This is a genomic window from Marseilla massiliensis (assembly GCF_016899855.1).
Taxonomy (GTDB): Bacteria; Bacteroidota; Bacteroidia; order Bacteroidales; family Bacteroidaceae; genus Prevotella.
Genome location: NZ_JACJJG010000009.1, coordinates 1 through 57,671, shown reverse-complemented (window position 1 = coordinate 57,671; position 57,671 = coordinate 1). Strand labels below are relative to the sequence as shown.

The 57,671-nt window shown below is 53.0% G+C and carries 38 protein-coding genes (1 of these 38 running past the window's edge); 25 read left to right on the top strand and 13 right to left on the bottom strand.

The genetic code is table 11. From position 1 onward, the window contains the following. The 7 genes from murC to H6A34_RS03625 all read left to right on the top strand — a co-directional run. Positions 1-548, top strand: partial view of a UDP-N-acetylmuramate--L-alanine ligase gene (gene murC, locus H6A34_RS03655; RefSeq protein WP_205103526.1) — the 3' portion only. The gene continues 835 nt to the left of window position 1, outside the view; the window shows 548 of its 1,383 coding nt (coding positions 836-1,383); its start codon lies off the left edge, out of view; it ends in the stop codon at positions 546-548. After that, a complete protein-coding gene (locus tag H6A34_RS03650) occupies positions 549-1,337 on the top strand; it encodes a cell division protein FtsQ/DivIB (RefSeq protein WP_021948792.1) in 789 nt (262 codons plus the stop codon). Positions 1,338-1,376: 39 nt separating this feature from the next. Then, on the top strand, positions 1,377-2,831 hold the full coding sequence (ftsA, locus tag H6A34_RS03645; RefSeq protein ID WP_021948793.1) for a cell division protein FtsA: 1,455 nt from the start codon (positions 1,377-1,379) through the stop codon (positions 2,829-2,831). Between the two features lie 44 nt (positions 2,832-2,875). Further along, positions 2,876-4,198 carry a cell division protein FtsZ gene (ftsZ, locus tag H6A34_RS03640; protein WP_205103524.1) on the top strand — a complete coding sequence of 441 codons (1,323 nt, stop codon included), beginning with the start codon at positions 2,876-2,878 and terminating at the stop codon, positions 4,196-4,198. Between the two features lie 179 nt (positions 4,199-4,377). Further along, entirely contained in the window at positions 4,378-4,824 is a 447-nt protein-coding gene (locus tag H6A34_RS03635; protein WP_205103522.1) for a GatB/YqeY domain-containing protein, read from the top strand. Positions 4,825-4,916: 92 nt separating this feature from the next. After that, positions 4,917-5,183, top strand: a complete 267-nt coding sequence (locus H6A34_RS03630) for a hypothetical protein (protein ID WP_205103521.1) — start codon at positions 4,917-4,919, stop codon at positions 5,181-5,183. Positions 5,184-5,630: 447 nt separating this feature from the next. Then, positions 5,631-6,155 carry a ferritin gene (locus tag H6A34_RS03625; RefSeq protein ID WP_021948797.1) on the top strand — a complete coding sequence of 175 codons (525 nt, stop codon included), beginning with the start codon at positions 5,631-5,633 and terminating at the stop codon, positions 6,153-6,155. Positions 6,156-6,305: 150 nt separating this feature from the next. Here H6A34_RS03625 and H6A34_RS03620 read toward each other — a convergent pair whose 3' ends face one another. The 8 genes from H6A34_RS03620 to H6A34_RS03585 form a co-directional block, all read right to left on the bottom strand. Next, the gene (locus H6A34_RS03620) at positions 6,306-8,006 is read right to left on the bottom strand and encodes a phosphoethanolamine transferase family protein (RefSeq protein ID WP_205103520.1); all 1,701 of its coding nucleotides are present in this window, start codon (positions 8,004-8,006) and stop codon (positions 6,306-6,308) included. 94 nt (positions 8,007-8,100) lie between these two features. After that, entirely contained in the window at positions 8,101-9,285 is a 1,185-nt protein-coding gene (locus H6A34_RS03615) for a BamA/TamA family outer membrane protein (RefSeq protein WP_205103519.1), read from the bottom strand. A 20-nt stretch (positions 9,286-9,305) separates the two neighbouring features. Beyond that, entirely contained in the window at positions 9,306-10,229 is a 924-nt protein-coding gene (locus H6A34_RS03610; RefSeq protein ID WP_420870806.1) for a PCMD domain-containing protein, read from the bottom strand. Between the two features lie 472 nt (positions 10,230-10,701). Continuing rightward, positions 10,702-11,355, bottom strand: coding sequence for a DUF4294 domain-containing protein (locus tag H6A34_RS03605; protein WP_205103518.1), 654 nt, complete (start codon positions 11,353-11,355; stop codon positions 10,702-10,704). A gap of 272 nt (positions 11,356-11,627) precedes the next feature. Beyond that, positions 11,628-12,596 carry a phosphatase PAP2 family protein gene (locus tag H6A34_RS03600; protein ID WP_205103517.1) on the bottom strand — a complete coding sequence of 323 codons (969 nt, stop codon included), beginning with the start codon at positions 12,594-12,596 and terminating at the stop codon, positions 11,628-11,630. A 114-nt stretch (positions 12,597-12,710) separates the two neighbouring features. Beyond that, the gene (locus H6A34_RS03595) at positions 12,711-13,706 is read right to left on the bottom strand and encodes an NAD-dependent epimerase/dehydratase family protein (RefSeq protein WP_205103516.1); all 996 of its coding nucleotides are present in this window, start codon (positions 13,704-13,706) and stop codon (positions 12,711-12,713) included. A 140-nt stretch (positions 13,707-13,846) separates the two neighbouring features. After that, a complete protein-coding gene (locus H6A34_RS03590; RefSeq protein ID WP_205103514.1) occupies positions 13,847-14,683 on the bottom strand; it encodes a DUF3943 domain-containing protein in 837 nt (278 codons plus the stop codon). 288 nt (positions 14,684-14,971) lie between these two features. Then, positions 14,972-16,477 carry a butyryl-CoA:acetate CoA transferase gene (locus tag H6A34_RS03585; protein WP_205103513.1) on the bottom strand — a complete coding sequence of 502 codons (1,506 nt, stop codon included), beginning with the start codon at positions 16,475-16,477 and terminating at the stop codon, positions 14,972-14,974. Between the two features lie 430 nt (positions 16,478-16,907). Here H6A34_RS03585 and cysS point away from each other — a divergent pair, with 430 nt between their 5' ends. The 10 genes from cysS (at position 16,908) to H6A34_RS03535 (ending at position 36,135) form a co-directional block, all read left to right on the top strand. Then, a complete protein-coding gene (cysS, locus tag H6A34_RS03580; protein ID WP_205103512.1) occupies positions 16,908-18,398 on the top strand; it encodes a cysteine--tRNA ligase in 1,491 nt (496 codons plus the stop codon). 101 nt (positions 18,399-18,499) lie between these two features. Then, positions 18,500-21,232: a substrate-binding domain-containing protein gene (locus H6A34_RS03575; protein WP_205103511.1), complete on the top strand. Its 2,733-nt coding sequence runs from the start codon at positions 18,500-18,502 to the stop codon at positions 21,230-21,232. A 327-nt stretch (positions 21,233-21,559) separates the two neighbouring features. Then, positions 21,560-24,682 (top strand): SusC/RagA family TonB-linked outer membrane protein, encoded by a 3,123-nt coding sequence (locus tag H6A34_RS03570; protein ID WP_205103510.1) that lies wholly within the window; start codon positions 21,560-21,562, stop codon positions 24,680-24,682. Between the two features lie 19 nt (positions 24,683-24,701). Then, entirely contained in the window at positions 24,702-26,519 is a 1,818-nt protein-coding gene (locus H6A34_RS03565; protein ID WP_205103509.1) for a RagB/SusD family nutrient uptake outer membrane protein, read from the top strand. Positions 26,520-26,783: 264 nt separating this feature from the next. Next, complete coding sequence (locus H6A34_RS03560) at positions 26,784-28,622, top strand: glycoside hydrolase family 32 protein (RefSeq protein WP_205103507.1); 1,839 nt, start codon at positions 26,784-26,786, stop codon at positions 28,620-28,622. Between the two features lie 53 nt (positions 28,623-28,675). Further along, complete coding sequence (locus H6A34_RS03555; RefSeq protein WP_205103506.1) at positions 28,676-29,869, top strand: MFS transporter; 1,194 nt, start codon at positions 28,676-28,678, stop codon at positions 29,867-29,869. A 112-nt stretch (positions 29,870-29,981) separates the two neighbouring features. Then, positions 29,982-30,869, top strand: coding sequence for a carbohydrate kinase family protein (locus H6A34_RS03550; RefSeq protein WP_021947442.1), 888 nt, complete (start codon positions 29,982-29,984; stop codon positions 30,867-30,869). Positions 30,870-31,367: 498 nt separating this feature from the next. Continuing rightward, positions 31,368-33,572, top strand: coding sequence for a ribonuclease R (rnr, locus tag H6A34_RS03545; protein ID WP_021947444.1), 2,205 nt, complete (start codon positions 31,368-31,370; stop codon positions 33,570-33,572). A 258-nt stretch (positions 33,573-33,830) separates the two neighbouring features. After that, on the top strand, positions 33,831-34,739 hold the full coding sequence (locus tag H6A34_RS03540) for a helix-turn-helix domain-containing protein (RefSeq protein WP_205103504.1): 909 nt from the start codon (positions 33,831-33,833) through the stop codon (positions 34,737-34,739). A 7-nt stretch (positions 34,740-34,746) separates the two neighbouring features. Next, positions 34,747-36,135, top strand: coding sequence for an aldo/keto reductase (locus H6A34_RS03535; protein ID WP_205103503.1), 1,389 nt, complete (start codon positions 34,747-34,749; stop codon positions 36,133-36,135). A gap of 318 nt (positions 36,136-36,453) precedes the next feature. On the opposite strand, the gene recO is transcribed toward H6A34_RS03535, so the two are convergent. Beyond that, the gene (gene recO, locus H6A34_RS03530) at positions 36,454-37,185 is read right to left on the bottom strand and encodes a DNA repair protein RecO (RefSeq protein WP_021947727.1); all 732 of its coding nucleotides are present in this window, start codon (positions 37,183-37,185) and stop codon (positions 36,454-36,456) included. A gap of 211 nt (positions 37,186-37,396) precedes the next feature. On the opposite strand from recO, the gene rpsT reads away from it, so the two are divergent. After that, positions 37,397-37,651: a 30S ribosomal protein S20 gene (gene rpsT / locus H6A34_RS03525; protein ID WP_021947728.1), complete on the top strand. Its 255-nt coding sequence runs from the start codon at positions 37,397-37,399 to the stop codon at positions 37,649-37,651. Between the two features lie 68 nt (positions 37,652-37,719). On the opposite strand, the gene H6A34_RS15175 is transcribed toward rpsT, so the two are convergent. Beyond that, positions 37,720-37,854: a hypothetical protein gene (locus tag H6A34_RS15175; protein WP_262896349.1), complete on the bottom strand. Its 135-nt coding sequence runs from the start codon at positions 37,852-37,854 to the stop codon at positions 37,720-37,722. Positions 37,855-38,038: 184 nt separating this feature from the next. Between H6A34_RS15175 and H6A34_RS03520 the strand changes: the two genes are divergently transcribed. The 7 genes from H6A34_RS03520 (at position 38,039) to gyrB (ending at position 52,884) form a co-directional block, all read left to right on the top strand. Further along, positions 38,039-39,676 carry a DUF6377 domain-containing protein gene (locus H6A34_RS03520; protein WP_205103502.1) on the top strand — a complete coding sequence of 546 codons (1,638 nt, stop codon included), beginning with the start codon at positions 38,039-38,041 and terminating at the stop codon, positions 39,674-39,676. A gap of 341 nt (positions 39,677-40,017) precedes the next feature. Then, positions 40,018-42,117, top strand: coding sequence for a glycoside hydrolase family 97 protein (locus H6A34_RS03515; protein ID WP_420870805.1), 2,100 nt, complete (start codon positions 40,018-40,020; stop codon positions 42,115-42,117). A 369-nt stretch (positions 42,118-42,486) separates the two neighbouring features. Next, entirely contained in the window at positions 42,487-45,438 is a 2,952-nt protein-coding gene (locus H6A34_RS03510) for a SusC/RagA family TonB-linked outer membrane protein (protein WP_420870804.1), read from the top strand. Positions 45,439-45,451: 13 nt separating this feature from the next. After that, complete coding sequence (locus H6A34_RS03505) at positions 45,452-46,945, top strand: RagB/SusD family nutrient uptake outer membrane protein (protein ID WP_205103500.1); 1,494 nt, start codon at positions 45,452-45,454, stop codon at positions 46,943-46,945. Between the two features lie 23 nt (positions 46,946-46,968). Beyond that, positions 46,969-48,462 carry a SusE domain-containing protein gene (locus H6A34_RS03500; RefSeq protein ID WP_205103499.1) on the top strand — a complete coding sequence of 498 codons (1,494 nt, stop codon included), beginning with the start codon at positions 46,969-46,971 and terminating at the stop codon, positions 48,460-48,462. A gap of 4 nt (positions 48,463-48,466) precedes the next feature. After that, positions 48,467-50,245 carry an endo-dextranase gene (locus H6A34_RS03495; RefSeq protein WP_205103498.1) on the top strand — a complete coding sequence of 593 codons (1,779 nt, stop codon included), beginning with the start codon at positions 48,467-48,469 and terminating at the stop codon, positions 50,243-50,245. Positions 50,246-50,910: 665 nt separating this feature from the next. Beyond that, a complete protein-coding gene (gene gyrB / locus H6A34_RS03490) occupies positions 50,911-52,884 on the top strand; it encodes a DNA topoisomerase (ATP-hydrolyzing) subunit B (RefSeq protein ID WP_021948481.1) in 1,974 nt (657 codons plus the stop codon). 97 nt (positions 52,885-52,981) lie between these two features. Here gyrB and H6A34_RS03485 read toward each other — a convergent pair whose 3' ends face one another. The 3 genes from H6A34_RS03485 to H6A34_RS03475 all read right to left on the bottom strand — a co-directional run bounded on the left by H6A34_RS03485 (position 52,982) and on the right by H6A34_RS03475 (position 57,428). Continuing rightward, on the bottom strand, positions 52,982-54,961 hold the full coding sequence (locus H6A34_RS03485; protein WP_205103496.1) for an OPT family oligopeptide transporter: 1,980 nt from the start codon (positions 54,959-54,961) through the stop codon (positions 52,982-52,984). A 67-nt stretch (positions 54,962-55,028) separates the two neighbouring features. Further along, positions 55,029-56,255, bottom strand: a complete 1,227-nt coding sequence (locus H6A34_RS03480) for a pectate lyase family protein (RefSeq protein ID WP_205103494.1) — start codon at positions 56,253-56,255, stop codon at positions 55,029-55,031. Positions 56,256-56,720: 465 nt separating this feature from the next. Next, complete coding sequence (locus H6A34_RS03475; protein ID WP_205103492.1) at positions 56,721-57,428, bottom strand: SIR2 family NAD-dependent protein deacylase; 708 nt, start codon at positions 57,426-57,428, stop codon at positions 56,721-56,723. Between the last annotated feature and the right edge of the window lie 243 nt (positions 57,429-57,671).

Below are 57,671 nucleotides of genomic sequence, written 5' to 3'. Positions count from 1 at the left end.
CCGTACCGATCAACATAGAGAACGCCGTGGCCGCCATGGCGATGGCCCAACTCAACGGTTGCACGGCTGAAGAATTGAAGTACGGCATGAGGACTTACCGGGGAGTTGAGCGCCGGTTTGACTTCAAGATCAAGACCGACCGCCTCGTGTTCCTCAGCGATTACGCGCACCATCCGAAGGAGATACGCCAGAGCGCCATGAGCATTCGCGAGCTTTACAAGGACAAGAAAATCACGGCCATATTCCAGCCACACCTCTACAGCCGCACGCGCGACTTCTACAAGGACTTTGCCGAGAGCCTGAGCCTGCTCGACGAGGTGCTGCTCTGTGATATATATCCTGCCCGTGAGGAGCCTATACCAGGAGTTACGTCACGGCTTATATACGACAATCTTGCCCCGGGAGTGGCCAAGGTCATGCTCCATAAGGAGGATGTGCCTGAGTACGTAAGGGAGCATGACTTCGAGGTTCTCATTGTCCTGGGCGCCGGCGACCTTGACAATTACGTTCCGCAAATAGAAAAAATACTGTTAAGCAAGTACGAATAAATGAAATATAAGCTCAAAAGAGCGTTGACAGTCGTCCTCTGCGTGGCCCTCGCAGTTTACGTATTGTTGGCAATGACGTCATTCAACAATCCTAAGGATACCTATCCTTTATGTACCAAGGTGGTGATAAACATTGAGGACGAGAGTACCAACGGATTTCTCAGCGCGGCCGAGATAAAGCGTATCCTGGAGAAAAACAGGCTGTATCCGTTCAAAAAGCGCATGGCGGATGTCAATCCGCGTGACATCGAGGACAAGCTGAAGGACAGCCCTTTCGTGAAGACCGCCCAGTGTTATAAGACCAAGGACGGCTGCGTGGAGATAATGATAACCCAGCGGTTGCCCATAGTACGTGTGAAGAACAGTGCCGGCGACGACTATTATCTTGACGACCATGGAGGCATAATGCCTAACTCCAATTATACGTCAGACCTTATAATTGCCACCGGGTACATATCCAAATGGTACGCAAGGAGCTATCTTGCCAACCTCGCCATCGAGATAATGAAGGACGAGTTCTGGCGTAATCAAATCGTACAAATCAACATCCTGCCCGACCTTGGCGTCGAGCTGGTGCCTCGGGTGGGCGAACATATAGTGTATCTGGGCACGCTTCCGCAGACAAAGTACATCAACCGGCGCAAAAGATTGACCGCCGAATTCGTTGAAACGAAGCTCGACCGCCTTGCCAAGTTCTACAAATACGGGCTCAGCAAGGCCGGATGGAACAAGTATTCGTACATCGACCTTGAGTTCGACAACCAGATAATATGCAAAAAGAAGAAATAGACAGAGCAACAAAGAAATAAGAAAATAAATATAAAACGTATGGCAGCAAAGGACTTTATCGTAGCAATAGAGCTCGGTTCGTCGAAAGTGACGGGCATAGCGGGCAAGAAAAACCTCGACGGAAGCATATCCGTGCTTGCCGTGGTCAAGGAGGACTCGTCATCGTTTATCCGCAAGGGAATCGTTTACAACATAAACCAGACGGTGCAGTGCATTGCCAACATCGTCAAGAAATTGTCGTCGTCGCTCAAGTCGGAGATAGCCCAAGTGTACGTCGGAGTGGGCGGGCAGTCAATCCGCAGCGTCAAGAACGTAATAGTGAAAGACCTTCCCAACGACACAATAGTATCACAGGATATGGTCAACGAGCTGATGGACATCAACCGAAACATGTCTTACCAGGACCAGGAAATACTCGACGCGGCCACTCAGGAGTACAAAGTGGACAACCAGTTCCAGCTTGACCCCGTCGGCATTCAGTGCGGCCGGCTTGAAGGAAACTTCCTTAACATCCTTTGGCGCAAGACGTTCTACCGTAATCTAAACAAGTGTTTCGACACAGCCGAGGTAGCTATCGCCGAAATGTATCTGGCTCCGTTGGCGTTGGCCGACTGCGTATTGTCCGACGCCGAGAGGCGTTCGGGCTGTGTCTTGGTCGACCTTGGCGCCGACACTACTACCGTATCTGTCTATTACAAGAACATTTTGCGCCACCTGGCGGTCATCCCTCTCGGAGGCAACAACATCACCAAGGACATCGCTTCGTTGCAGATGGACGAGCCGACGGCCGAGAAGATGAAGCTGAAATACGGCTGCGCGTACACCGACAACAACGATATTGACAACTCATTAATGCTCCCCATCGACGCCGAACGCAGCGTGGAGAGCCGCAAGTTCATAGAGATTGTAGAGGGAAGATTGCAGGAAATAATCGAGAATGTGTGGTACCAGGTACCTTCGGAGTATGCCGACCGTCTGCTCGGCGGTATCATCCTGACCGGCGGCGGAGCCAACATGAAGGACATAGACAAGGCATTCCGCAACCATACGCACATTGAGAAGATACGTATCGCGAAGTTCGTGAACCAGACCATCACGTCCAACAATCCCGACATTACAGCCCACAACGGCATGATGAACACCGTGCTGGGACTGCTTGTCAAGGGTGACATGAACTGCGCCGGCGAGGAAACGCCCGAGAACGTAGACCTGTTCAGCGGCGAGAAGACGGCCAAGGCAGGTCCGAAAACGGCTGACCTGCACCAGAATCCGCGCACTCCGGGCGAGATGAGTCCCGGCGTTGTGCAGACCGAAGCCGAGAAGATAAAGGCCGAGGAGCAGCGCCGCAAGGCTGCCGAAGAGGCTGCCAAGCGTGAGGCTGAGGAGGCAGCGCGCCTTGAGGAGGAGCAGAAGAAGGAGCGTAAGAGCATGAAGAACCGCATGGCACGCTTCAAGAACTGGGTTGACAAGTTCATTAAGGAGCCCGACGAATAGGCCTTCTTCACCTTATATTATTAACGAATAAAACACGACAAGATATGAACGAAAGACGTAGTATCGTCGATTTCGGCGAACCTGAAAAGGAGAAAAGCATAATAAAGGTCATCGGTGTAGGTGGCGGCGGCGGCAACGCAGTGAACCACATGTACCGTGAGGGCATACACGACGTGTCGTTCGTGCTGTGCAATACCGACGCCCAGGCCCTCAACGACTCGCCTGTGCCCGTCCATTTGCAGCTCGGCAACGAGGGGCTCGGCGCCGGCAACAAGCCCGAGAAGGCGCGTGAGGCTGCCGAGGAAAGCATTGAGGACGTGCGTAACATGCTCAGCGACGGCACCAAGATGGCTTTCATCACCGCCGGAATGGGTGGCGGAACGGGTACGGGAGCCGCTCCCGTGATAGCCCGTGTGTCAAAAGAATTAGGCATACTTACCGTAGGAATAGTAACGATTCCCTTCCGTTTCGAGGGGGAGAAGAAGATTGACCAGGCTCTCGACGGTGTAGAAGAGATGTCTAAGCACGTCGACGCCCTGCTTGTTATCAACAACGAGCGCCTGCGCGAGATATATCCGGAGTTGTCAATCCTCGACGCTTTCGGCAAGGCCGACGACACGCTGAGCGTTGCAGCCAAGAGTATTGCCGAGATAATAACCGTCCACGGACTTATCAACCTTGACTTCAACGACGTCAAGACCGTGCTGAAAGACGGCGGCGTAGCCATCATGAGCACCGGCTACGGCGAGGGTGAAGGCCGCGTCAAGAAGGCTATCGACGACGCCCTGAACTCGCCCCTGCTCAATGATAACGACATATTCAACTCGAAGAAAATCCTGCTCAGCATATCCTTCAGCGGCGAGAAGGGCAACAACAAGGGCAGCCTGATGATGGAAGAGATGAACGACGTGAACGACTTTATGGCAAAGTTCGACACTAAGTTTGAAATCAAGTGGGGACTTGCCACCGACCCCGAGCTGGGCGACAAGATAAAGGTTACCATCCTTGCCACGGGCTTCGGCATAGAGGACGTTGACGGAATGAACAGCCACATCAAGAAACACACGCAGGAGGAGAACGAGCGTCGCGCCGAGGAAGAGGAGAAGGCGGCCGAGCGCCGTGCACGCCGTGAACGCATATACGGCGGCGACGGCAAGACGTCGAAGTACAAACGCCGTCCCCACATATACATCTTCCGCCAGGAAGACCTTGACAATGACGACGTGATTTCGTCCGTAGAGTCAACCCCTACGTACAAACGTACGCGCCAGGAGCTTGAAGAAATCAAGAATCAGGCCATGGGCAACGTCAAGAAACCTGAGCCCGAGGACAGCAACACCGTACAGGGAACGATAAAGTTTGCTTAAGATAATTAAGAATTAAGAGTTAAGAATTAAGAGAAAATTCCTCTTCCGGCAAGATGGCGTTGCCTTAATTAGCTTAATGCTTCGTTTGCTTTTGATTTTTAACTCTTAATTCTTCACTCTTAATTCTTAATTCCACAAGTCATATTTTCTTAATTCTTAACTCTTAATTCTTAATTAAAATGCTTTTTGAACAAGTAAGTAACGATATCAAGGAGGCCATGAAGGCCCGTGACAAGGTACGTCTTGAGACCTTGCGCAACATAAAGAAAGTATTTATAGAGGCAAAAACGGCGCCCGGAGCTAACGACACTCTCGACGACGCAACGGCCCTGAAGCTGCTCTCTAAGCTGGCAAAGCAGGGCAAGGAGTCGGCCGCCACGTTCACGGCACAAAACCGACAGGACCTTGCCGACGCAGAACTGGCGCAGGTGGCGGTAATCGAGGAGTACCTGCCCAAGCCCCTGACAGAAGCCGAAATAGAGGCCGCCGTTAAGGATATAATCGCCCAGACCGGCGCCCAGGGCATGAAAGACATGGGCCGCGTGATGGGAATGGCCTCAAAGCAGATGGCTGGCCGTGCCGACGGCAGCGTGATTTCTGCCATCGTGAAGCGCCTTCTGGCCTGACATTCACTGCCGCATAACGGTTTGTCCACAGCCGTTATGCGGCATTATTTTATTCGTAACGTTAAGCCGAAACACGCAAAACGGCATTTGATATGGACAGAAAAGAGATTTACGATTGGGCTCAAATCGTTCAATCTGTCATTCTTATATTCAATATGGTGGTGATAATCATTGCCAAAGAGAATGATGTCCTAGTTTTATCTTCATTTATTTTGTTGTTTCTTGTAAGTCTTGTCGCTATCTGTATGGTTGCCAAATGGAAGTTAGGATGGCGTAATTATGAGGCCGTATTTGATGTCATTTGGCTTATCTGGGGCGTTATAGGCATGACGTTTTATATCTGTCCGGAAATCTATTGAATGCCGGTTTCACCGGCTCGGATGGCTGCTTGTTTTCTAATTGACCGTCTTTTGGCTTCCAAAAGGCCATCAATCGCAGGCTAAAAGGCCGTGTTTTAGCGTCCAAAAGACGGCCTTTTATAACGTATTGAGTATCAAGTGAATACGCCGCAGGTCATAAACGGCTTTATCGGAGCCGTGATGTCGGGTATCGGTTGGCCTTTTAGTAGGGTGGCCAGCGGGGCCGACGTTATGGCCGGCGGTGTAGTTTTTACAGGCTGAGGGCATGGCCCGCGAGTGCTAATAAATGATAATTATCGGGGGCGTGGGTATCGGCGTGGCGATATTTTCATTATTTTTGCAGTGTCGGCAAGTGCTGACACGGGGCTGAAAAAACGTCAGTCTCAGGGCGTTGGCACTGTTTTTGCTCCCCGTTTTGCAGAATATCAACTTTAAAAATATACTGTTATGTTAAACAAGAAGATTGAAGAGGCTCTCAACGAGCAGATTAACGCCGAGATGTGGTCGGCCTACTTGTATCTTTCAATGGCTGCTTACTGCCACTCTGCGGGCCAGCCCGGTATGGCAAACTGGTTTGAAGTACAGTTCCAGGAGGAGCAAGACCACGCCAAGATACTGTTCAACTACGTCAACTCACGCAACGGCCGAGTTACGCTGAGGCCTATCGCCGAGGTTCCGACAGAGTGGGACGGCATACTCGACGTGTTCGAGAGCACGCTCAAGCACGAGCAGAAGGTTACTTCGATGATTAACGACCTGTACGCGCTGACGCACGACAAGAACGACTTTGCAACGCAAAGCATGCTGAAGTGGTTTATCGACGAGCAGGTGGAAGAGGAAGAGAACGCCCAGACTATCATCGATAACATCAAGATGATAAAGGACAACGGCTACGGCATTTACATGCTCGACAAGGAGCTTGGAGCACGTACCTATACGCAGGCTGCACCCCTGAGCGGCTCGGCTGAGTAGAATTTAATTAAGAATCAAAAGCTGGGGAATTAAGAATTAAGAGTTAAGAATTAAGAAAGATACTTTTGCTGCAATCTTTGGCAAAGCATATTTTCTTAATTCTTAACTCTTAATTCTTAATTCCCCGGCCCTTGATTTTTAATTTATATCTTATAAGTTTATTCCTTTTTCCTTGAACATCTCAAAGTCTTTTTCGCTTCTCAGCAGGCCGGTTACGGGCACGGCACGGTTGTGGTCGTTAAGATAAACGTATGGCCTGACGGTAAACAGGGAGCTGGCTGCCGAGAGGCTGTCGTTGCGCAGGGGCGTGTCTATGCCGGCGATGGTCAGCATTGTGTGGAACGCCGAGGCGCTCGTGGCTATTCGTTTGGTGCGGTTGGCCGTGAGACTGGCCGTTACCGTAGCGTATCTTTGCCTGTATCCGTCTGACGTCCAGACTATTAGCGGTACGTGAAGTTCGTAATACGAGGGCACGGGCGAGGCGTGCAGGAACAGGCGGCGGCTGTCGTCGAAGATGTTTTCGCCGTGGTCTGACGTGTAGAGCAGAGCCGACACGGCGCCCGTACCGCGCAGTTCTGATATAATCGAGGCCAGCAGGCGGTCGGTGTAACGTATCGTGTTGTCGTACGCATTGACGAGCGACGCCCTGTTCTTTGCCTTCGCCTCTGTTGCGTCATCCGGCGTAAAGGCTGCCGCTTGGCGCGGATAACGCTCGCGGTAGTTGAAGTGCGAGCCGTACGTATGCAGCACAATCAGCTCCTTGCGGCGCCCTTCGGCCAGCACTTTCCTTATCTCGGGCAGCATTGCTTCGTCTCCCTGTGACGGGTCGTAGCCCTTTCTTTCCTTGAGAAATACCCACTGGTCGGCCTCTTCGCCGAAGAAGTCGATGAACGAGTGGTTAGGTAACTGGTTGGATATGAACACCGTATGGAAGCCCGCTTCCTTGAACGCGGTGATTATTCCCTTCTCTTTGTATATGCGGTCATAGTCCTCAGCCGAGGCCGCCGACAGCAACATGGGTACGCTCTTGTGGGTAGTGTTCGACTGTGTCACGGCTTTCGGGAATGCGATTACTCCCTCTTCGTGCGCCAGCATGGGCGTAGTCTCGCGGCCGTAGCCGTACAGACTGAAGCTGCATGCACGCGCGGTCTCGCCTATTACGTAGACGTACACCTCGCGGTCGGCAGCCGGATGGGTGGCCTTGGCGTTGAAAGTGAAGTCTGCCGAGGTATCTGCGTAGCTGTTGGTGGCGCATGTCCGCTCAACCGCCAGCCCTAAGTTGTAGAACACGTTGACGGGATACAGGTGCAGTTCGGCACGATAATCCTTGTCGCTTGCGTACGTTACGCCCAGGCATACGGCGCCCGCGGCAATGCCTACGGCGGCGTAGCGGCGCTGGCGCAGCATGAAGTCGCACGGCAGGCGGTCTTTCCTGCGGATGGAAACGACGGCAAAAACAAGTACCGGAATATAGACAACCACAACGCCGATTACCGCCGGAATGAGGTTGTCAAGGAGTTCGAGAGCCTCTCCAGGGTTGGTTGTCACGAGGTTGAGGAACATGTCAACGGCTATTATAGAGTGCCCGAAGAGGTACAGCAGCACAAGCTGGAAGGCGGCGAAGAAGATGAGCAGGAAGAGTATCCACGTCATCTTGCCCGGACAACGGTTGAGGGTCATCAGCAGCCAGACGGCCGCCACGGGCAGCACTACGTTGGTAACGCATGCCATCAGGCCCATTCTCTCGGTGAGGCAAAGCGCCACATTGGGCAGGGCAAGCACCAATATGGTTATAAAAAAGAGGCTGCGTGCTGACACGCAGGCCTTCAGTATGTCCTTGCAGGGTTTCATTTTATTGGTTGATTACAGTTTGTCTGATGGTTGATAAGCGGCAGCCTGGGACGCCGTTGGCTATATGACGGCCTGCAACAGGCGCCTTTCCGGCTTAGAAAGCCTCGTTGATGTTGAACACGAAGCCCTGTATCCCACTTTTGCCGAAGCCGTAGTCGAGGCGTATGTTGCCGTTTTTCTTGAACTCCCAGCGGTATCCTATGCCCCAGTTCGGCAGCAAACGGTCTGTGTGGATCGAGCTGAACTTGTCGAAAACCGTGCCGACTCCCACCCAGGCTACTACTCCGTTGCGTCGCCAGATGTGCTGGCGCAGCTCTACCTGGGCCTCAAGTTTGTGCTTGTCGCGGTACCTCCCCTTATAGTATCCGCGCATTGTCGACGAGTTGCCAAGCAGCGACATCATTGCCCATGACGGGTTGCCGAAGTTCAGTGTGCCCCGAAGGTCGCCTCCGATTACGGCTCCTTTCCATAGCCTGCCGTACGTGTTGAACCTGAAGTCGGTAGTTATGTAGTCGTATCCGTTGCTAAGAAACTTCGGCCTGAACAGCTGTGTTACCGTGGCGTAGATACCTTTTGTCGGGCGTGTCATGATGTCGCGCGAATCGTATGCCAGCGTGACGCCTATTCCGATGTTCCATACGAGCGGGTCCATGCCTGCCAACAGTTCGGGACGGTCTATCTCCATGGCGTAGGCATAGTCGTAAGTCAGCGTGGGGCCGATGTAAATGTTGCGTGCCACTTGCCACAGGAAGTTGGCCTTTGCGTCTATTTTCCAGCGGGTCATCTCGCTCTCGTTGGAGTCTTCGTTACCCATTTCATAACCTATTCCCCAGAATTTCTCCTTGAAATAGTTGGCCGATACTTCGTATTCTATGCGCCCCTTGCCGTATGGGAACATGTGTGTGCCGAATATGCCGACCGTGTATGAGCTTTTGGTCGTGACGTCTCCGAAGATGGAAACGTTGGACGGTTGCGACAGCGAGTCGCGCCGGTCTTGACGGTAAAGGCCCATGCCGATTATGCCAAGTCCGAATCCCGTGTCCGAGCTGAAGTGCGGTCCGGGCAGCACGCTGAAGTCGAACTTCTTGTGTTTCTTGTTCTTGTTGGTGTTGTTGAGATAGTCGAGCACCCAGTTTATGAGTCCTTTTTTCTTTTTTACCGTGTCAGGCTGTTGCTCTGTAGTTATGGTTGCCGTGTCTTGTCGTTCGCCAACGGGCGTGACGGCTCCTGCCTTGGCCGTGCAAAGCATGAGTAAGGCGGCGAGTAGCAGTCTTGTCATTATATGTTGTTTTGTTACTATCAGTAAACCAATCTTACGTTGTCAATCCAGAAAGTGTTGCCCGGCGAGCCTATGTATGCTCCGCCGTGGCTTGACGAGAACTGTAGGAGCAGGTGCGTGGGCTTCTCGTTAGCGGCGGCCCATCCCGTCTCTTTTACGGGTACGCTCTTGCCTTTGCTGTTGCGGGCGTAGTCGGTCGAGCGTAGTCCCATCGTCGCGGCGTCATAGTGGGGGTTGTTGCGTATGTCGCCATACATTATTTCGTACGTGGCGTCGTTTACCCATCCGTTGGTGCTTTGGCCGTATTTCACCACCACGGTGCCCACCCGTTTGGCTGTGATGTTGCCGTTCTTGTCCTCCGTCCGTTTCTGAAGGTATAGCACTGTTATGGCGTAGTCCTTGCCGGCTATGGTCTTCTTGCTGCTGAATCCGGTCTGTTTCACGCGTGTGGGCGAGCCGGTTGTCTTTACCTTGTAGTCATATCTCAGGGCTTTTGGGTGTCCGCTGAACGGTATTCCGTTGTTCATCGCCTTTGGCCCGTCCTTTGTTCCGGTTATGGGCTCGCGCATGTCGCCCAGGAATATTGAGCCGGCTGCGAGCACGTGCATGTTCATGAGCCCCATCACTTTTACGCTTTCGATGTGCGTTACGAGCTTGGCGCAGTATCCGTTGCCGTGCTTGTCGCGGTAAACCGAGTTGTTGGTCTTTACCACGCCCATTACCTTTGCCATCACGTTGGACGTGCCCCATGGCGAGCCTCCGCCGTTTACGTATGGCTTGTTGCCGTCTATCGTGCGGTTGGGGCCTATCTCGTACAATGTCTTGGTGTTGCCGCCTATGATTCCGGATTCATGGATTTTGCGTATTGTCCATCTGTCCATGTTGCCGTATGAGATGTACACTTCCTTCTCCGTGGCGGCCGCGCCCATCGGCATTAGCGTCATTATGAGCGCCGTTATGATGTTGCAGGCATGTTTCATATCGATTACAAAGTTTTTTCTGAACCCTTTGCAAAGGTATGAAAACTATTTATTATAAAATAGTTTTTGCCTTTCTTTTTGACCTGAAAAGGTTAAAACGGACATATTTCTTGTGAAAACGAACATTTTGTCCATGTTTTAGCCGTTTTTCACTACAGTTGTCATTCCTCTTAATATTCGTTTTCAGGACGTATGTTGCCGTACGCTTTTACTCCGTGGTGGCGTGAGTCGATAGTTGGTGCCTGGCAGACGGCGTTTTGAAAGGCCTTGTCTTGCGTTGTAAAAGGCGGCCTTTTATAGCCTGAAAGACGGTCTTTTACCTTGCAAAAGGCCATCTTTTGCGCGCTTGTCGGTAATATCCTGGTTGTCAGAGGGTTATGTCCGGCCATGCGGCGGGCTATATATGAGGTCTTGGATAGTGGCTGGACGTGTGGCGTCAGAGCTGTCCCGACTCTACCATCAGCACCACACGCTCGGTCAGTCGGTCGGTTTTTTCGGGGTCGTATTTCTTCATGAGACTTGCGCCGAACGCCCACGCGAAGGCTTGGTAGAAGCCGGCCCGTACAGGACTGATGAACGCCCGTATCAAGTCATACGCCGAAGAGTTGCACTCGCGGTAAACAAGTTTGATTAGAAGTTTGCCTTGCGAGTACGACAGTTTCTTCATCCTTGGTGTGTAACGGCGCTTGATGTCGTCCTCAACCCGCTTCATGTGCTCGTCACGCGCCTTCTTGTTGGGCAGCGTCTGCATGTATTCGTAAGTCTCGATGATGATTTTGTTCACCTCCTTTGCTATCGGCAGCACCTTCTTAACGTTGGCCACCAGGCGGTTGTACGCGGCGCGCCGCTTGGCGTTCTTGAACGTCGGCTGCGGATATACGTACACGTTGTTCAGCTCGACGTACTGCAGGCTGTCGCCGTCAACAAGCACTTTGCCTACCTTCACGGTCGGAACGAACGTGGGGTTGTCCATGTCTACAGGCGTGTCCTCGGGCTTTGCGTCGTCAGTTCCGCCGCCGGCCTGGGCAGCGGCAGCCGCCGGAAAAGCCAGCGCCAGCACCCAAATGATGATTGCAACAAGTCTTGTCATGGGTGCAAAAATAATGGTTTTAAGGGAAATACGTTGCGAAATGGGTGTTAAAGTAGATTATAATGTAGTTAAAGAGATTTTCGGGAGTTAAGGAGTTATGTAGTAAAGGAGTTAAGACAAATGACTTGTTAAGTGAAGAGTGAAAAACGAAGAGTGAAGAATTAATTACCTTAACAGGCAAACTTGATTATTCATTTTTCATTATTGATTATTCACTTAACAAGTCATTTGTCTTAACTCCTTTACTACATAACTCCTTAACTCCTGAAAAATTACTTGGAAACCATCCCTTTCGACACTGCCATGAGGCCGTAATACAGCGCCACGCCTGACACGAGTCCTGCCACGACGTCGATAGCGTAGTGCGCCTGTATGTAGACGGTAGACAGGCAGAGGAAGAAATAAAACGGCAGAAGGATGTAGAACATGCGCCTGTTGCCGGTGTGCCATGCCAGCAGCATAAGCACCGTACTTATGCCGACGTGGCTGCTCGGGAACGCGGCCGTGGGGCGTTCGCCCGCCGCCTTGGCGCTCTCTACAAGGTGATAGAACAGTCCGTCCTGGTATCCCGGAGTGGTAAGGCAGTCCTGGTAATAGTTGAAATAGTCGTAAACGTTCGGGAAAATACCCTGTGTTATCTTGCTTATTCCCACTGCCTTATAATAGAACGTAGGCCCGGCTACGGGCAGGAAGATGAATATGAGGTAATAAATGAAGAACGCCGTGAGTACAACGAACGACGCCCGCTCGAACTCCTTGTAGCGGAACAGGAAATAATATACCACCACAAACACAATCATTGGATAGTAAGCGGCGTATCCCATGTGCATAAGCTCGCTCACGACGGCCCACGGCATGTGCTTGCAGAACAGCAAGGCGGGCTGGCAGCCGAACACGTCCTGCTCCCATTGGGCGAACACATGGTCGAGATTAGGCAGCATGCGGTTAATCTCATAAGTATCCGGATACCACCATCCGAGCAGCGCCAGCTGTACCGTTATGCGCAGGAAGAGCGTAAGGCGGCACGGCAGCATGCGGTAAACGGCCCACATCGCCACCGTAATGAACGCCACCCTGATTCGTCCCCAAATCATGGCGTCGGGGTTTTCGAGCTTCGTGTATGTAAAGAAAACTATCAACAGGGTCAGCGCAAGATAGCCTACCATTACCCACTCCAAGGGCAAAAGACCTTTCTTGGGCTTCTTGTTGATGGTGAAAAGCTGCTTTATGAACTTTATCATTTGTATGGTTTTACGGTTATATGGTGTTCGGTCTTACGGCGTTGCAGCGTTGCTCTATTGAGTTTTGGCGGCCCTGCAACATCTAAAACTTATGGCCGAAAAACTCCGGAGGCCTTATAGCCATCCGTTATCTTTATACCACCTGATTGTCTCTTTCACTCCGTCAATCAGGTTGTAGCGTGGCTTGAACCCCAGTTCTGTCTCTGCCGGCGTAATGTCGCACCGCCAGTTGCGTTGCCGCATTATCTTGTATTTGTCGTTGTTGAGCGCCGTCATGCGTCCCGTCAGCCTTCCGGCAACCTCTCCGCAGGCTGTTATCGTGCGCAGGAGCCATAGCGGAGCCTTGACGCGCAGCAGCCACGGGCGTCCAAGTTCATCGTGTATCAGGTCGCTGAAAGCCCTTGACGAATACACGTTACCGTCACTGATGAAGTAACGGCGGCCGACGGTGCCGTGGTCGAGGGCGAGGAATACAGCCTGGACTACGTCCTTGACGAATATGAAAGTGAGGTCTTGCGGCTTCAGTCCGGCGGCAAAGTCGACGTGGCGGCTTATGCTTTGCGCCATCATGAAATAGTCTTTCTCCCTCGGTCCGTACACCCCCGTTGGCCTTAACACTATGAAGGGCAGGTTCGGGATGGCATCGAGCGCATGCTCGGCGGCCAGTTTGCTTTGTCCGTAAGCCGTGTCAGGGCATGGCGTGTCGGCGTCGGTTATCTCCGTGTATGGGCGTTTCTCCCTTACGGGACCGCACACGCTGAGGCTGCTTATGAACACAAAACGCTCCAGGTTGCCGCAAACGGCGGCCGCGGCGCGTGCCAGGTTCTCGGTGCCGCGGGTGTTAATGCGGAAGAAGTCGTCGGCGTGGAGGCACTTTGTGGCGCCCGCAGCGTGGACTATGTAGTTGAAGTTGTGGCCCGAGAGCTGTCTCTCAAGATTGTCGGGGTCGTCAAGATTAAGCTCGATGAAGTGTATCCTGCTGTCTGCGAGATACTTCCTCGAGCTGCTCTTGCGTACCGCCGCCCATGTCTCGAAGCCCCTCCTTAGGGCCTCCTCGACGATAAAGCTGCCTATGAAACCGCTTGCTCCGGTCACTAAAATCCTCTTCATTCGTAGTTACGGATAATAATAAACGGGCGCAAAGTTAATCAAAAATTCCGATAATTGCCGTAGTTGTGCCGATTTATGCCCAATGTTTCAATATTATTACAATATTTTTCGGATTGCCCCTGTTGACCGGCCGTATTCACTTACCTTATTATACTGAGCGTGAATCCTGCCGAACCGCCGCCTGCCGGGGTTATCCACGGCATGAAGCTGATGTCGGGCATGGTGCCTTTACCCTGCATCCTACGGCACGGGTTGCCTGCAAACAGGCCTATCACCTCATTTACGGGGTCGATTATGAAGGCCACTATGTTGCCCCATGCGCGCGAACCCCACAACCGGTAGCCGTCGCTTACGATCTTGCGCTTCAGCTTATAGAACACCTCACCGAGCAACAAGCCCGACAACGGAGTTAGTATGAGGTCCTGTATCGACGGTTTTTCCATAAAGGCTTCTATGCCGTATTCCCAGAAAATCGTGGATATGGCCGTGCAGTACAGGAACGAGCCGAGCTGGTTGAAGCCGATACTGCGGGCGCCCATGTAGTAAACGGCCCCGGCATACGGGTGGAGTATGTAGTTGAAGATGAAGTTGTCGCCGTCCCATACGGGGCCTTTCCTAACGTGATAGCTCCATCTTTTCCAGAAGGGTATCGACGTTATCCGTTCTTTGTTCCATGCCGTGGCGTTCTCGGGGAGCAGCTGCAGCACGCCGAGGGTGGCCACGCCTCCGGCGAAGAGCACTCCCGTGTGCAGCCACATGCGTTTCCAGTCGGGATGGCTCAGCGTCTTTGAGTAGGGCAGGGCGTAGAGGTTAGGTTTTGTTTCGGCTTTTTTTGCCAGGGTGTCAGTCTTCGACCTGCGTTCTTCGCGGCACGAGTCTATCGCCAGAGTGTCTGTTTCGGCTTTTGCCGACACGGCTCCAGCGTTGACCGTCAGCAGAAGAAATATCCTGAATATGCCTTTACGAAACTTTCCCATTGTTGTCTTCATTATGTTTGCTAATAGTTATGAGCAGGCTTTTTTGTTTGTGCAAACTTAATGAAAACGCTTTAAACGGGTCGTGCCAGTAGTTATAAAAAAGGTGGAGAAAACTTAATAATAATATAAAGTTTTCCTGTTTTACGCATTTGTTGGTCTGTTTTTCTCCGTGAATAGTTTGTTGCCGTGCAGCCGTCAGGCCGTTAGTTATAGAAAAGCTCCCCTGCCACGGCTTCACAGTCTGGCGCAGGGGAGCGTATCATTGAGTTGAATAAATGGATTCAAGTGTTATTTTACGTATTCCGAGAAGTCGGTAAGGCGCATGTCGCCCTTGCGCGCCAGCGTGTCGTGCAAGGCGAACGCGGCGGTGAGGCAGTGGCGGGTGTGCCCGCCCTTGGCTATCTTCAGATATTCGCGCAGCAGCGGTCTGTAGTCCGGGTGGGCGCAGTTCTCGATGATGAGGTTAGCCCTTTCCTCCGGCGATTTGCCGCGAAGGTCGGCTACGCCCTGCTCGGTAGCTATTACGTTTACGTCGTGCTCGGAGCTGTCCTGGTGGCTTACGAAGGGTACGATGGAGCTTATCAGTCCTCCCTTTGCCGTCGACGGACAGGTGAAGATACTGATGTATGCGTTGCGCTCGAAGTCGCCCGAGCCGCCGATACCGTTCATCATCTTCGTGCCTGATATGTGTGTGGAGTTGGCGTTGCCGTAGAGGTCAACCTCGATGGCGGTGTTTATTGCGATGACTCCGAGCCTCCTGATTACCTCTGGCGAGTTGGATATCTCGCTGGGGCGCAGCGTCAGGTGCTGCTTGAAGTAGTCCATGTTGTCGTAAATCTGCTTGAGGCATTCGTTGGAGACGGTCAGCGAGCATGAGGATGCGTCCTTGACGCGGCCCTCGAGCATCATTCCGACCACGCTGTCCTGAAGAACCTCGGTGTAGATGTTGAAGTCGGGCACGCTCTTCTCGTGTCCCAGGGCTCCAAGTATGGCGTTTGCCGTACTGCCCACGCCGCTCTGCAGTGGCAGGAACGACGGCGGGATTACGCCTCGGCGCATGTCGTTGACAAGGAATTGGGCCACGTTATGTCCGATTTGGTCGGTTATAGGGTCGGCCGCCTTGAAAGCTCTCGCCTCGTCGGGGATGTTGCATTCAACAACGCCTACAATCTTCTTGGCGTCGATTTCGACGTAAGGCGTGCCGATGCGATCGTTTACGTGCGTGATGGGTATCGGTTGCCGCATGGGCGGGTCGAGTGGTTCGTACACGTCGTGCAGGTACATCGCCTCGGGGCTGTGGAACGTGTTGAGCTCCAGTATCACGTGCTTGGCCAGGCGTGCCACCGTCGGGCTTATGCCTCCCGCTGCCGTTAGATAGGCGCGGCAGGTAGTTTCGCCCTCCTCGATACCGCATACTTCGAGTATGGCCCAGTCTATTTCGCCCATGAATCCGTAGCGAAGCTCCTGCGCCATCTGGCTCAGGTGGATGTCGTTATAGGCTATCTCGCCCGCGTTGACGTGCTTGCGGAAGTCGCTGTTCGTGGTGTATGGCGCGCGGTAGCGTATCGCCTGCGCATTGGACAGGTCGCCGTCGGCGCTTTGTCCTGTCGATGCGCCGGTGAAAAGGCCAATCTTGAACTCGCGCCCGGCCTCGTGCTCGGCCTGCGCCTTCTTGGCAAGCTCCTTGGTTACGGCCTTCGCCGTGCCGGCCGGAGTGAATCCGCTGAGGCCTATGTTCTCGCCGTTACGTATCATTGCGGCCGCCTCTGCCGCCGTCATGCGTGTGTATGTCATATTGAAATTATTTAGGTTTATGCTTCAGTCAGTGTTGATAGCGGTGGCAAAGGTAATAATTTTTTCGCAACAAAAGCCTCATGACGTGATATATTTTTAAGTTGGCGGCCGTATATTGCCGCATTGACGGCACGCCCGTAGCCGCCGTTTCGTGACGCCGTTTGCCGTCGGTTTTCACACAAAACGTAATGCCTTGATAATCAATGGATTACTTACAGCCTTGCGAAAGGCCGTCTTTTGGCTTGTAAAAGACGGCCTTTTAGCGCGCGATTGACGGCCTTTTGGAAGGCGAAAGGCGGTCTTTTGGAAATCAAGGGAAAACTTTACTTCATGCCGCTGAAATGAAAATAAAATTCGTTTCTATCGTTTTTATTTTGCGTTTCGCACGATTTACACTAATTTTGTAGCTTGAACAAAAAACAGGAGAACCATGGAACAGAACTTTTTAATCTACAATACACTTACGCGAAGGAAGGAACGCTTCGAGCCGCTGCACGCTCCAAACGTTGGAATGTACGTGTGCGGCCCTACCGTTTACGGCGACCCGCACCTGGGCCACGCCCGCCCCGCAATCACGTTTGACGTGCTTTTCCGTTACTTGAAGCACCTTGGATATAAGGTAAGGTACGTGCGCAACATCACCGACGTGGGCCACCTTGAGCACGACGCAGACGAAGGCGAGGACAAGATAGAGAAGAAGGCCCGCCTGGAACAGCTCGAGCCGATGGAGATTGCGCAGTATTACACCAACCGCTACCATGACGCCATGGCCGCCCTCAACGTGCTGCCGCCCAGCATTGAGCCGCACGCCACGGGCCATATCATAGAGCAGGAGGAGCTGGTAAAGCAGATAATCGACAACGGCTACGCCTACGAGAGCAACGGAAGCATATACTTCGACACGGCGAAATACAACAAAGACCATAAGTACGGCATACTCTCCGGCCGCAACCTTGACGACGTGAAGGACGCCAGCCGACAGCTTGACGGAGTGGGAGAGAAGCGCAACCAGGCCGACTTCGCATTGTGGAAGAAGGCCCAGCCGGAGCATATCATGCGCTGGCCGAGCCCCTGGAGCGACGGATTCCCCGGCTGGCACTGCGAGTGTACGGCTATGGGCCGCAAGTATCTGGGCGAGCATTTCGACATACACGGCGGAGGAATGGACCTCGTCTTCCCGCACCACGAGTGCGAAATAGCGCAGGCCGTGGCCTCGCAGGGCAGCCAGATGGTGAAGTACTGGATGCACAACAACATGATAACCATCAACGGCCAGAAGATGGGCAAGAGCCTCGGCAACTTCATTACGCTCGAGCAGTTCTTCAAGGGAGAGCACAAGCTGCTGTCAAAGGCCTACTCGCCCATGACGATACGCTTCTTCATACTCTCCGCCCACTACCGCGGCACGGTGGACTTCTCCGACGAAGCCCTGCAGGCCAGCGAGAAAGGACTGGCCCGTCTGCTTACGGGCATTGCCGACCTGAAGCGTATCAAGCCGTCAGCAGAGAGCGACGCCCAGGTGAAAGAGTTTGTAGCGGCTCTGCGCCAGAAGTGCTACGACGCCATGAACGACGACATGCAGACCCCCGTGGTGATAAGCATTCTCTTCGAGGCTTGCCACCTTATTAATACCATAATCGACCATAAGGCCGCCATATCCGCGGCTGACGCCACCGAGCTTGAGACCGTAATGCGCCTCTTCGCGTTCGATATCCTCGGACTGCGCGAGGCCGAAAGCGGTGGCAGCAAGGAGCGAGAAGAAGCCTTCGGCAAGGTAGTCGACATGGTGCTCGACCTCCGCGCCAAGGCAAAAGCCGCCAAAGACTGGGCCACAAGCGACCGCATACGCGACGACCTGGCTGCCGCCGGCTTTGAGGTTAAGGACACCAAGGACGGCTGTGTGTGGCGACTCGATATTTAGTTGACGAGCAGACACTTTTAGTCAACGAGTAGACAAGGGACGAGCAGACAAGGAGATTTGCCATGAAAACAAGTGTTTTTAAAAGCATGAAATACGCGCTTATGGATTTAATCCGTAAGTCAAATCTCCTCGTCTGCTTGTCCCTTGTCTGCTTGTCAACTTGTTTTCTTGCCTGCACTTCAGGCAAGAAAACCTACGTTATAGGCGTTTCACAATGCAGCGAGGACAGCTGGCGCATGAAGCTTAATGACGAGTTGCGCGACGCAACGTATCTTCACGACAACGTGGAGCTGCACGTTGTCTCCGCCGACGACAACGACAAGCATCAAATAAGGCAGATAAACGCCTTCATGAAAGAGGATGTAGACCTGCTGATTGTTTCGCCGAACCAGATGAACACGGTAACTCCGGCCATCGACAGAGCCTATGACAGCGGCATACCCGTAGTCCTCTTTGACCGTAAGACGGATTCAGGCAAGTACACGGCGTTCGTCGGAGCGGACAATGAAAAGATAGGACGCACCATCGGAGAGTATATCGCAACGCGTCTTGGAGGCAAGGGCACGGTGGTCGAGATACGTGGACTTGAAGGCTCGTCGCCGGCTATCGAACGCCACAAAGGATTCGTCTCGGCCATCAGGAAGTATCCCGGCATACGCCTGTTGGCCAGCGAGAGTGGCACTTGGCTACAGCAAAGCGGCGACTCGGTGGCTGCCAAGATGTTCGCAAGAGGTATCGTGCCGGATTATGTTTTCGGCCAGAACGACCGCATGGCGCACGGTGCATGGCTGGCTGCCAGGCGCTGCGGACTGGAGGGAAGAATACGTTTCGTTGGTATTGACGCGCTCCCCGGAGAGGGCGGAGGCATTGAGCTGGTGCGCGACGGAGTGCTTGACGCGTCTTACATATACCCTACGCGCGGCGACATCGTCATGCAGCAGGCGCTCAGCATACTTGAAGGCCGCCCCTATGAGCGTGACCTTTACATGAAGGCGGCACTCGTTACCAAGGACAATGCGGAGACAATGCTGATGCAGGCTGAGGAGATGAGCCACATCAGCGACCAGCTGGAGAAGCTCCACAGGCGCGTTGACTTTTTCTTTACGCAGTACAGCCACCAAAAGGTTTACTTCCTGCTGTGCGCCATAATCCTTTTACTTGTTATCGTGGCGTTCGCCGCTTTCAACCGCATGGTTATGGTTAGGCGGCGCATGGAGCGCGAGACGGCGGAGGCGAAGATGGCCTTCTTCACCGACATGAGCCACGACCTGCGCACTCCGTTGACGCTGATTGCCGACCCGGTGGAGCGTATTCTCGACGACGAGAACCTTACCGGGAGGCAGAGGCACATGCTCGGCATAGTAAGGCGCAACGCTGCGCTGCTGCTTAAGCTGGTCGGCGAAATACTGGATTTGCGCAAAATACAGGGCGGCAAGATGGATTTGACGGTGACGGAGTTCAACCTCGCCGACGCAGTAAGGCTGTGGGTGGACGACTTCAAGCCGCTGGCCGCGTCGTATGAGGTGACAATCGTGCAGAAGGCCGACGGCGACCTGACCGTCAAGGCCGATTATTATAAGGTGGAGCGCATCTGCTACAACCTCATAAGCAACTCCCTGAAATACAACCGCAAGGGCGGAACGGTGACGGTGGAGGCCGTCCGCCGGGGCGGCAGCGTGGAAATAACGGTGGCCGACACGGGCGTAGGCATACCCAAGGATGTGGTAAGCCGCGTGTTCGACAAGTTCTACCGCGTGCGCGGCGGAGGCTCGGGCACGGGCGTGGGGCTGGCCGTTGTCAAGGCGTTCGCTGAGCTTCACGGCGGCCGTGTGTCGGTGAAGAGCGTCGAGGGCGAAGGCTCGGAGTTCAAGGTTGAGCTTCCGCAGAAAGTGGAAAATGCCATACTATCAACACCCGACACCCTCTCCAAACATCCCGAAGGAAGGGAACCGGATATGCAAAAGCAGCGAAAGGCGTGGATAGAAGACGTTGATGACGATATTGACGGCAACCGTCAAGGCATGTCAAGCTCCCTCACTTCGGGAGGATTGGGCTATGTTGCAGAGCCTGACGGAACGTCGGCGTCACGTCCTTTGGCCCTTGTTGTCGATGACAACGCAGATGTGCGCGAGTACGTTGCGCATCTGCTTGGCGGCGAATATGACGTGCGCCAGGCAGCCGACGGCAAGGAAGGGCTTGGCATGGCGCTGAAAACCGTGCCCGACCTCATAGTGTGCGACGTGAAGATGCCCGTCATGGACGGCCTCGAGATGTGCCGCCGCGTCAAGGCGGAGACGGCTACCAGCCATGTGCCCGTAATACTGCTGACATCCAACGCGCAGGAAAACCAGCGCGCCGAGGGCTACGACTCCGGTGCCGACGCTTACATAACAAAACCTTTCTCAAGCAAAGTGCTGCTCTCGCGCGTGCGCAACCTGCTGGAGAACCGCAAGCGGCTGAAGTACGTTTACGCGTCAGGCGCGGACGACGAGGCAAGGGACGAGGCCGACCCCGACAGCCGCTTCATGGCCGACTTCGGCCGCGTGGTGCGCGAGCGCATGTCAGACTCCAGCCTGAGTGTCGAGACAATAAGCTCCGTCCTCGGGCTTAGCCGCGTGCAGATGTACCGCAAGGTGAAACAGCTTACGGGTCAGTCGCCAGTCGAAATAATACGCGTCACGCGCCTGAAGAAGGCCGAACGCCTGCTGAAGACCACGCAGATGACCGTCTCCGAGATATCTTACGACGTTGGTTTCTCGTCTCCCTCTTATTTCTCAAAGTGCTTCAAGGACTACTTCGGAGTGCAGCCGGGCGAGATGCGCGAAACATACTGAAAACCATCAATTCCCCTATGGCTTTGCGAAAGGCCGCCTTTTAGAGGCTAAAAGGCGGCCTTTTGCAGTGTAAAAGACCGTCTTTTGCAAGCCGAAAGGCGGCCTTTTGCAAACCTGACGGTAACTGTCTGGCTGTCAATGACATACGGACGGGCGTATGACTGGCCGCCGGGCGGTGTGAAAAATCGTTCAAAACGTATCAAATTTGTTGCATGAACGATTTTTTATACGTGTTGAAATGATATTGCAACGCTTGGATTTTAATGTACTATAACTTTGCGGCGAATGAAACGATTTTATTGTTTACTAACCAAAAAACAACGCATTATGGTAAAACACATTAAAAGAATGTTACTAAGCGCAGTGTTCCTCGTCGTCGGCACGGCGGCTTTCGCCCAACAGCAAATGGACGTCAGCGGCACCGTGAAGGACGAGACGGGCGAAACCATCATCGGTGCCTCGGTGGTGGAGGAAGGCACAAAGAATGCCACAGTGACCGACTTTGACGGCAACTTCAAGTTGAAGACGGCACAGGGAGCCAAGCTCCGAGTATCTTACATAGGATACACCACCATTACGGTGAATGCCGCTCCGAGCATGAATATTGTGCTCAAGGAAGAAAACACCACGCTCAACGAGCTTGTAGTGACGGGTTATACCACCCAGCGCAAGGCCGACCTGACAGGTTCTGTGGCCGTAGTCTCGACCGACGAGCTTAAGACCAGTCCCGATGCAGACCCGATGCGCGCCCTGCAAGGCCGCGTGCCCGGAATGACAGTGACAGGCAACGGTTCGCCTATCGGCACGGGAACCGTCCGCATCCGTGGCGTAGGCTCAATCAATTCGTCGCAAGACCCTCTGTTCATCATCGACGGCGTGCCCACAACGGCATCGCTCAACTCTCTCAACACCAACGACATCGAGTCGATGCAGGTGCTGAAGGACGCAGCATCGGCCTCAATCTACGGTTCTCGTGCGGCCAACGGTGTAATCATCATCACCACCAAGCAGGGCAAGAAGGGCGGCAAGGTAAAGGTTGACTTCTCTGCCAACCTTACCGCTTCGTTCTACACCTCGCAGTCGATGATGAAGCTAAGCAACACCAAGGACTATGCCACCGCAATGGTGCAGGCAGCCCTCAACGACGGCATCGACCCTGCGACGTATGCAGCTGGCTTCGGACTTGACATCAACGCAGCCGCCGGTACTCCTATAACTGCATATGACCCAGCTACCGGCCAGTATGTAAATTACACTGTGAACGGCCGCTACGACGGCTTCATCAACGCCAACAAGACCATGCGTTACTCTGATACCGACTGGCTGGACGAAATCTCACGTACAGGTTTCTCGCAGAACTATGACCTTTCCATCTCAAATGCCACAGACAAATACTCGGCAATGTTCTCCCTCGGTTACAAGAAAAACAACGGAATATTGAAATACACCTCGTTCGAGAACATCGCGGCCCGCATCAACACATCTTATAATATAAACAAGATTTTGAAGGTAGGCGAGAACTTCACGCTCACGTGGTCGCGCCAGGTTGACAGTGCCCCGATGGAGAACGCGCTGAAGATGCCACCCATCGTGCCCGTGTATGAGACTGACGGAAAGACCTTCGCCGGCCCTGTAGGCAGCATGTCCGACAGGCAAAACCCGCTCCGCCAGATGTATGACAACCGCGACAACCATCTCGACTACTGGCGTCTCTTCGGCAATGCTTATGTGGAACTGAAGCCAATTAAGGGTCTTACGCTCCGCTCGAGCTTCGGCATAGACTTCTACACGTCGTTCATACAGTCGCTGACGTACACCTTCCATTCCGACCGTGTGAGCAACGACACTCCGAGCGCGACGCTCTCAAACAAGAACGACCTTAACTGGACTTGGTCCAACACGGCCATTTACGATTTCACCATAGCCGACAAGCACCGCTTCACCGTACTCCTCGGAGCCGAGATGATGAAGCAAAGCAGCATCGACTGGTCGGGTTACAGCGAGGGATTTTTCATTGAGAACCCTGACTACATGTGGCCAAACGCCGCTACGGGAGCGCAACGCGTAAGCGGAGCGATGGTTGGTTACCGTCTCGCTTCTTTCTTCGGAAAGGTTGACTACAACTATGACGACCTCGTGCTGGCGTCAGTCACGGTACGCCGCGATGGTTCTTCGCGTTTCGGAAATGACAACCGTTGGGGTACTTTCCCGGCAGCTTCGCTCGGTTTGCGTGTGTCCAAGTGGATTAAGGCTGACTGGCTCGACGATTGGAAAATCCGTGCTTCATGGGGTATGACCGGTAACCAGGCCATCGACAACAACGCACAGTTCGGCCTTTATGTGGCTGACTACGGCCTTGACCGCGTAACCTCTACGGCTTACGACATCCTGTTGCAAGGTTCAGGCACGTTCCCTTCAGGCTACCGTGTCACCCAGCTGGCCAACCCCAACCTTAAATGGGAGACTGCCAAGCAGTGGAACGTAGGTACAGACTTCACTCTCTTTGGCAGCACTTTGTATGGTTCTATCGACTGGTACATCAAGGATGTTGAAGACATGCTTATCAATCCGGCCTATATCGGAACAAAAGGCGAGGGCGGAGCGATGTGGATGAACGGCGCGTCACTGCGCAACTGGGGTATGGAGTTCCAGCTCGGTTACCGCAAGACTCTGCCCTGCGGCCTCGGCCTCGACATCAACGCGAACGCCGACTTCTACCGAAACAAGGTGACATACCTGCCCTCTGTGGCCACTGGTTCATATGCACATACAACGAAGGAAAACCTAATCCAGTCGGGTGCGTCTTACGGTTCGATTGTAGGTTACGTAGTGGAGGGCCTCTTCCAAACCCAGGAAGAAGTTGACGCTTCAGGCCAGACTGGAGCGCGCTTGGGCGGACTTAAGTTTGCAGACCTCGACGACAACGGTGTAATCAACGCCGACGACCAGGATTGGATATACGACCCCGTGCCCCTGTTTTCATACGGATTGAACGTGGCTCTTACTTACAAGGGCTTTGACTTCTCGATGTTCTGGCAGGGAGTGTGTGACAAAGACGTGTACAACAACCAAAAGTTCCAGACTGACTTCTGGTCGGCCAACGACCCGGGCATGAACAAAGGTGTGCGCATACTTGACGCATGGAACACCAATAACACCAATTCAAGCATTCCGAGGCTTACTACAGTCAACAGCGCAGAGGAAGTCCGTGCATCGAGTTACTTTGTGGAGAACGGCTCATACCTGAAGCTCCGCACCCTGCAAATAGGCTACACGCTGCCTGCAAGATTCATATCCAAGCTGAAGATGACCAGCGCGCGTGTTTATCTCTCCGGCCAAAACCTTTGTACTATCAAGAGTTCAAGCCTCACGTGTCCCGACCCCGAGAACCCGGATTGGAACTACCCTCTGTCTACATCGGTATCGTTCGGACTTCAATTAAGTTTCTAACAACATAGCAAATACGATAATGAAAAAGATATATAACGTTCTGGCAGCTTGCGCAATGGGTCTTGCGCTTACGGGCTGCGACGATTTCCTTGACTACACTCCTACCGCAGTGGTCAACGAGGAACAGGCAATGTCAGACCCGGAGGGCATGGTCACATCGGCTTATGCCATGCTTGGCGACTGTTACTTCGAGTATCCGTTCAACCTTTTTGCATACGGCGACATCACGTCTGACGACTGCATGAAGGGAGGCGGACAGATAAACGACACGGAGTATTGGGCTTTGGACACGTGGGTTTCTGTCACTCCGTCAATGCCGGGGCTGTCAGACCAGTTGTGGTACCGCCTCTATTGCGCCGTATCACGCTGCAACCGTGCCATCATTTCGCTCAACCGCTACGGCGTGAGTGTGCTTGGCGAGGAGACCACGCGCCAGCGTTTGGCTGAGGTTAAGTTCCTCCGCGCGCACTTCTACTTCAAGCTTGTGAACCTTTACAGGCAAGTGCCATGGATTGACGAGAAGGTGGAAGAGGAAGGCACACAGGAGAAGACAAGGAACGACGAGTTCACTTACGACCAGCTGTTCCACAAGGTTATCGACGATTTCAAGGAGGCTTACAACGTTCTTCCTGTAAAAGCGCCGAAGACTGACGCACGCGCCAACAAGATTGCCGCTGCCGCTTATCTTGCAAAATGCTACCTTACGCTGGCTTACGGCGACGGCTATGAGAAGAGCAACGGTGTTGACCACATTAATAAAGAGTATATGGACAGCGTGATTTATTACACCAATGACGTTGTAAAATCTGACTACGGCTACCTCGATGACTATGGAAACATCTTCCTGCCGGACTACAAGAACAGCAAGGAGTCAATCTTCGCTGTGCAGACTTCAGACTATGAGGACGACCATACGACCTTCGGGCGTGCCAACTGGTCTAACATATTGAACGGCTGTTTCGGCATTTGGACGAAAGGACACGACTTCCACAAGCCGTCGCAAGACCTCGTAAACGCATTCAAGACACGCAACGGACTGCCCATGTTCGACGAGTATGACGACACGAATGACTACCCGATTAACGGCCAGCCTACGTCACAGAAGTGGGACCCAAGGCTCTTCCATACTGTAGGCATGCCTACTTTCCCTTACAAATATGAAGAACAGTACACCCTGACGATGGCCAACACGCGCGACTACAACGACTACGGCTTCTACACCTCGATGAAGGAAGTGCCCCAACGCTCGAAGGGCGAGACATACAACGGCGACTGGCAGGCCTTCGCAATGAACGACTACGTGCTGCGCTACACCGATGTCATGCTGATGAGGGCCGAGGCTTTTGTAGAGCTAGGACAGCTTCATGATGCTTTCCTGATAGTGAATGATATCCGCCGCCGCGCCGCCAACTCTATGGGACATATAGAGTATGCCGCAGACCAGTGCAATATAGCCGAATACCCGGAGTCTCCTTACTTCACAGACCAGAGTATGGCACGTGAGTGTGTGCGGTGGGAACGCCGCCTGGAGATGGCCATGGAGAACGGACGCTTCTTCGACCTGCGCCGCTGGGGCGTGGCTTCACAGGTAATCAACGATTACTTCAAGAAGGAGAACGGTGCCTGGTACAGCATTTACGACCATAACGGCGACCTCATGCCGGGTGCTCCGAAGCTTGAACCAGACCCTGAAACGGGTGTCGTGAACTCGAACATACCTCACGGACAGTATTATGAAGGTGCTGTGTTCACGCCGGATAAAAACGAGTTCTTCCCCGTTCCGTACAACCAGATGTACTACATCCCCGGCCTGTATGTGCAGAACAAGAACTATTGACGGCAGCTGTGCGGCATATGGAGATGCCTTGAGGCAGCCATGCTGGAAGCCGTTTTCTATCCGTTTTTGTAAATACTTGAAACCCAATAGGTTACAATCCTGTCTGTAAAAGGTGGCCTTTTGGCCTGCAAAAGGCCACCTTTTAGAAACCAAAAGACCGTCTTTTGCCCTGCGAAAGACCGTCTTCAGCAAGGTGGCCATCCAAGGTCTGTGCAATGAGCCGTGCCGCCATGTTTAACTATACAAATGCAATCAACATTGATTATGAAAACAAGAAACAGTTTATATGCCATATTTTTATGTGCAGCTCTCAGCCTGTCGGGCATTAACGCACAGGCCGAGTCGAAGCTCACGGTCAATTATCTGGCCAACGAACAGAACATCCTGTCCGTCAGCGAGGCGCCGCGCTGCCTGTTGCTGCCCGTACAGGACGACGCGCCCGAGGCCAAGCTGTGCGTCGTCGAGGCCAACATGCCTGTAACTACGGTGATGAACGTGCGCCTGGCGCGCGAGCGTGTAGACTACTATGTGCCGCTCGACCTCTCGGCCTTTATCGGCCGCGACGTCAAGGTAGACGTGCAGGGTATGCCCCAAGGCTCGCTTTGCTGGAAGGAACTGAAGCTCTCCGACACGTTCGACATGACGAACAAGGAGAAGTACCGTCCGCTGTACCACCACACTCCAGCCTACGGATGGATGAACGACCCTAACGGAATGTTCTACAAGGACGGCGTGTGGCACCTGTATTTCCAGCACAATCCCTACGGCTCTACGTGGGGCAACATGCACTGGGGGCACTCTACGTCTACCGACCTGGTGCACTGGCAGTACGAGGGCGACGCCCTGCTGCCCGACGCCTGGGGCACGGTGTTCAGCGGTTCGGCCGTAGTTGACACTGACAACACCGCCGGCTTCGGCCCCGGTACGATAGTGGCTTTCTACACGTCGGCCAAGCCTACGCCTTGGGGCGACGCCCAGATGCAGAGCATTGCGTACAGCACCGACGGTGGAAAGACCTTCACCAAGTACGCCGGCAACCCCATACTGACCTCCACCGAGCGCGACTTCCGCGACCCGAAGGTGTTTTGGTACGCCCCCGGCAAGCATTGGGTGATGCTCCTTGCGGTAGGTCAGCAGATGCAAATCTTCTCTTCAAAGAACCTGAAAGAATGGAAGCACGAGAGCGACTTCGGCCTGAAGCAGGGCGCGCACGGCGGCGTGTGGGAGTGCCCCGACCTCGTTGAGCTGCCCGTAGAGGGCACTAAGGAGAAGCACTGGGTGCTCGTATGCAACATCAACCCCGGCGGCCCGTTCGGTGGCAGTGCTACGCAGTACTTCGTGGGGACGTTCGACGGCAAGAAGTTCACCAACCAGTTCCCCACCAAGACCAAGTGGATGGACTACGGCAAGGACCACTACGCCACCGTTACTTTCCACAACGCGCCTGACGGACGCTGCGTAGCCCTCGGCTGGATGAGCAACTGGCAGTACGCCGCCGTGGTGCCTACGAAGCAGTACCGCTCGGCCAACACCATAGCGCGCGACCTTACCCTGTACCGCCAGGACGGCGACCTGCTGCTCAGGAACGCGCCTTCAAAGGAAATAGAGGCCGCCCGCAAGGACGCGAAGAGCATCAAGAAGTTCAACGTAAGCGACTCTTACAGCATCGAGAATCTGCTCGACGGCAACGACGGTGCTTACGAAATAGAGATGGAAATCAAGAGCAACGGCGCGCAGAAAATCGTCTTCACCCTGCTCAACGGCAAGGGCGAGAGCGTCCTGATGTACTATGACACAGCCATGCGGCAGTTTGTCATGGACAGAAGCAACAGCGGCGAGACCGCGTTTAGCCGCGATTTCCCGGCCATGACGGCGGCACCTGTGGGCGAAGGCGACGACTTCACGCTGCGTCTTTTCGTCGACCGCTCCAGCATCGAGGCCTTTGGTGACGGCGGAAAGTTCGTTATGACCAACATAGTGTTCCCCTCCGAGCCTTACAACAAGATGAAGTTCGAGTCCGTTCGCGGCTCGTTCACCGTGAAAAAGATGAATGTGTATAGAATAGGAGCCCCCTCCCGGCCTCCCCGAGGGGCGGAGAACTGACGCGACGGGGCCACACAATAATCAATTAGTAATCAACAATTAAACAATATCTTATGGAAACTTTACACACCTCCCCACGGGGAGGACGGGAGGGGGCTTCCCCTTATATAAAGCTGGTGCCCGTGATGTTCTGCTTCTTCGCAATGGGTTTTGTCGACCTTGTGGGCATCGCCTCCAACTATGTGAAGGCAGACCTTGGGCTTGATGACGCCGTAGCCAACGTGTTCCCGTCGATGGTGTTTTTCTGGTTCCTCATCTTCTCCGTGCCAACGGGCATGCTGATGAACCGTATCGGGCGCAAGAATACGGTGCTGCTGTCGCTCGCCGTCACGATTGTTTCGCTTGCCTTGCCGCTTTTCGGCGACGGCTTTTATGTGATGTTGGTGGCGTTCTGCCTGCTCGGAATAGGCAACGCGTTGATGCAGACGTCGCTCAATCCTCTTATCTCGACCGTCATCAAGGGCGGCAACCTTGCCAGTACGCTGACCTTCGGGCAGTTTATCAAGGCCATCGCGTCGTTCCTTGCGCCTTATCTTGCCATGTGGGGAGCGACGAAGGCCGTTCCGTCGTTCGGCTATGACTGGAAAGTGTTGTTCCTTATCTACCTGGTTGTAGGAGTGCTTTCGGCCGTGCTGCTGTTCATAACGCCTATTGACGAGGATAAGCCCGAGGGCAAGGCTTCTGGCTTCGGCGCTTGTTTCCGTCTGTTGGGCAAGCCTGTCGTGCTGCTGTCGTTCATCGGTATCATGTGCCATGTGGGCATAGACGTGGGCACCAACACCACGGCGCCAAAGCTCTTGATGGAGCGTCTCGGCATGACTCTTAACGAGGCGGCCTTCGCCACCAGCCTTTACTTCATCTTCCGTACGGTAGGCTGCCTTACGGGTTCGTTCTTCCTGCGCGTGATGAACAACCGGACGTTCTTTACGATAAGCGTCGTCATGATGGCGCTGAGCATGGCAGGGATGTTTTTCGGCGACTCGAAGGCCGTGCTTTACGCGGCAATAGCCCTCGTGGGTTACGGCAATTCCAACGTGTTCTCGCTGGTTTACTCGCAGGCCTTGTTGTCCGAGCCCGACAAGCAGAACGAGGTTTCGGGCCTGATGATTATGGGCCTGTTCGGCGGAACGGTGTTCCCGCTGCTGATGGGCTTCGCCAGCGACGCCGTAGGCCAGGCCGGAGCGGTAGCCGTAATGGCGATAGGAGTGATTTACCTTATTACTTATATAAAGAACGTGAAACATTAAATAACAGTAGACGAGTAGACAAGTGACGAGCAGACAAGCCGTTAGCCGACAAGGCAAATCTCCTTGTTTACTTGTATGCTTGTCACTTGTATGCTTTAAAAGAAGTATAATCATGAACACAGACATTATCGTAGGACTGGGCGAGGCGCTATGGGACGTCCTGCCCGAAGGCAAGAAACTCGGCGGCGCGCCGGCCAACTTCGCGTACCATACACGGCAGTTCGGGTTCAACTCGATGGCCGTAAGCGCGGTGGGCGAGGACAAGTTGGGCGACGAGACGCTGGCGGCCCTTGAGGCGAAAGGGCTTGGATACAACATGGCGCGCGTGCCGTATCCCACGGGAACGGTGCAGGTTACGCTCGACGACAACGGCATTCCGACGTACAGCATACGCGAGAACGTGGCGTGGGACAACATACCCTTTACGCCGGAACTGGAGGAGATTGCCCGCAACTGCCGTGCCGTATGCTGGGGCTCGCTGGCACAGAGAAACGTCGTGTCGCGCGAGACAATACATAAGTTCTTGTCCGCAATGCCATCGGACGGCGGACGTTTGAAGATATTTGACGTCAACCTGCGCCAGAACTTTTACTCGGAAGAGGTGCTGTGCGACTCGCTCCGGCAGTGCAACGTACTGAAAATCAACGACGAGGAGCTCGTCATCATAGGCCGCATGTTCGGCTATCCCGGCCTTGACATGCGCAATAAGTGCTGGCTTATACTGGGCAAGTACAATCTCGACATGCTGGTGCTGACATGCGGCACCAACGGCAGTTACGTGTTCACGCCCGGCAACGTGTCGTTCCAGGAGACGCCGAAGGTTGACGTGGTGGATACGGTGGGCGCGGGCGACTCGTTCACCGGAGCGTTCTGCTCGGGCATACTCAAGGGCATGTCGGTGGCCGAGGCGCACAAGATGGCCGTCGACGTGTCCGCCTACGTCTGCACGCAGAGCGGCGCCATGCCCGTGTTGCCAGGCAGCATAGTCAACAGGATGTGATCCAATGGGCTTGTACATGATTCAAGGTTTATAGGTTTTGGTTAGGTAAAAGATTGTTTTTCAGGATAACCCAACAGCTTTCAAGGCGGGCTGAACGGCGTCGGCAATGGCCGCGGCCGTAATGCCCGCCCATGTTTTTTGCCCTCGTCCTGCTACGTTCTTGCAGCCGTTTGCCCGTCGTCTCTTGCCCATTTCATAAAGTGCTGGTAGTCAATGGATTGCCGATATGCCGCCTTTTGCTTTCCAAAAGACGGCTTTTTGGCGTGCGATTGACGGCCTTTTGTATTGTAAAAGGCCGCTTCTTGCATGCTGTCAATTGTTCGTATGTGTGGCGACATGTCGTGATGAAGGTGTGTAACGAGGCTTGGCATAAGCCTTTTATTGTTAAATAATCATGACAAACAAACGTGGTATAAGATAAAATTCGTATCTTCGCAGATATGTAGAGGCCGTCTGTGTAGCGGCTGTAAGCAAGTATGACTACTAAAAAATGACGATATGGCAAAGGAGAAGAAAAACAGTAAACGACTGACGAAGAAGAAAGTTGCCGAGATGTTGCAGGACCTGTTCATGCGCAATCCCGACAAGACGCTCAGTTTCAAACAGATATTCAAGGAGTTGAGGCTGGTTACCCATCCCGCTAAAATGCTTGCCGTAGAGGCAATGGAAGATATGGCTTGGGACGACTTCCTGAGCAAGGTGAGCGACAACTCGTACAAGCTGAACCTCAAGGGGCAGGTGCAAGAGGGCAAGTTTGTGCGCAAGGCGAACGGAAAGAACAGCTTTCTGCCCGACGACGGCGGCAAACCGGTGTTCGTTGCGGAGCGTAACTCACTCTTTGCCCTTACTGGCGACAGGGTGAGGGTGACGTTCATGGCCCGCCGCCAGAACCACATCAAGGAGGCGATGGTAATAGAGATTCTTGAGCGTGCCCGCGACACGTTCGTGGGAACGCTGCGCGTGGAACGCGACATAGCCTTCCTGTCGCCCGACGGTGGCGGCTTTGCCCACGACATAATAATACCGAAGAACAAGCTGAAGGGCGGCAAGAACGGCGACAAGGCCTTGGTGAAGGTGATGATGTGGCCGTCGGAGGACAACAAGAATATTATAGGCGAGGTGACCGACGTGTTGGGGCAGCAGGGCGACAACGATGTTGAGATGAACTCGATACTGGCGCAGTACGGCCTTCCGTATAAGTACCCGAAGCGTGTGGAGGAAGCTGCTGACAAGATAAGCGCCGAAATCACCGAGCAGGATTATAAGGAGCGCGAGGACTTCCGTGACGTCACGACGTTTACAATAGACCCGAAGGACGCAAAGGACTTTGACGATGCCCTCTCGATACGCTCGCTCGGAAAGAACCTGTGGGAGGTTGGCGTACACATAGCCGACGTATCCCACTACGTGACCGAGGGCTCCATTATAGACAAGGAGGCGCAGAAGAGGGCCACGAGCGTGTATCTTGTCGACCGCACAATACCTATGTTGCCCGAACGCTTGTGTAACTTCATCTGCTCTCTGCGTCCCGACGAGGAGAAACTGGCTTACAGCGCGGTGTTCAACATGGACGACAATGCCGAGATAAAGTCGTGGCGTCTGGTCCACACCGTCATCAAGAGCAACCGCAGGTTCTGCTACGAGGAGGTGCAACAGATTCTCGAGGACAACGGCGTGAAGGACAGCACTGGCGAGCCCGCGCCGCAGGCCGGCCCTGAAGGATACAAGGGCGAGTATGCCACCGAGCTGGTAACGCTCGACCGCCTGGCCAAACGCCTGCGCGCGGCGAGGTTCAAGCATGGCGCGGTGAAGTTTGACCGTGAGGAGCTCCACTTCGATGTAGACGACAAGGGCAAGCCCATACGCTGTTATTTCAAGAAGTCGAAAGACGCCAACAAACTGGTGGAGGAGTTCATGCTGCTGGCCAACCGCAGCGTGGCCGAGAGCGTGGGCAAGGTTAAGAAGGGGCAGAAGGCAAAGACACTGCCTTACCGAATACACGACGTACCCGACCCGACGAAGCTCGAGACGCTGCGCGAGTTTATCGTTAAATTCGGCTATCGCCTTAAGACCGGCGGCACCAAGGGCGAGATTTCGCGCAGTCTCAACAAGCTGATGGACGACTGCAACGGCCGGCGCGAGCAGAAGCTGATAGAGAGCGTGGCGCTAAGGGCCATGATGAAGGCCAAGTACAGTGTGCACAACATAGGGCATTACGGCCTGGCGTTCGACTACTACACCCACTTCACCAGTCCCATCCGCCGCTATCCGGACACAATGGTTCACCGTCTGCTGACCCGCTACCAGAACGGCGGACGCAGCGCCAATAAGGAATATTACGAAGAATTGTGCGAGCATTCGAGCGACATGGAGATAATCGCCCAGAACGCCGAGCGTGATTCAATCAAGTATAAGATGGTTGAATTCATGGCCGACAAGATAGGCAACACTTACGATGCCCACATCAGCGGCATAACCTCTTACGGTATATATTGCGAGATTGACGAGAACCATTGCGAGGGAATGGTGCCGCTGCACGACCTTGATGACGATTATTACGACTTTGACGAGCGTAACTATTGCCTCGTAGGCCGCCACCACAGGCATAAATACCAGCTTGGAGATCCCATAAGGATTGTTGTCGCAAAGGCCAACGTAGAGAAACGACAGCTCGATTTCTCGTTGGATGAGGGCAGAAATTGATGTGGAGCAATAATATTGCCTGAAGGCGTATACATATGAACCGGCCATAAAAGTTTCCCGTCAAACTTTTATGGCCGGTTCAAGTACAGGCATTCCTGCTTGTAATCCAAAAGAGGAATACAGCTTTATGGCAATACGTTAAATTTACAAAACAAGTACTTGTTATCCTATTTGTATAACATTTTATCCTTTTTAGTTTATCGGTAAAAGTTTGAATTGGCGTATCTTTGCCGTGTAAGAATAGCATTGGAGTGATTGATGAAAACAGGAAACGAAGACGTAGTAACGGTCAGTACTGTAGAGGAATATGCCTCATTGTTCGGTTGTCCTCCGGTATGCCATCCGTTGTTGAGTGTATGTCGTCTGTCTGCCGTGAAAGACTATATCCCTGTCGGTAAACCGGTTAGGCTGAATCTTTACACTATTACGATAAAGGACAAAACAACATGTAATGCCCGTTATGGATGGCGGACTTATGATTTTACACGGGGATGCATGAGCTTCTTTGCGCCTGGACAGGTACACAGTTGGGATGAGAAAACCGAAAACATAGGCAGGTGGGGATTGTTGTTGGCCTTTCATCCTGATTTCATACGCAAATATCCGTTAGGTACGAGAATCGACCGGATGAAATTCTTTTCCTATGACGTTAGTGAAGCACTGCACATATCCGATATGGAGCGGAAGGTGGTGGAGAACATCATGGAAAACATAGAAAGCGAATACAGGCAAAACATTGATGCACATACGCAAGATATTATCGTTTCGCAACTTGAAGTCCTGCTGAATTATTCTGAACGTTTTTATACGAGACAGTTCCAAACACGCAGCAGTGTGGAGCCTGACGTCCTTGCACGGGTTAGGGGCTTGCTTCAGAAGCATATGGACGAACACCGCAGAGAGTTCATTTCCGTTAATGCCCTTGCGGGCGAACTGAACATGTCACCGCACTATTTAAGCGACTTTTTGCGCAGCCAGACCGGCATGAACACGCAACAGCATATCCACTCTTTCCTGATAGAGCGTGCAAAATCTTTGTTGGTGACTACGCCGTTGTCCGTAAGCGAGATTGCATACCGGTTGGGATTTGAATATCCCCAACACTTCAACCGCCTTTTCAAGAGCAAGACGGGCATTACCCCACTGGAATACAGAAACATGAACTGACACGTATATGGGACAGGAAGAAAACAAATGGATATCACGCCGCACATTCCTGAAACAACTGGGTGTTATCGGCTCTTCAGCCGGATTTTCAGCCTGCGGACACGGACAGGCCGGACAAGAGACCTTGAGCGGTCAAATGACTTACCGCACTGACCCAAAGACGGGGCGGCAAGTTTCCTTGTTGGGTTACGGGTGTATGCGTTGGCCGTCCGCCACATCTCCGCAGAAAGACGGCTGCCCGATAGACCAGCTGGCGGTTAACGATTTGATAGACTACGCCTTGGCACGGGGCGTAAACTATTTTGATACCGCTCCTGTATATGGGCAGGGCTGGTCGGAAACCGTCACGGGTAAAGCCTTGAAGCGTCATCCGAGAGAAAAGTTTTTCATCGCCACCAAGATGTCAGGGGCATCAGACCTTTCGCGTGAAAATATGATGGCCATGTATCACCGCTCGTTCCGGAATTTGCAGGTTGATTACATAGATTTTTATCTGTTGCATGCCATCGGCGGCGGAGGGATGGAACTGTTCAACAAGCGTTTCATTCAAAACGGGATGTTAGATTTCTTAATCGAGGAGCGGAGTAGGGGACGTATTCGGCATCTCGGCTGGTCGTTTCATGGTGATATTGAAGTGTTCAATTGTGTGTTGGAGATGCATGACCGCATTCATTGGGATTTCGTGCAAATCCAGCTCAACTATGTGGATTGGCGCCATGCGTCTGCTTACAATGCCGACTGGCAAAAGGCTATGGGAGATGACACCAACGCAGAATATCTGTACGAAGAATTGGCTGAGCGTGACATTCCCGTGGTTGTCATGGAGCCATTGCTTGGCGGAAGATTAGCCAGCGTTACGCAAAACGTGCTGGCACAAATGAAGCAGAAACGCCAGGAAGACAGTGCCGCCGCATGGGCGTTTCGCTTCGCCGGGTCTTTTCCAAAGGTGTTGACAGTCCTTAGCGGAATGACATACAAAGAACATCTTGATGACAATCTGCGCACATTCTCTCCTCTCGTTCCGCTGTCTGACGAAGAAAGCAAGTTCCTTGAAAACGTGGCGGAAAGCATGAAGGACAGCCAGAATATTCCCTGCACAGATTGCAAGTATTGCATGCCATGCCCGTACGGAATAGACATCCCGGGAATTTTTCTTCATTACAACAAGTGCGTAAATCACGGTAATATATCCAAAAGCAGTTTAGACGTCAATTATGAAAAAGCAAGAAGGGCTTTCCTCATCGGATATGACCGTAGTGTTCCTAAGCTTCGGCAGGCAGATCACTGTATCGGCTGCGGGCAATGCACTTCCAGATGTCCTCAAGGAATTTCCATACCGTTACAAATGAGGCGTATTGATGATTATGTGGAAAAGTTGAGACAAAGGAAATCTTAACCGGCGTATATCCCTTTTCTGGGCTTGGGCTGTTTTCACATAAAAAGGTTGTACATATAACCCATTGGCTGAATTATATTGAGTGGCACGGCTACAGTTACAGTTTCAAATAGTGTCCTTTCAGCCTGTAAGATATGGCTTTTCGCCTTCTGAAAGGCCTCATTTTACATCATAAAAGGCTGTCTTTTGCATACTTGCCGTAAACAAGTGGAAACCGTAACAAAAAGCCGTTGAAATGTAATAGACCGTAAGTGCCTGCCTCTATAAGTGCACAAATAATTCAGCCAACGGGCTACATATAATAAATGTAATACGTGCTTAGTCGCCGCCAAACAGCTCTTTAAGTATCGGTAGCGACTTTAGTTCGGGAAAATCTGGTATGTGTATCTGGTAATAACGCAGTATGACGTCGGCCATGCGGTTGCGTTCCGCGCGCGTCATCTTGTAAAGATGCATCGTCGGATAGTTCATCCTTAACAGCAGGTTCATCTTTTCGGCCTCTTCCGGAGGAAGGTAGTCGTTGTGCAAGGGAACGTCTGTGCGGAAACAACTGGCCCGCAGGTCAAAGCGGCTTCCTGGCGAAAAGTCTTCAAGGTTAGGGTAGAAACCGAGGAATTTAGACAGGCGCATCATGAACACAAGGTGGAAATTGGCAAAGTGTCCGTCGCATTCGTCAAGCCATCTAATGCTGTTCTCCACATATGCATAGGTCAGTTCGTCGGCCTGCTCTTGTTTTGTGGCGTAACGGAGAAACTCCGCCGTGAACATTGACAATGATAATTTTGACGGCGAGAATGGAATGGATGAGAACGGAACGTCCACCCTTGCCTCCTTAATATGTTGCAGGCGCACGCGTTGGCGCATGTCAAGAATAACCTCAAGAATGAACAAAGGCTGGAAATATTGCTTCTTAAGCTTGCCTTTTGGCGACTTCCCGACGGTGGCGATGCAGGCCTGCCGCCCATATCCGGCGGTCAGCAAATCGATGATAAGTTTCGACTCGCCGTACTTGAACGAATGAAGCACTATAGCCTTTGTTTTTACGAGCATGATGCAAAAATACGCATTTTTAGGCGATAAAAGATAAAAATATTTGAAAATTATTTGGTGGAATCAAATAAAACCCCTACCTTTGCACCGCAAAATCAAATCGACGGTCCCTTCGTCTATCGGCTAGGACGAGAGATTTTCATTCTCTAAAGAGGAGTTCGACTCTCCTAGGGACTACAATAAAAACAAAAAAGGAATTATATAATCAAAGATGGCAAACCACAAATCATCAGTAAAGAGAATCCGCCAGGACAAGAAGAAGACATTGCACAATAAATATTATGCAAAGACAATGCGTAATGCTGTCCGCAAGCTGCGCGCTATGACCGATAAGGAAGAGGCTCTGAAACTCTATCCGAGCGTTCAGAAGATGCTTGACAAGTTGGCCAAGACCAACCTCATTCATAAGAATAAGGCTGCTAACTTGAAGTCTAGCTTGGCTTGTTACATCAACAAACTGGGATAAAGTAAATTATAAATAAGAGACGACAATTAAGTGGCTGCAGTCTTGTTTTATAAGATTGCAGTCTTTTTTTATATCGTGATGTCCGTACAGAAGGCCTTGACGTAGCGGCTGAAAGCCGTTATAAGCCTGCTGTACGGACATGTCATATCACGCAATAACGCGTTAACAGGTACGAAAAGACAGTCATTTACAGATGTTTTCATGCTGAATCCAGCGTTAATGATGTCTGTACAGATTTATCATTAACAGGCTATAAAGGTAACTTTAAGTGCCAATATTAACACTAAATGTTTGTTTGTGACGGTGAAAATCATTATTTTTGCGCCTGCATCGGAATTTTGTTTGTATGCCATGAAGACACATCCAAAACTTATACAAGTGCCTGATATGAAAAGGTTTTGCTTCTTTTTTGTCGTTATTGCGTTTGCCTTGGTCGTGCGTGCCGCTGACAAAGATACGTCCGTACTTCTCGAGGAACTTGACCGCACGATAGCGGAAGGCCGCAAATACATGGTAATAAGGCAGGCCGAAATATCTGGCATGAAATCAAAATTGAGGCATGCCGCCACGGACGAGGAGCGTTATGAGTTAATGGGAAAGCTCCGCGAGGCATACAGGTCGTTTGATATTGATTCAGCGTTGTACTTTTCGGTTGAGAAACTGGAGGTGGCCAAGCGTATGGGACGGCGCGACTATATAGCCGACGCACGGATGAACATGGCCGAAATGAGCGGAATGCAGGGCATGTATAAAGAGGCTTTAGACTATATCGACGGCGTAAGCAAGGACGACCTTAACGCTTATCAGATAGAATATTATTACCATGTGTACCGCATGGTTTATGGTTTGATGACGGACAATTGCAGCAACGCGGCAGCGAAAAAGCATTATTTCGATATGACCGACCGCTATCGTGACTCCATATTGCTTGTAAATACGCCGAGTTCGTTTAATTATCTTATCGTAAAAGCCGATAAGGACAATGTACATAAGCGTTTTGACGAAGCCATCAAGGCGCTGAACGAGGCTTATCCTAAGTTCAACGACATACATGACAAGGCCCTGCTTGATTATTCACTGGCCATGTCGTATGCCGGAAAAGGCGACGTTGAGAACGAGAAACGCCACCTCATCATGTCGTCAATCAATGATTTAAAGTCGGGAATACGTGAGTACACGTCCTTGCGTATGCTTGCAGTCCTGCTTTATAACGAGGGCGACATCAGCCGTGCCTACGCCTATATGACGCGCTGCATGGACGATGCGGCAGCCTGCAACTCGCTTTGGAGGATATACGAGGTGCAGAAAGCTTTTCCCATTATCAACAAGGCGTACCATCACCAGTTGGACAGGCAGCGTCGCCTTATAGTCTGTTCGCTGATTTTCATCATACTTCTTACGCTATTCCTCGCCATTGCCATCATCCTGATCAAGAAGCAGATGCGCAAGGTTTCGGCTGCTACGAGGCTGGCCCAGGAGGCCAACGTAAGGCTGAAGGAGCTCAACCGTGAGCTTGCGGAGAGTTCACGTATCAAGGAGGAGTACATCGCCCATTACATCGACCAGTGTTCGTTATATATTGACAAGATGGACAAGTACAGGAAGCATTTGCAGAAAGTGGCGTCCAAGGGAAAGGCGGCAGACCTGTATGACGAAATCCGTTCAACGTCGTTCATCGACAACGAGCTGAAAGACTTTTATGCTCATTTTGACGATTCGTTCCTAAAACTGTTCCCGAATTTTGTCGAAGAGTTCAATAACTTGTTGCAGCCCGAGTTCCGCACACACCTAAAGCCGGGCGAGAAACTCAACACCGAGCTGCGTATCTTCGCGCTTGTGCGTCTCGGGATAAGCAGCAGTACGAAGATTGCCCACTTCCTCAGATATTCCGTTACCACGATTTACAACTATCGGGTGAAGTTCCGTAATGGTGCCATCGGCGACCGTGAGAAATTTGACGACGAGGTTATGAAAATCGGACTGGTTGAGGATGACGGCAGTATTGACGATGAAAAGCATGATTAATGACGGTTGATTTTATGCCGTCCGGCGGTTTGCGTGGAGCCCGGAAGGGCCTGAAAAGCTATAAGTAGGACTTTCAAAAGCCCTACTTTTTTATTTTATAGTATTTTATGTAAGGTGTTGATATATAGTGCTTTACGAAAAACAAGGCCTCGTTTTCTACTACTTTTTGGGCAAAATCGGGGAAAATCGGGATTTGTTTTGTTTAATTTTGCAATGAAAACTTTTGCCTTTTGGCCCATTGATCGGGAACGACAAAACATCAACTTTAAATAAAACGTAAAATGAGAACTTATTACCTTAAACGACTGAAGACCCTCGTGGCATGTCTGCTTGCGGTCTCGATGATGGCGAACGCCGATACGGTGAAGTCGCCGGACGGAACAATCGCCGTCGAGTTCAGGCTTGACGACGGCATTCCTGTGTATAATGTAACCTATAAAGGCCGCTTGGCGGTGAAGGATAGCCGCCTCGGGCTGGAACTGAAGAATGCCGAAAACCTTATGGACGGCTTTGTTCTTGACGGTACGTCGACCTCCACTTTCGACGAGACATGGCGCCCGGTATGGGGCGAGGTAAGCCAGATCCGCAATCATTATAACGAATACGTGGCACAGCTGCGCCAGCCGTCTACCGACAGGAAGATGAACATACGCTTCCGTGTTTACGACGACGGCGTGGGCTTACGCTACGAGTTCCCCCAGCAGAAGAATCTTGTTTACTTTACGATAAAGGAAGAACATACCCAGTTTGCCATGACCGGAGACCATACGGCGTGGTGGATTCCGGGCGATTATGACACCCAGGAGTATGACTACACCGAGTCCAGGCTCTCCGAGATAGGCGCCATGCACGACGCGGCAGTGACCGACAACGCCTCGCAGACACAGTTCTCGAAGACAGGGGTGCAGACGTCATTGCAGATGAAGACTGCCGACGGCCTGTATATCAACATTCACGAGGCCGCCCTGGTGGACTATTCGTGCATGCATCTGAACCTCGACGACAAGGCCATGGTGTTCGAGTCGTGGCTCACTCCTGACGCTGTCGGCGACAAAGGCAACATGCAGACGCCATGCAAATCGCCCTGGCGTACAATCGAAGTGGCCGACGACGCGCGCCGGATACTGGCCTCGAAGCTGACGCTTAACCTCAACGAGCCTTGTAAACTGGAGGATACGTCATGGATACACCCCGTGAAATACATGGGCGTATGGTGGGAGATGATAACCGGCAAGAGCTCGTGGAGCTACACAAACGAGCTGCCTTCGGTGAAGCTTGACAGTATTGATTATGCCACGATGAAGCCCAACGGCACTCACGGAGCTAACAACGCGAACGTAAGACGTTATATCGACTTCGCCTCGGAACACGGATTCGACCAGCTTCTCATCGAGGGATGGAACATCGGATGGGAGGACTGGTTCGGCCACCAGAAAGATTACGTGTTCGATTTTGTTACCCCTTATCCTGACTTTGACATCAAGGCACTCAACGATTACGCCCATTCAAAGGGCATGAAGCTCATGATGCACCACGAGACCTCAGGCTCAACGCGCAACTACGAGCGCCACATGGAGGCCGCTTACACGCTTATGAACAAGTACGGTTACGACGCGGTGAAGAGCGGATACGTGGGCAACATGCTGCCCAAGGGCGAGCACCACTACGGCCAATGGATGAACAACCACTACCTGTACGCCGTGAAAGAGGCCGCCAAGCACCACATCATGGTGAACGGTCACGAGGCTGTGCGCCCCACCGGACTGTGCCGCACGTATCCTAACCTTGTCGGCAACGAGTCGGCACGTGGCACAGAGTACCAGGCTTTCGGCGGAAGCAAGACCATGCACGTCACCGTACTGCCGTTCACCCGCCTCAAGGGAGGCCCGATGGACTATACTCCAGGTATTTTCGAGATGGACATCGAGAAGATAAACCCCAACAACCATTCGCACGTAAATTCGACAATCGCCAACCAGCTGGCCCTCTATTGCACGATGTACAGCCCCATACAGATGGCGGCAGACCTGCCAGAGAACTACGAGAAGCACATGGACGCCTTCCAGTTCATCAAGGATGTGGCCGTTGACTGGGACGACTCGCGCTACCTCGAGGCCGAGCCTGGACGCTATGTCACCGTTGCCCGCAAGGCCAAAGGCACCGGCAACTGGTTCGTAGGCTGCGTTGCGGGTAGTGAGGAGCATACATCCACACTCTCGCTCGACTTCCTCGACAAGGGCAAGAAGTACGTTGCCACCATCTATGCCGACGGCAAGGACGCCGACTATAAGACCAATCCTGCGTCGTACACGATAACGAAGGGCATTGTGACGTCGAAGACACGTCTTACTCTCCGCGCCGTAGAGGGCGGCGGATACGCCATAAGCATATTCGAGGTGAAGGATGATGCCGCGGTGAAGGGGCTGAAAAAAATCAAGTGAAGAGCCGGTAACTAAGAGTGAAGAATACACCGGTTCTGCCTGCGTTCTATTCTGCTTATCGGGCCAATTGGGCCTATTAATTACCTCATGGTCGGCCGGACGCTTTGCGAAAGATGGCCTTTCAGGCGATGAAAGGCCGTCTTTTGGAAGCTGAAAGGCCACCTTTCGCAGGCTGAAACACGGCCTTTCGCAAACCGCCTGGATATCAACGGGTTATAAGCAGACTTGCGGCGGCGGTTTGGAATGCCGCCGTGCCATGACCATTACGCCCCAGAATAATCATATAAAAAACATAAAACCTTAAACAATAAACACATGAACGGATTAAACAGAACATTTACTACGCTGCTGCTGGCCGTCATCCTCGGGATGTTCGTGCCCCTGTCGGCCTTTGCCCAGCAGCAGAAGGTGAGCGGTACCGTTACCGACGACAAGGGTGAGACCGTCATCGGGGCTACCGTAAAAGTGAAAGGCGGCGATGCTGCGGCCGCCACCATTACCGACATGGACGGCCGTTACGCCATCAACGCCCCGGCCGACGCCACGCTCCAGGTGTCGTACATAGGCTTCGCCACCCAGGAGGTGGCCGTCGGCGGGCGCTCCGTGGTCGACATAGTGCTTAGGGAAGACAACGAGATGCTCGACGAACTGGTGGTCGTCGGCTACGGTACGATGAAGAAGAGCGACCTTACCGGCTCCGTAGCCTCGCTCGGAAGCAAGGACATCAACAACTCGTCCGTAAACAACATAGGCCAGGCCATACAGGGAAAAATCTCCGGCGTGCAGATAGTTGACGCCGGCAAGCCCGGCGACAACGTGTCGGTGAAAATCCGAGGTCTCGGCTCCATCAACAACTGCGACCCTCTCGTGGTAATCGACGGCGTGCCTACCGACCTCGGCCTTAACGCCATCAACATGGCCGACGTCGACCGCCTCGACGTGCTCAAGGACGCTTCGGCAACGGCCATCTACGGCTCGCGCGGAGCCAACGGCGTGGTCATGATTACCACCAAGCGCGGCTCAGAGGGCAAGAGCACGCTGTCCGTCTCGGCCAACGTGTCTATACAGAACGCCACTAACGTTCCTGACCTGCTCAACGCCTCGCAATACGCGGCGCTCAACAATGACATGATGCTCAACAGCGGCAACACCCCGAACCCCGAGTTTGCCGACCCTGCCAGCCTCGGAGCCGGAACGGACTGGATGGACGAGCTGTTCCGTACGGGCATAATGCAGAATTACACCGTAAGTTATTCGGGCGGCAACGACAAGTCGCACTACTATATCTCCGGCGGATTCCTTGACCAGTCGGGCATAGTGGAGAGCGTAGGCTACCGCCGCTTTACCTTCCAGGCTAACACCGACGCGCAGGTTACCAAGTGGCTCAAGTTCTCCAACAACCTCACCTTCAGCGCCGACGAGAAGAAACAGGGCTCGTACAACATCGGCGATGCCATGAAGGCGCTGCCGGTATTCCCCGTCAAGGAGGCCGACGGCTCATGGAGCGGCCCCGAGGGCAACGCCCTTTGGTACGGAAGTACACGCAACCCGATCGGCCCTACCGAGCTCAACACAAGCAAGACCAACGGCTACAACTTCCTGGCCAATATCACGGCGGAGATTACTTTTGCCAAATGGCTTAAGTTCCGCAGCACTTTCGGCTATGACGCCAAGTTCTGGTTTGACGACAGCTTTACTCCGGCATACGACTGGAAGCCAACTCCCGTGGAGGAAAGCACAAGGTACAAGAGTACGAACAAGTCGTTCACGTACCTTTGGGACAACTACTTCCTGTTCGACTACACCATCGCCGACGACCACAACATAAGCCTCATGGCCGGTATGTCGGCGCAATGGAACGATTACGATTACTACAACGCGCAGAAAAACGTGTTCCAGTTTGACAACGTTCACGAGTTTGACAACGGCGAGAAGATGTACTCCATACTCGGTAACATGACCGAGTGGGCCCTCCTCTCGTATATGGCCCGACTGAATTATTCGTACAAGAACCGCTACCTTCTTACCGCTACGGTGCGCCGCGACGGCTCGAGCAAGTTCGGTCCGAAGCACCGTTGGGGTACATTCCCCTCCGTGTCTTTGGCATGGCGCTTGTCGGAGGAAAAGTGGTTCCCCAAGAACACCATCGTTGACGACCTCAAGGTACGCGTAGGCTACGGCGTTACCGGTAGCCAGGCCAGCGTCGGCAGCTATGGCTATCTGGCGCAATACAACACCAGCGTGTATCCCCTCGGCATAGCCGGAAGCACCCAGACGGCGCTGTATTCGGCTGCTCTCGCCAACCCGTACATTCACTGGGAGGAGGTTGCCCAGACCAACATCGGCGTTGACCTGTCGCTGTGGCGCTCGCGAGTGATTCTCTCCATCGACGCGTATCTTAAGGAAACGCGCGACATGCTCGTTAAAGCCTCCATACCGATTACCTCCGGTTTCGAGGATACTTCAACTACATACACCAATGCCGGGCGGGTAAGCAACAAGGGCGTAGAGCTGAGTCTGCGCACCGTAAACATCGAGAAGCCCCTGCGTTGGGAAACAAGTATCACCGCGACGTACAACCGCAACAAGATAAAGGACCTCAACAGCGACGTGCCTTACTACATCAACCAAATCAACAACTCGTACGTCACAATGCTGGCCAACGGCTATCCCATCAACGTTTTCTACGGATATGTTACCGACGGGATATTCCAGAACCAGCAGGAGGTCAACGACCATGCCGTGCAGGCTGGCGCAGAGCCCGGCGACATACGCTTCCGCGACCTGAATAACGACGGCGTAATCAACGATGATGACCGTACTGTACTCGGCAATCCTAATCCCACGTGGCTGTTCTCGATGAACAATACTCTGTCGTACAAGGGCTTCGAACTGTCTGTTTACTTGCAGGGCGTGGCCGGAAACAAGATATTCAACGCCAACAACATCGACCTTACGGGCATGTCGGCGGCATATAACCAGACTACGGATGTGCTCAACCGCTGGACCGGCGAGGGCACGAGCAACTCCATGCCGCGTGCAGTTTACGGCGACCCGAACGGCAATAACCGTGTGTCCGACCGTTTCGTTGAGGACGGCTCGTACCTGCGCCTCAAGAACATAACTCTTGCCTACAACTTCCCCGACAAGTGGTTGGCGCGTCTTGGGGTACATGGCTTGCGCCTGTCGTTCTCGTGCGAGAATGTGGCTACGATAACCTCATACTCAGGTTTCGACCCCGAGGTTGACATTAACGGTATCGACAGCTCGCGTTATCCTATTTCCCGGACATTCAGTTTCGGACTGAACTTTAACTTCTAAACCATCAACGACAATGAAAACGATAAGAAACATCATATTGGCAGGTATCACGGCGGTGGCCATGTCGTCGTGTTCCGATTTCCTCGACCTGTCTCCGCACAATACGCTTGACCCCGAGACAACCATGACCGACGATGTAGCCAAGGCCCTGACGCTTGGCTGCTACCGTACGCTACAGTCCTCAAACATGTACAACCAGCGCATATGGACGCTCGACATCGTGGCCGGCAACAGCGAGGTTGGCGCGGGAGGTGGCACTGACGGACTTGAAACCGTGCAGGCATCGAACTTCATCACCCAGACGGACAACGCCATGGCGCTGTATCTTTGGCGCTCTCCGTGGGTGGGTATAGGCCAGTGCAACACTGTGATACGTGACCTGAATAGTGCTTCGGGACTGTCGGAAGAGGTGAGAAGCCAAAGTCTCGGCGAGGCATATTTCCTTCGTGCGCATTATTATTACATTCTTGTAAGGCTCTTCGGAGGCGTGCCTTTGCGTCTCGAACCTTTCAATCCGGGTGACAATACGGCCATTGCCCGCAACACCAAGGAAGAAGTTTACGAACAGATAATCAAGGATTGCCAGGAGGGTATCAACCGTTTGCCGGCCAAAGCCGACTATTCAGACGACGACAAGGGGCGTGCCTGCCGTGAGGCCGCTATGGCAATGATGGCCGACATCTACCTTACGCTGGCGCCGGACAACCATGATTATTACGGCGACGTGGTGGAACTGTGCCGCCAAATAACGGCTATGGGCTATGACTTGTCGCAATATCCCTATGAGGAAAACTTCGACGCGACGGTCAACAACGGTCCGGAATCTCTGTTTGAGGTGCAGTACAGCGGCGACACGGAGTACGACTTCTGGGGCAATAACCCGCAATCCTCATGGCTGTCTACGTTTATGGGGCCGCGTAACTCCGACTTTGTTGCCGGCAGTTACGGATGGAACTTACCTACGCAGGAGTTTGTCGACCAGTACGAGGAAGGCGACCTGCGTAAAGACATGACAGTCTTTTACCAGGGTTGCCCGCCTTTCGACGGCAAGGAATACAGCAGCTCATACTCCAACACGGGGTATAACGTGCGCAAGTTCCTTGTTCCCAAGTCTGTATCTCCCGAGTTCAACACCTCTCCGGCAAACTTCGTCATCTACCGTTATGCCGACGTATTGCTGATGGAGGCAGAAGCTCTTAACGAGCAGGGACTGACCGACGAGGCTGCCGCTCCGCTTAACCAGGTGCGCAAAAGGGCCGGGCTTGCCGACGTGTCGGGCCTTACACAGGAGGAGATGCGCGAGAAGATAATCCACGAACGCCGCATTGAGCTGGCCTTTGAGGGGCACCGCTGGTTTGACATGATACGTCTTGAGCATGGCGACTATGCGGTAAACTTCCTGCACAGCATAGGAAAGGCCAACGCCACGAAGAACCGTCTGCTCTTCCCTATACCGCAGACGGAGATGGACGCCAACCCCCTAATGACGCAGAATCCAGGTTATTAATCTTTTAACTTAATACAGACAAGATGAAAAGACATATATTTTCAACGATTGTCATCATGCTCGGCTGCTTCGTAATGAGCGCGTGCGTGGATGATGATTATACCGAACTGAACAAAGGCGAGACCGAACTTGCGCTCACTGCAAGTTCTGCTGATATAACGTTGGCGGAGACTACGCGCTCCGACGAGGGTGTAACCTTGTCATGGACAACGGGCACCAATCACGGAACGGGCAACCGGATAACCTACAAACTGGAGCTGGCTGAGGCCGGAACGGGATTTGCCGCGTCGTATGTTGCCGCTGACGGCGTGACGCAGGAATACACCTGGACAGCCACGCAAGAGCAACTTAACGACCTGCTCAGGACTAACTTCGGCGTAAAGGCCGACAACCGTTATGACGTTGAGGCCCGTATTACGGCAACGGTGGCGGGTGTTTACGACGTGCAGACTGCCGAGACATCATTCAGCGTGACGACATACGAGCCCGTGTCTGCCACGCTTTACCTCACGGGTACGGCCACTGATGGCGGTACCGACCTGTCTCTCGCGACGGAAATGACTCGTACGGACAACGGCGAGTTTACCTATACGGGCGACTTGAAGGCCGGAACGTACAAGTTCATAACCACTCTCGGGGCGGAGCTTCCGTCTTACAACCGGGGCGAGGACGGCTCGCTCGTACTGCGTACGACTGCCGACGAGCCCGACAACCTGTTCGAGATAACCGAAGGCCACGCATATACCGTGACGGCTAACCTGCTGACCGGAGAGACTACATGCGTAAAGTCTGACGGCGTAAGGCCCGCTTACGACCATCTTTACTTCGTGGGCGACGAGAACGGATGGGGCTTTGACGAGATGGCCCAGGACCCGCTCGACCCGTTCCTCTTCCGCTATGGCCGAGAGTTTACGGTTGGAAGAGAGTTTAAGTTCGGCACGATGAGCGGCAGTTGGGAGAACATGTATAAGGCAACCCAGCCCAACGCGCCCTACACGGACACGTCGATGGAGTTTGTGCCGGGCTTCGATCCCGACAACAAATGGTTCCTTAACGCCGACGAGACGGGCCGTGCTTACAAGATATGCGTTGACATACGCTCGGGAAAGGAGCGCATGATGATGCGCGAGTTCACGCCATATAAGACTGTATGGCTGGTTGGCGACGCCGCTCCCGGCGGCTGGTCGCTCGACGATGCGGTGGCGATGACGCGTGATTCGTCCAACCCTTACGTCATGACATGGAGCGGAACGCTCAACGCGGGAGAGCTGAAATTCACGTGCGACAGGCAGAGCGACTGGATGGGAGCATGGTTCATGCCGGCGGTAAACGGCGCGGAGCCGACGGGAACAGAGGAGAAAATGCTCTTCATCGACAAGTCCGACGACGACTTCAAGGCACAATACATCGACGTGAACGTGAACGACATCGACCAGAAATGGCGCATTGCCGAGGCCGGAACGTACACCATAACGCTTAACCAGCTAACCGAAACAATAACAATAGCAAAACAATGAAACGATGAGAAAATATATCTATTCTGCCATTATGCTGCTGGCGCTATGGTCATGCAGCGATGACGACAACGCAACGGCAGCGCCCGAGCCTAACATTACGGGCGGAGTTACCGACGTGGTGAAGGTTAACGACGGCCTGACACTCAATCTTTCTACTGACAAGGTGTGCTATAAGCCCGGCGAGACGGTGACATTTGCCATCGACGGCAATGTTCCGGCAGACGCCAAGGTGCGTTACCGCAAGCAGTCAGAGGTGGTGGGCGAGCAGGCCCTGAGCGGCTCTACGTGGACTTGGACGGCGCCCGAGCCCGACTTTACGGGTTATCTCGTGGACGTTTACCGCACCGAGAGCGACGGCTCGGAAACCGTGCTCGGCACGATAGGCGTTGACGTCTCGAGCGACTGGACACGCTTCCCGCGATACGGCTTCGTGGCTACGTTCGACGCGACGAAGACCGTAGACGGAGTGATAGAGCAGGAGATGGCCTTCCTTAACCGCTGTCATATCAACGGAGTGCAGTTCCAGGACTGGCACAACAAGCACCACTGGCCGCTGGGAGGCACGCGCGACAACCTCGACGAGGTGTATAAGGACATTGCCAACCGTGACGTCTACACCTCCGTAATCAAGAAATACATCGACGTGCAGCACTCTTACGGAATGAAAACCATGTTCTATAACCTGTGCTACGGCGCCCTGTCAGACGCGGCCGCGGACGGGGTGAAGGATGGATGGTATCTCTTTACCGACACACGCCATGCCTCTAAGGACAAGCACGACCTGCCGGATACATGGAAGAGCGACATCTTCCTCGTTGACCCTGCCAACCAAGAGTGGCAGCAGTACATAGCCGACAGGAACGACGACGTGTACGCCAGCTTCGACTTCGACGGCTACCAGATTGACCAGTTGGGCAACCGTGGCGACCGTTACGCCTACGACGGCGGCAAGGCTAACCTGCAACGCGGCTTTACCTCGTTCATCGACGCGATGAAGGAGCGCCACCCCGACAAGCGCCTCGTAATGAACGCGGTGAGCGGTTACGGCACTTACTCGATAGCGCTGACGGGCAACGTCGACTTCCTCTACAACGAGATGTGGGACAGCGAGAGCCAGTTCAGCAACCTGTATGACGTCATCCGTGACAACGACCTATACGGCCGCCACCAGCTCAACACCGTGTTTGCCGCCTACATGAACTACGGCAAGGAGTCGGGAGAGTTCAACACGCCGGGAGTGTTGCTTACCGACGCAGTGATGTTCGCCCTGGGCGGCTCCCACCTTGAACTTGGCGACCACATGCTTTGCCGTGAGTACTTCCCCAACAACAGCCTTGCGATGAGCCAGGAGCTGCGCGACGCCATCGTGAGATACTACGACTTTATGACGGCCTACCAGAATCTGCTGCGTGACGGAGGCACCGTCACCGAGGCCGGCCTCACCTCGTCGGGCGACGTGCAGGTAGCGGCGTGGCCGCCGGCATTGGGCAGCGTTACCACGTTTGCGCGCCAGGTGGGCGACAGGAAGGTCATACATCTGCTCAACTTCATGGACGCCGACAACCTTAGTTGGCGTGACATGCAGGGCACCATGCCCGAGCCGCGCCTCATAGAGGGCCTGCCGCTGCGCCTGAAGGCCAGCGCTAAGGTAAACAAGGTGTGGGTAGCGTCGCCCGATTGGCTCGGCGGTGCCATCCAGGAGTTGCCTTTCAGCCAGGCCAACGGCGAGGTGACGTTCACCCTTCCGTCGCTGAAATACTGGACGATGATAGTCGTTGAATAAGTCTTGTGTGGCAGTACGTTTTCCAAGAGGCCGTCTTTTACGTTATGAAAGGCGGCCTCTTGCCGTGTAAAAGACGGCTTTTCGCAAGCTGAAAGGCGGTCTTTCGCAGAATTAAAAATACCCTTCTGCTAAGTCATTGACTGCCAGACGGTTATAAAGCGACGGCAAATAAGGCTTTAAAAGGTGAAAATATGAGATGGCGGAAATGTGAAAATGCATGTCAGCATGTAGCCGGATACCGTCATCAGAAGGTTTAATTGATAAGTCATACCGTCATTCCGTGCCAGGCACGGAATGACGGTATGACTTGTTGGTAAAGTCCCTAATGTGTTATCATAGGTAAAATGCTGGTGTTCATTGAAGGGCGGGAAGCTATGCCAATAGCAGGGCAAATCTCCTCGTCTGCTTTTTAGGTAGTTAAAGAAGTTAAAGGAGTTATCACTTCGCTCCGCTTCGTTAGGAGTTAAAGTCAAAAGTCTTGTCGGTTGCGAACAATTGGACTATTAGATTCTTCACTCTTAATTTTTCACTCTTCACTTTACATAATCTCCTCGTCTGCTTGTCCCTTGTTCACTTGTTTACTAAACAAGAGAATTTAATATTTAAAATTTCGCAGAACGATTTTTTTTTGTTATCTTTGCACGCTAATATAATCAATACTGAAGATGGCAGAAAATCAAATAAACGAAAGCAATTATTCAGCCAGTAACATCCAGGTGCTCGAAGGCCTTGAGGCCGTGCGTAAGCGTCCTGCGATGTATATAGGAGACATCAGCGAGAAGGGACTTCACCATTTGGTAAACGAGACCGTCGACAACTCTATCGACGAGGCGATGGCCGGTTACTGTACTCATATAGAGGTAACAATCAACGAGGATAACTCTGTCACCGTCCAGGACAATGGCCGAGGCATACCCGTAGACGAGCACAAGAAGCTGCACAAGTCGGCCCTTGAAGTCGTAATGACCGTGCTCCATGCCGGAGGTAAGTTTGACAAGGGCTCGTACAAGGTGTCGGGCGGCCTTCACGGCGTCGGCGTGTCGTGCGTGAACGCCCTGTCCACCCATATGCTCTCGCAGGTGTTCCGCGACGGCAAGATTTACCAGCAGGAGTACGAGAAGGGCAAACCGCTGTATCCCGTCAAGATTGTAGGCGAGACCCAACAGCGCGGTACACGCCAGCAGTTCTGGCCGGACCCCACGATTTTCACCACCACGGTGTTCAAGTATGAGGTCATTGCCAAGCGTATGCGCGAGCTGGCATACCTTAACGCGGGTATTAAAATAACCCTCACCGACCTCCGTCCGGACGAGGAGGGCAAGACAAGGCAGGAGGTATTCCACGCCCAGGACGGACTAAAGGAGTTCGTAAGGTACATAGACCGTCACCGTACGCACCTCTTCGACGACGTAATCTACCTCAAGACCGAGAAGCAGGGCATACCTATCGAGGTGGCAATAATGTATAACACCGACTATTCGGAGAACGTCCACTCTTACGTAAACAACATCAACACCATAGAAGGCGGTACCCACCTTGTGGGATTCCGCATGGCGCTGACCACCACCCTTAAGAAGTACGCCGACAACGAACCGTCGATATCGAAGCAGATAGAGAAGTCAAAGGTCGAGATAGCCGGCGAGGACTTCCGTGAAGGACTTACCGCCGTAATATCAATTAAGGTAGCCGAGCCCCAGTTTGAAGGCCAGACAAAGACCAAGCTGGGTAATAACGAGGTGACCGGAGCCGTACGCCAGGCTGTGTCGGAAGCCCTGACATACTATCTTGAAGAGCACCCCAAGGAGGCAAAACTCATCTGCGAGAAGGTGATACTTGCCGCTACGGCGCGTATCGCGGCGCGTAAGGCCCGCGAGAGCGTACAGCGCAAGAACCCCATGAGCGGCGGCGGACTGCCCGGAAAACTGGCCGACTGCTCGAACAAAGACCCGAAAGAGTGCGAGATTTTCCTCGTCGAGGGAGACTCCGCAGGCGGTTCGGCCAAGCAGGCACGCGACCGTCACCACCAGGCTGTGCTGCCTTTGCGCGGTAAAATCCTTAACGTAGAGAAAGTGATGTGGCACAAAGTGTTCGAGAGCGAGTCGGTAATGAACATAATACAGAGTATCGGCGTGCGCTTCGGCGTTGACGGAGAAGACGACAAGGAGGCCAACATTGACAAGCTCCGTTACGATAAAATCATCATAATGACCGACGCCGATGTCGATGGTTCACACATCGACACACTTATAATGACCCTCTTCTATCGCTTCATGCCAAAGGTGATACAGGAAGGACACTTGTATATCGCCACTCCGCCGCTTTACCTCTGTACGTACAAGAACCAGGTTAAGGAGTACTGTTATACCGAACAGCAACGCCAGGCGTTCCTCGATAAATACGGAAACGGCGAGGAAGACGGCAAGAACATACATACGCAGCGATACAAAGGTCTTGGAGAGATGAACCCAGACCAGCTTAAGGAGACTACGATGAATCCTGAAACACGTCTTCTGAAGCAGGTTACCATTGAGAACGCAACCGAGGCAGACGAGGTGTTCTCAATGCTTATGGGCGATGACGTTGAGCCACGACGCCAGTTTATAGAGCAGAACGCTACGTACGCTAATATCGATGCATAGCGTAAAAGGTGAGAAGGTGAGAAAGTGAGAAGGTGAGAAAGAATTGCTTAACTTGGCTGTTCTTTCTCACCTTCTCACTTTCTCACCTTCTCACCTTTTATTTTGTTGCTTTTATAAAGTAAGTGATAAGCAGGGCGTAAGCCACGAGTGCGCAGACCTGAGACAGCGGATTGGCCAGCCACTCCTCATTTATGAGGTTGACATCGGCGAAGCGAATCAGGGCGCTTACTACTCCCATGAGCGCTCCTCCGGCAATAAGTCCGCTGGCGATGAGCGTGCCTTTCTCGCCGCGAGCCTTGTTCTCTTCGGCGTTCTTGGAGCGGCTTGTGACGTACCAGTTGATTGCTCCGCCCACGAGCAGCGGAATGTTAAGCTCTATCGGGATGAACATTCCAAGGGCGAAGGCCAGCGCGGGCACTTTCATCCATGTCAATATGATGGCTATCAGGGCGCCGATACCGTAGAGAATCCAAGGCGCTCCCACGCCGTTCATCAGCGGGTCGATTACCGCTGCCATAGCGTTAGCCTGTGGAGCGGCGAGCTGTCCGCTGGCGAAACCGTATGTCTTGTCGAGCAAAATCATCACTCCGCCGACTGTAGCGGCTGACACCAGCGTGCCGAGGAACTTCCAAGTCTCCTGCTTGCGGGGCGTTGTGCCGAGCCAGTAACCTATCTTCAGGTCGGTAACGAACGCTCCGGCCATTGACAACGCGGTGCATACCACGCCGCCCATGATGAGCGCCGCCACCATGCCGCCTGTGCCTTTAAGACCTACGGCCACCATAACGACAGAGGCGAGGATGAGCGTCATAAGCGTCATACCCGACACGGGGTTGCTTCCGACGATAGCTATCGCGTTGGCTGCGACGGTGGTAAAGAGGAACGCTATTACCGCAACGAGCAGTATTCCTACGGCGGCGAAGAGGATATTGCCCTTCATCACGCCGAACCAGAAGAACAGGAAGATGACCAAAAGTGTGACTATCGCGCCGATGGCGATAATTTTGAACGGTATGTCGCGCTGCGTACGGAGCACTTGCTTGCCGTCACTCTTGCCTCCGCGCATTTCCCTTGCAGCCAGGCTGACGGCATTCTTTATTATACCCCATGAGTTGATGATGCCTATTATGCCGGCCATGGCGATACCGCCGATACCGATATATTTGCCGTAATACGTGAAAATCTGCTCCGGCGACATGTCGCCTACCGCGGTGGTGATGGACGGATCCCACTGGTTCAGCACCTGTCCGTTGAACAGTACGGCCATTATCGGCACGATAAGCCACCATACCGCCAGCGAGCCGAGGCAGATAATGAAGGCGTATTTCAGACCTACGATATAGCCGAGGCCGAGCACTGCCGCGCCGGTATTTACCTTGAAAACGAGCTTCGCCTTGTCGGCAATGGTCTCGCCGAGGCCTATCACGCGCGTGGTAAAGTTCTCGTTCCACCATCCGAAGGTAGCCACGATAAAGTCATACAGACCTCCCACGAGTCCGGCCAGCAGCAAAGGCTTGGCCTGCTTGCCGCCCTTGGCGCCGCTTACGAGCACCTGCGTGGTGGCCGTAGCCTCGGGGAAGGGGTACTTGCCGTGCATGTCGCTGACGAAATACTTGCGGAACGGGATGAGGAAAAGTATGCCGAGCACGCCTCCAAGCAGTGAGCTGAGGAAGATTTCGAGGAACGATGCGCCCATGCCGGGGTATTTATCCTCGAGGATGTAGATGGCGGGCAGGGTGAATATGGCACCTGCCACGACGGCGCCCGAGCATGCCCCGATACTCTGTATGATGACGTTCTCGCCCAGCGGGTTGCGCCTTTTTGCCGCCGTCGACACTCCCACAGCGATTATGGCGATTGGTATGGCGGCCTCGAACACCTGTCCCACACGTAAGCCTAAGTACGCGGCGGCGGCCGAGAACAGCACAGTCATCAACACGCCCCACGTAACCGACCATCCGTTAACTTCCGGATAAGCCTTCGTGGGGTCCATAACGGGGCGGTATTTCTCGCCCTCCTTCAGTTCGCGGAACGCGTTGTCAGGCAGCCGCACTCCGTCTTTTTCCATATCTTCCATTGTTCTTCAGTTTTTAATAAGGAGCAGACGGCACAATCATTAGGCCGCCATGCTACTTATGTTAGAGTTATTTTACGATAGTTTTCCTTGTCCTTACCGTGCCGTCGCTCATCTTCTGGCGAACGATGTTGAGGCCACGCTGCGGGGCGTTGAGCTTTGTTCCCGACGGCGAGAAGTATTCCGTGCTTACCACATCGGCGTCGCTAACGCCTATGTTGCTGATTCCCGTGGTCACGCCTTCGCCGTATTCAACGTTCAATGTGGCGCCGGCGTATTTGCTGACCTCGGTCTCTACCTGGTTGACGGGCATGCCTTCGAGGGTGTATGAAGGTACATATGCTGTGCTATTTCCATCTTGTAACGTTATATCATCTATGCCTTCACAATCTTTAAACGTAACATAATAGTCCGTTTTTGAACCACTCGTTTGGTCTTTATACGGATTTTTTACGTCTATAAAAGCACATCTTTCAACATAAATACTTGCAAGATAGCCTATTCCTATTGCATAACCTGTATTTCTCAGCATGTCTGATTTATACAAACAATTAAGCATGTGCACTTTACCGAAGCGCACGCGGGGCATGCGTTCGCGGCAACCCTCGTCCCACCAACAGGCGTAGAATGTGGTGTTAAGATGTCCGGGGCTATCCTCTTCGCTGTCAGAACCTCCCCAAAGATTACTGAAACGGTGGTCGTCAGATTTTCCTGGACCATCAGGCCACGGCTCTATAAGATAATGGAAGCGGCACCATGTAACGGCAATGTTGTCCGAACCATTGTTGCAGTCGAAGTTTCCGTCCACTCCGTCTTGGAAATCGCAGTGGTCAACCCATATATTGGTGCTGCCATGCAAGTCGAGATTGTCGTTGCCGTCCATGTCGTATGCGCCTGAAGCCTTGAACGTAACGTTTCGTATTATAATGTTATTACAATCTGTTAAGCGAAGAATACCGCTTCGACTTGGTGTTTCCGAGTGAGTAAGATTAACCAACGCTGAGCCTGGAAGTCCGTATATAGTCTTATTGCTCACACCCGAGCGTGATAGCACTCCCGTAAATTCTATTTGGCCGTCTATGTATATAGTGGCAGGTGTCGAACCCGATAATGCATTGTTTAGTTCTTGTCGCGAAGTCACTCTTATAGGATTTTCGTCATTGCTGCCGGTCACACCGCCGTCGACCGTTGCCCAACCCACGGGCTGGTTGTAGTCATATTCAGACATTTGTGCCTTTGTCTGTACTACGCCCAACGCAAGCATTGCGGCGCATAAAAGTAAAGTAGATGTTTTCATAAGCATTGTTTTTTATATAAATAATGTGGCAAAATTAAGAAAAATATTGCTTATGGAGAAACGAATGCTGATAAAATTATGGATACACGTTAAATAAGCGTATTCTAAAAGATGGCCTTTCGTGTTGTGAAAGACGGCAAATAGTGCGTTAAAAGGCCGTATTTTGGAAGCTAAAAGATGGCCTTTTGTGAGGCTGTTAGTAAGTTGTTGGTAGTCAGTGGATTATGAATTGATGAGTCGAATGAGCCAATTAGGCCTGATGGGAGTGGTAGGATGGGGTGTTGTTGGGCGGTTTTGTGGTTGGCGGATGGGGTAAATAGGCCTGATGGGAGTGGTAGAAAGGGGCGTTGTTGGGTGGTTTTGTGGTTAGTGGATGGGCCCAATAGGCCTTGACAAAAACGGCAGTTCGGGGCATTGTTTCAGTGCTCCGGACTGCCGATAGTGGGTTGTATGGCCGGTTATGGCTTATTGGTTGTCGTTCATCAGGATGTCGGTCAGTTCCTTCATTCCTTCTGATGCGCCTTTCATTATATGCCGCACGTCGTGGCGTCCGGCTGCCATCACGGGCTTGGGGTCGATGAGGTAAATCGGTACGGACGGCTTGGCGTACTGCACGAGGCCTGCCGCGGGGTAGACGTTGAGCGATGTTCCGATGATGACGAACAGGTCGGCCTGCTGCGCGTAGTCGGCTGCCACGCTGATGTTAGGCACCGCCTCGCCGAAGAATACTATGTATGGGCGGAGCAGCGAGCCGTCGCCGGCCTTCTCGCTGGGCGCCACGTCGATGTCGTCTGCCGTCATCGTGCGCCAGTAGCGGGGATTGTCCACGTCACGGCTGGAGCACGTTTTCATCAGTTCTCCGTGCAGGTGGATTACGCGCGAGCTGCCCGCCATCTCGTGAAGATTGTCCACGTTCTGCGTCACTACGGTCACGTCATACTGCTGTTCGAGCGCGGCCACGAGGCGGTGGCCCTCGTTTGGCTTGGCCGCCAACAGTTTTTTGCGCAGCATGTTGTAAAAGTTGTTTACGTAGACGGGGTCTTGCAGCCACGCCTCATGCGTTGCCACGCGCGCCACGGGATAGTTCTCCCACAGCCCGTCGGCGTCGCGGAAAGTGCTCAGTCCGCTCTCGACGGACATTCCCGCACCGGTAAGTACAAAGAGTTTTTTCATTGTTTTGCGTATTTAGAGAAGTTAAAGAAGTAAAAGAAGTTATCACTACGCTTCGCTACGTTAGAAGTTAAAGCCAAATGTTTTGTAATCAACAGCAGGGTATTAGGATGATTGGCTTTATTAGTTTTGTCGTCGTAAAATGGCAAAGCGTTCGTCTTTAATTTCTTAGCGAACGTAGTGAGCGATAACTCCTTTAACTTCTTTAACTCCTTGTTCATTGTTATCTTTCCACAAAATTAGTGA

Bases quoted from the DNA above. Each gene is read 5' to 3' on its own strand.
- cysS (WP_205103512.1), top strand. From the start codon at position 16,908: ATGGAACAGAACTTTTTAATCTACAATACACTTACGCGAAGGAAGGAA.
- rnr (WP_021947444.1), top strand. From the start codon at position 31,368: ATGGCAAAGGAGAAGAAAAACAGTAAACGACTGACGAAGAAGAAAGTT.
- H6A34_RS03550 (WP_021947442.1), top strand. From the start codon at position 29,982: ATGAACACAGACATTATCGTAGGACTGGGCGAGGCGCTATGGGACGTC.
- rpsT (WP_021947728.1), top strand. From the start codon at position 37,397: ATGGCAAACCACAAATCATCAGTAAAGAGAATCCGCCAGGACAAGAAG.
- H6A34_RS03590 (WP_205103514.1), bottom strand. From the start codon at position 14,683: ATGGGAAAGTTTCGTAAAGGCATATTCAGGATATTTCTTCTGCTGACG.
- H6A34_RS03605 (WP_205103518.1), bottom strand. From the start codon at position 11,355: ATGACAAGACTTGTTGCAATCATCATTTGGGTGCTGGCGCTGGCTTTT.
- H6A34_RS03610 (WP_420870806.1), bottom strand. From the start codon at position 10,229: ATGACGCTAATGCCGATGGGCGCGGCCGCCACGGAGAAGGAAGTGTAC.
- H6A34_RS03595 (WP_205103516.1), bottom strand. From the start codon at position 13,706: ATGAAGAGGATTTTAGTGACCGGAGCAAGCGGTTTCATAGGCAGCTTT.
- H6A34_RS03625 (WP_021948797.1), top strand. From the start codon at position 5,631: ATGTTAAACAAGAAGATTGAAGAGGCTCTCAACGAGCAGATTAACGCC.
- H6A34_RS03515 (WP_420870805.1), top strand. From the start codon at position 40,018: ATGATGGCGAACGCCGATACGGTGAAGTCGCCGGACGGAACAATCGCC.
- H6A34_RS03585 (WP_205103513.1), bottom strand. From the start codon at position 16,477: ATGACATACACACGCATGACGGCGGCAGAGGCGGCCGCAATGATACGT.
- H6A34_RS03510 (WP_420870804.1), top strand. From the start codon at position 42,487: ATGTTCGTGCCCCTGTCGGCCTTTGCCCAGCAGCAGAAGGTGAGCGGT.
- H6A34_RS03495 (WP_205103498.1), top strand. From the start codon at position 48,467: ATGAGAAAATATATCTATTCTGCCATTATGCTGCTGGCGCTATGGTCA.
- recO (WP_021947727.1), bottom strand. From the start codon at position 37,185: ATGCTCGTAAAAACAAAGGCTATAGTGCTTCATTCGTTCAAGTACGGC.
- H6A34_RS03575 (WP_205103511.1), top strand. From the start codon at position 18,500: ATGGATTTAATCCGTAAGTCAAATCTCCTCGTCTGCTTGTCCCTTGTC.
- H6A34_RS03535 (WP_205103503.1), top strand. From the start codon at position 34,747: ATGGGACAGGAAGAAAACAAATGGATATCACGCCGCACATTCCTGAAA.
- H6A34_RS03650 (WP_021948792.1), top strand. From the start codon at position 549: ATGAAATATAAGCTCAAAAGAGCGTTGACAGTCGTCCTCTGCGTGGCC.
- H6A34_RS03475 (WP_205103492.1), bottom strand. From the start codon at position 57,428: ATGAAAAAACTCTTTGTACTTACCGGTGCGGGAATGTCCGTCGAGAGC.
- H6A34_RS03630 (WP_205103521.1), top strand. From the start codon at position 4,917: ATGGACAGAAAAGAGATTTACGATTGGGCTCAAATCGTTCAATCTGTC.
- H6A34_RS03570 (WP_205103510.1), top strand. From the start codon at position 21,560: ATGGTAAAACACATTAAAAGAATGTTACTAAGCGCAGTGTTCCTCGTC.
- H6A34_RS15175 (WP_262896349.1), bottom strand. From the start codon at position 37,854: ATGAAAACATCTGTAAATGACTGTCTTTTCGTACCTGTTAACGCGTTA.
- H6A34_RS03520 (WP_205103502.1), top strand. From the start codon at position 38,039: ATGAAAAGGTTTTGCTTCTTTTTTGTCGTTATTGCGTTTGCCTTGGTC.
- H6A34_RS03600 (WP_205103517.1), bottom strand. From the start codon at position 12,596: ATGATAAAGTTCATAAAGCAGCTTTTCACCATCAACAAGAAGCCCAAG.
- ftsA (WP_021948793.1), top strand. From the start codon at position 1,377: ATGGCAGCAAAGGACTTTATCGTAGCAATAGAGCTCGGTTCGTCGAAA.
- H6A34_RS03500 (WP_205103499.1), top strand. From the start codon at position 46,969: ATGAAAAGACATATATTTTCAACGATTGTCATCATGCTCGGCTGCTTC.
- H6A34_RS03540 (WP_205103504.1), top strand. From the start codon at position 33,831: ATGAAAACAGGAAACGAAGACGTAGTAACGGTCAGTACTGTAGAGGAA.
- H6A34_RS03480 (WP_205103494.1), bottom strand. From the start codon at position 56,255: ATGAAAACATCTACTTTACTTTTATGCGCCGCAATGCTTGCGTTGGGC.
- H6A34_RS03565 (WP_205103509.1), top strand. From the start codon at position 24,702: ATGAAAAAGATATATAACGTTCTGGCAGCTTGCGCAATGGGTCTTGCG.
- ftsZ (WP_205103524.1), top strand. From the start codon at position 2,876: ATGAACGAAAGACGTAGTATCGTCGATTTCGGCGAACCTGAAAAGGAG.
- gyrB (WP_021948481.1), top strand. From the start codon at position 50,911: ATGGCAGAAAATCAAATAAACGAAAGCAATTATTCAGCCAGTAACATC.
- H6A34_RS03635 (WP_205103522.1), top strand. From the start codon at position 4,378: ATGCTTTTTGAACAAGTAAGTAACGATATCAAGGAGGCCATGAAGGCC.
- H6A34_RS03615 (WP_205103519.1), bottom strand. From the start codon at position 9,285: ATGACAAGACTGCTACTCGCCGCCTTACTCATGCTTTGCACGGCCAAG.
- H6A34_RS03560 (WP_205103507.1), top strand. From the start codon at position 26,784: ATGAAAACAAGAAACAGTTTATATGCCATATTTTTATGTGCAGCTCTC.
- H6A34_RS03620 (WP_205103520.1), bottom strand. From the start codon at position 8,006: ATGAAACCCTGCAAGGACATACTGAAGGCCTGCGTGTCAGCACGCAGC.
- H6A34_RS03485 (WP_205103496.1), bottom strand. From the start codon at position 54,961: ATGGAAGATATGGAAAAAGACGGAGTGCGGCTGCCTGACAACGCGTTC.
- H6A34_RS03555 (WP_205103506.1), top strand. From the start codon at position 28,676: ATGGAAACTTTACACACCTCCCCACGGGGAGGACGGGAGGGGGCTTCC.
- H6A34_RS03505 (WP_205103500.1), top strand. From the start codon at position 45,452: ATGAAAACGATAAGAAACATCATATTGGCAGGTATCACGGCGGTGGCC.